Origin of the sequence: Bacillus multifaciens, assembly GCF_030756675.1 — a bacterium.
GTDB classification, from domain to species: Bacteria; Bacillota; Bacilli; order Bacillales; family Bacillaceae_G; genus Bacillus_A; species Bacillus_A multifaciens.
In genome coordinates this window covers 1-40,879 of sequence record NZ_JAVBXD010000040.1, presented here as the reverse complement: position 1 = coordinate 40,879, position 40,879 = coordinate 1, and the positions used below count along the sequence as shown (strand labels likewise).

The following is a 40,879-nucleotide window of genomic DNA, read 5'->3' as shown; positions in this document are numbered from 1 at the left end:
CATGAATTCCTGTTCTTTGAATAATCCACTCATTATTTGTTTCAACCATTTGCTCAAGCTCAAAGTTTGTTAACTTCTTTTCAGGTACATAGGTACAAATAGCTGGAATTCTTGTTCTTGACCTCATTTATTTCTCACCCTTTACTAATATTACACTTAGTTTTATAATTTAATATTAGTACTAGGTTCTAAAACTTACTAATAATACAAAATAACGGTACTTAAATAACCACTCATGAAAGTATAAAGGAGAGGGATTTATGTTCAATACTCAAGAAATTATTCCACATCGTTACCCGCTTTTACTAGTTGATCGCATTCTTGAAATAGAGGAAGGAAAACGCGCAGTTGGAATTAAAAATGTCACTGCTAATGAAGAATTCTTTAATGGTCACTTTCCAGATTATCCAGTAATGCCGGGCGTTCTAATTGTGGAAGCGTTGGCACAAGTAAGTGCAGTTATTATGTTAATGAAAGATGAAAACCGAGGAAAGATTGGGTTATTTGCTGGTATTGATCGTTGTCGTTTCAAGAAACAAGTCCACCCTGGAGATCAATTACGTTTAGAAGTAGAAATAACAAGAGTCCGTGGTTTAATCGCAAAAGCAAACGCTGTTGCTTTTGTAGATGGAGAAATCGCTTGTGAAGCAGAAGTTACATTCGCTCTTTACAACAATAAGAAAGCCTAAAAACTTATTATAATCTTTACCTTCTTTTCTATAGAATTTACTCTTTTTCTCTTACACAAAAAATCACCTCTTCAGATAGCGATATCTCACGAGGTGATTTTTATCAAACTTTTTTTAACCCACTCTACACCCCAAACAACTTCTTGGTTATTACCATCATTACAAATGTATAAAAGATAAAGATTCTTTCCTCCGCATTATTCTTCCGGCGTGATCCAAACAATTTGCTGCATCCGAATAAAGAACGGTGTATCTTCCTCTTCAATCACGATATGGTCTGGTTTAACAGCCTTTAACATGCCCTGCAAACTGCCGCGCATTGTGTCGACAACAACATTTTTCCCGACAATCATTTGTAATGTTTGCACAACGTATGGATCCACGCTAGAAACGACTTCTCCGCTCAACTGATAACCATTTCGAAAATCTCCGTACACATCTTCGTATGAATAATCCATTTATTATCCCCCTCTTTCTACAATTCGCTTGTATTGTATGAAAGGAAATAGACCGATGTGCCTATCTAAAAAAAGAAAAGAGATGCCATCATTACGGCATCTCGATATAATATGAAAACTAGAAGGTTTACTGCTTCAATATGAATCCATTTTGATTTTCCGACATATAGATTTCTGCTATGCAGAAAAAAAAGAGCTGCCACTCGCTTTCTCCCTTTGTTTAAACTTCGCATTTGGAAGTAAAAGGAACTGACCGCTTCTATGCTTGGCCAGATGCTCTCGCCCACCTAAAAAAGATGGTTTTATGTCGGTTTTTTAATTTGGATTTATATTGCTTATGATTCCCATTTATACGTCCAAAATTGTTCACCTTGTAACCATTTTGTCGTCGCTGGATCCTGTTTTTTTAGTTTTGCTTCCATTTCTTCTAACATCGCTTCTGTTTGTGAGCGATGCGCACGAAGTGCTGTTAATTTTTGCGGTAATACATCGCTTATATCGTTAACGACATCTGGCTTCCCTAGCGCTTCTTCACGATTTTTCGTGATAGCCACTGCATGAATAACCGGGCGTTCTTCTTTTGGCATACGTTCTACCGCGCGAACAACTGCGCGGCCAAATGCATTGTGATCTGGATGTACGCCGTGCTCAGGGTAAAACGTAATGATTAAAGACGGATTTACATCGCGAATTACTTCTTGAATTTTATCCGCAACAAATTCAACATCTTCAAATTCTAACGTTTTATCATGGAAGCCAAGTAAGCGTAAATCTTCAATTCCCATCGCTTGGCATGCTTCTTCTAATTCCCGCTTACGAATGTTTGGAATCGTTTCGCGATTGGCAAATACGTTTTTCCCCATATTCCGCCCCATTTGCCCAAGTGTCCCGCAAGCATACGTAACAGGGACTCCATTATTTCGATATTGACGAATTGTTCCTCCCGCCGCAAATGATTCATCATCTGGATGCGGAAATACTACAAGTACGTGTCTTTCCATAATCTCCACTCCTTATGCAAACAGCGTTAAGCTTAATTGCATTGCAACCGCTAGACGCCCTTTTTCATCATGGCCTGCTAATAAAAGACGATTTTTTTCATCTTTTTCCCAATGTGTCACACCTTCTGCATATACCCAGCCATGCTCCATTTTTAACCCTATGCGATATGGATTCGTCCCAGTAATCTTACCACGTTCAAAGCGAATCACTGCATTACGAATGAATGCCCCAACTGTCATCGTTTTTTCATTTACATGTGAAGCATATGCACCATTTGTCGTTTCTAAATGAAGGTATACATCTTGATTTAGAAAACGTTCGATTTCACTTTGTACGACAGAAGTATCTGTTATTATTTCCATCGGATTTCACCTCTTTTAATCAGTTTACGAAAAAATAATGTAAATTGCTATCTCTTATAATAGAGGACAATGATTACTTTGCATATTTTTTTGCTTTTTTATATCCGATACGGTATGTGAAATTTTTCATTTTTGATGTGTTCAGTATTTTCATTTCTTTCTGTATGCGAATTTGCTACAATAATATTTATGCAGAGGGATGCATTTCGACATTTTTATACAATACTATGTATAGGATTCTTAAAAAGAAGGTGAACACTTTGGATCATTCAGCACATGAAGTTGCAAACTGGCAATACTATTTTGCCATTGCTGTATTTTTAGTCACATATGGCTTTATAATCTCTGAAAAAATTAACCGTGCTGTTATTGCTTTACTTGGGGCTGCCATTATGGTAATTATGGGAATTGTAGATTTACATACTGCCTTTACCACACATATTCAATGGGAAACAATCACTCTATTAATTGGAATGATGATTCTCGTACATATTACAAGTCAATCTGGCGTCTTTGAATATGTGGCAATTAAAGCTGCTAAAGCTGCGGGCGGAAAGCCAATTCGAATTTTACTGCTTTTATCCCTCTTAACGGCAGTTGGTTCTGCATTTTTAGACAATGTAACGACAGTTTTATTAGTTGTACCTGTTACATTATCGATTACGCGTATTTTGAAGGTACCTCCTGTTCCGTTTTTAATTTCAGAAGTATTATTTTCGAATCTCGGCGGAACAGCAACGCTTATTGGCGATCCTCCAAACATTATGATTGGATCTGCAAATAAGCATCTTGATTTTAACGCATTTTTACTGAATTTAGCACCGATTGTTGTTATTATTTCTGCTGTTACGTTACTTATTATATATATCATGTATCGTAACAAATTAAAAACAACTAACGAACAAATTCAGAAATTGATGTCTTTAAATGAAACTGATTATATTCGCGACCGCAGCTTACTCGTTAAGTCTCTATCCATTTTAGGACTAACAATACTTGGATTCATTTTCCATTCTATTATTCATGTTGATGCTGCCGTTATCGCCCTACTTGGCGCTGTCCTTTTAATGCTAATCGGTGTAAAAGAGCACGAAATAGAAAATGTATTTGCACATATTGAATGGGTAACGATTTTCTTCTTTGCTGGTTTATTCGTTCTTGTCGGTGCACTTGTTGATATCGGGCTTATTTCCTCACTTGCCAAAAAAGTATTGGACGTAACAAATGGGGATATCGGTTATGCATCTATCTTAATTTTATGGGTATCCGGGGCCGCTTCTGCTACAATTGATAACATTCCGTTTGTCGCAACTATGATTCCGCTTATTCAAAACTTAGCAAGTGGACTTGGACTTTCAGCGGATTCTCAGCAAATTGAAGTACTATGGTGGGCATTATCACTTGGAGCTTGCTTAGGAGGAAACGGTACGCTAATTGGTGCTTCTGCCAACGTCGTTGTAGCAGGTATTGCCAAACGTGAAGGATGCGGTTTCTCATACATGGACTTCTTAAAAATTGGGTTACCATTAACAATTGTTGCACTACTTTTATCACATGCATATATTTATTTACGTTATTTAATGTAGAAAGGATTGCGGCTAAAGCTGCAATCCTTTCTTTTTCACCAAAAGATACCGATAATTGCTAGACCACCTAAAATAATACCGCCAACTTGACCGACCATTGTTGGTGTCCATTCAATTCCCTTTTTCATTTGTACAACTGGTCTTTCATGCCGCATTTGCTGGACTTCTGCTTGCAGTTGATGAATGGAACCATGCAACTCTTTCACAAGTTCCTTTAATTCTACGATTTCTTCTTCAGCTGACTTCCTTTTTTCTAAATTCATTCTCAAGTCTCCTTTTAAATCAATAGATTAAATAATGTCGGATTGTGATTGATTTCCATATAACGTATTCCTTCTTCTTCCATTCTTCTAATAAGAGGTTCATAATCTTCTTTTTTCTGCAGTTCAATTCCAACTAGTGCTGGACCATTATCCTTATTATTTTTCTTCGTATACTCAAAACGCGTAATATCATCATTTGCTCCGAGAACGTTATCTAAAAACTCACGCAAAGCACGTGGCCGCTGGGGAAAGTTGATTATAAAATAATGCTTTAGTCCTTCATAAATTAATGATCTTTCCTTCGTTTCTTGCATTCGATCAATGTCATTATTGCCACCACTTACAATACAAACAACTGTCTTCCCACGAATTTCGTCTCGGTATAAATCAAGCGCTGCAATTGGCAATGCACCGGATGGCTCGGCAACAATTGCATTTTTATTATATAATTCAAGTAATGTCGTACATACTTTTCCTTCTGGCACAGCAACAATATCATCTAGTACGCGTTTACAAATTTCATATGTAAGATAACCAACTTGTTTAACCGCTGTTCCGTCCACAAATGAATCAATATGTGGAAGCGTGACAACCTCTTCTTTCGCAAACGCCTCTTTCATCGAAGCAGCACCTTCTGGTTCCACTCCAACAATTTTCGTTAAAGGACTAACCCCTTTTATGTATGTTCCAACTCCTGCTGCTAAGCCTCCACCGCCAATTCCCATAAACATATAATCAATCGCACAATCCGTATCATGTAAAATTTCTACACCAATCGTCCCTTGTCCTGCAATAACCATTGGATCATCAAACGGATGAATAAATGTTAATCCAAATTCTTCACAATATTTCACAGCTTGCCCATATGAGCTGTCAAATGTATCTCCTTGCAATATAACCTCTACGTAATCTCCTCCAAAAAAGCGTACTTGTGATACCTTTTGACTTGGTGTTGTATTTGGCATAAAAATCTTTGCTGGAATTTGTAGTTTATGACATGTATAAGCTACGCCCTGTGCATGGTTACCAGCGCTTGCGCAGACAATCCCCTTTTTCACATCTTCTATCGGTAAACTACTAATACAGTTATAGGCACCTCGTATTTTGAAAGAACGGACCACTTGTAAGTCCTCTCTTTTTAAATATACGTTACATTGATATTTCTCAGATAAAATTGGATCGCGCTCTAAAGATGTATTTCGAATCACATCTTTTAACATATTATACGCAACGAGAATATCCTCAATTTTGATCATTTCTTTCACATTTTTCATATCTTTGACCGCCTCACTGTATAATTTAAAAAGTTTTGCTTTACATTATACAGAATAATCTAAATTTTTCAAACATCGTTTAAATCAAAATGAATCAACATACCCGCTATGTTGATTCATCCTTTCATGATGGCGTTTCCACCTTCATGAAATAGCTCTTTGACATGTCCAAAATTTTTTACTTGTATCTTTTTAATCAACCTCTTGTCCAGAAAGAGACTTCCATCCGGTAGCTGTAACGCCTGTTTCTAATCTAAGGCCATTTACTACTTTTTCAATTAAAACCGCCTTCTTAGCATCACAGTGTAAAACTGCGTGAATCGTTACTTTTTTACCATCTTCAATTTCTTCACTATATAATTCTCTTAACTCCATCTCTTCTGTATTGAACATTTGCATGAGCAACAATCTAATATGAACTTCATCAGTATTAGAACACGTTGCAGTTAATGCATAGCTCATTGTCTCTGGCATTTGATCAGTTAATTTCTTATTCATAAATAGCGCAACTGGGCGGAGGAAAATATTAGCCACTAAAACACCAAATGCTCCTAATATAGCTATTTTAAAAAAAACCGCTCCGACAAGAGTCCTACAGCTGCAGAACACCATAATGTTGCAGCTGTATTTAACCCCCGTATACTTGCCCTTGCATGTACAACCAAATTAAAAGATCACAATTTTATAAATGAAATTTTTAATCATGATTTCGTTTCGTTAAAATGATAAAGCTAAGCATCGCACCGATATGACAACAAACAATGGTAATTCCCATCGGTACAGCCGTGTGTTCTCCTTGAATACCAACTAAAGGTGCTACTACAGCGCCAGAGATAAAAGGTAACAGTCCTAGTAAAGCCGCAGCGCTTCCTGCTGCCTTTTGCTGATTTTGCATAGCCAACGTAAAGCCCGTCGTCCCTACAATCCCTACACTAGAAACAATCATAAAGAGGCAGATTAACACTCCTATTAAAGAAGGTGCCAATAAAATTATCAGAAGAAGAATCATGCCTCCAAACAATGCCAACAGAAGGCCTGTTACTAATAAAGTACGTTCATTAATTCTTCCTGCTAAACGTCCTGTAACCTGCGATGCAATGATGATACCAAAACCGTTTATCGCAAAAAACAAACTATATAATTGCGGCGAAGCACCAAAAATATTTTGAATGACAAACGGTGATCCTGAAATATAAGCAAACATCGCTGCTGTAATAAACCCTTGAGAAAGTGCATATCCCATAAATACACGATCTTGTAATAAGCGTTTATAATGTGATAAACTCTCTCCCCATCCACCTGTGGTTCTTTTTTCTTCGTTCAACGTTTCTGGCAATATAAAAATAACACTTAACAACATAAGTCCACTTAATATACCTAATACAATAAATACCCAGTGCCAAGAAGCAAAGCTTAAAATTTGCCCCCCAATAATAGGCGCGAAGATTGGAGCAGCTCCGTTTACTAACATTAAAGCAGAAAAGAATTTCGTAAGCTCTGAACCCGTGTATAAATCTCTCACAATCGCACGTGAAAGTACAATCCCCGCTGAACCAGCTGCCCCTTGCATAAAACGTAAAACAATGAGCGCCCATACAGACGGTGTTAGCGCACATAAGAATGACGTAACCGCATAAATAACAAGACCAATTACAATTGGTTTTTTCCTTCCTTGGCGATCGCTCCATGCACCGACCCACAATTGCCCTAACGCAATTCCCAACAAACATGCTGTTAAGCTTAACTGTGTAAGCGCACTTGTCGTATGCAAATCGTCTGTTAAGGCTGGAAAAGCAGGAAGATACATATCAATAGAAAGCGGTCCAATCGCAGATAAACTTCCGAGAATGATCGCTAAAATGATTCGCTTATCTTTTGCGATTTGTACTTTCATTTGTAATTCTGTTTGCAATTATATAAACCTCCTTTTTTCCCTTACTAGCGTGCAGAATGAAACAAACTCCCATTACTAGAAGTTACATTTTACGTTTCAAATTACGTATATCCTTTTCATCTGCATCACTTCACAAGAATTTAGAATAACAAATAAGATGTAACTATTTTAGTTACAATTATGTTTATTGTCAATAAATTTACTCGATATTTTTCTATTTCAAACATATATAAAAGGATATCAACAAATGTCGATATCCTTTACCTTCTATATTTCTAGATCTATTCCCTTTATATTCACTATTTTACAACTAGTTTGTACTGATGCCTCGCGCCGTCCAAATCCGATCAATTTCTGCACCGTGCTGTCCTCCATAAAGAAGAGCATCTGCTTGCTTAATTGCTTTAGCACCGTCACGGAAAGTAGCGTTAGGAGTAAGAGACCAATGCGATTGTAAAATAATCTTTGTCGCAATATCTCGGCCAAAAGCTTGCGCCATGTCATACTCACCTTGTGACCAAATTTCACCGTCCGCATGAACTTCATTTACGATATCTTTCGGATACACTTTATTATTATCTAACCTACGAAGGCAAGTTGGATTCGTATTGGAATATGAAGTTGAATCCCATTCTCCAATACAAGCTTTTCCATAACCTGTATCTGATACAGCATCTTCATATGTAGCTCCTAAGAAATCTCCAAACCCTTCTCCCATAGCTCCGCCTTCTGAAGAGTTCCCAAACCCAGGAACTTGATTATCTTGTATAGAATGACCGTATTCATGAGCAATCACTCCTGCATCTTCTGCATCATCAACTCCGCCGGAACCAAATGTCAGCGCCTTAGTTGAAGGCGAATAAAAAGAATTATCTGCTGTAGATGTATTCACATTTGCTTTAATAGAACGGTTGTTAATATTATTAAACCCATTTTGTTGTATATATCGCTGCAAAGTATCGATATGATAATATGCCATCACATCTTCAAATCTATCATTTGATCGTGTGTAGTTATATTGAAAAGAAGCAGAATACGTTTTTACTTTCGACGCAATCGTCACATAATCTCCAACTAGATAGCCTGACCCATTAAGACCTTTTAAAGTGACCGTTTTCAATTGGTTATTCAATGCGGTAGAATCTGAGTCTTTATTGTCAGCCAATCCAGCCAAGTTTCCACTCGTTACTACAGGGTTTGGTAGAAACACTTTCCCCTGTCCTTCTGCTTTTCGGTTTAAATCTTTTTTCTTAAGTAATTTCCCATTTTCCGCATCAATAAATGTTTCCCAAGCACCAAACGGCTTTTGCGAATGAATGACAACCCGATACACAGGAATTGCCACACCTTCTTCTATGATATATCCAAACTCCCGCGTAGTTGGAGCCCATAAATTCGTATCATCAGCTTCAAGATACTGAGTAGATTTCCCTTCCGCTTCTTTTTCACTTAGCTTTTGCTTAATTTGCTTCACACTCTGTACAGGAAGGTAGTCCGAAACTGCCAACACACCTTCTCCTCCTTTATTGAACGTTACGGTTAGTTGTCTAGAAAATACAGGAAATCCATTTACCGTTTGTTGAAACCTAATATAAGATGCCACCTCTGTATCCGTCGTAGAAACATATTGTAAATCTGATACATCCGACTTCAAAGAGTACTGCGCTGCATTCATTTTCAAATATTCGGTTGCCTGTTCTTGCAGTGAGACATTTTGCACTTTTCCTTGTGTCTCTTCTACCGCTGAAACAGTATGAATCATACCAAAAATCAATGGAATTACGGTAGCAACTGTGACAACTTTTTTCAACAAAACTATCACTCTCCTACTCTAGAATTATTTCGAATGTACGAGTAATTCTAGAGCGGACAATATTTTACCTTTTTGATTTCTTTAAACTTAATTAAAGAAAGATTTTCTCAATAATTTTCTTAAAAAAAGAAATGTTTTACAAAGACATAAAAACCCTACCTTAGAACCTTACTAATAAAATTTCTTTATTCCTTATCAATCATTCACTTCTCTATAGTCTATATATATTCCTTATATGAAAGTGAATTAATAATCCAAGTTTTAATATCCGCATACACTAACATCTCGTGCTTAGCTTGTAATAAAAACAGATTCGTATGTTCAGCATCAGAAAAAATACAAAATTCACGATCTTTCAATGTTTTCATATTTATTTTGTTGTTATGGATTGAGAAGTCAATGAACTTTAATAGAGATACTACTTTTTCTCCGGTAAAAACATTTTTGTTAATTTCTTCTTCGGAAAATCCAGCTACCTCAAAAGTCAAATCAATATAATGATTTAATTTTGTTAGACAAGAATTTATCGCATAATATCTAATTTCTCTCTCACTGTTCTTTTGATTATTCTTTATAAGCGGATTAATATGTAAGGAATTTTTTAAAACAGATTTTGTTTCTGCTATATATGATTTCAATCTACTTAATTTTTTCCCCTCTAATGTTTTCATTTCTATTTGTTGGTAGTTCATTACGTCTCACTCCTAGTTTGTTGAATTAATATTGTTTTATATATATTAATTGATATTATAGAAAGAATACAGAAAAATAATCTGGAAATGTGATTATTAGTTAGTACAGTTCGATTTTATTTTCTCACCTATGAATCGATTCTATGAAAAAGGATACTCATCTCACTAAAGTAGAAACAGCTATCACTTCAAAAACAGACCCTATCCTTCAAAACCCATAATAAACGTTATAATATTATAAATATTCTACATTAAAGGGGCATGCAAATGAATGTTTCATTAGTAAAACCTACACTGGAACTACAAGATGAGTATTTAAATTTCTATCAAGAGTGGAAAAATAGCGGGGAAAATATGGTGCCGTGGGTCATTAGTAAAGACCCAACAGATTTTCATGGTATGATTCAGTTTCTATTAGACTCAGAAAAAGGTGAAAACCTTCCTAAAGATTGGGTACCTGATTCTACTTATTGGTTAGTTGCTGAGAATAAAAAAATTGTTGGTGCTGTAAATATACGCCATCAATTAACAGAGAAACTATTGGATTGCGGCGGGCATATCGGTTACGGTATTCGCCCTTCTGAAAGACAAAAAGGGTACGCTACAATTCTATTAGGTTTAGCATTAGAAAAAACGAAAGAACTAGGCATTCAAAAGGTTCTTGTCGTCTGTGACGAAAGTAATATTGGTTCTGAAAAGACCATTATCAAAAATGGGGGTATACCTGATTCAAACTATATTGAAGAAGACGGGAATGTGGTAAAAAGATATTGGATTGAGCTATAACGTATGAAGTAACGATACATTTACATGTCAACACAAAAAGGTGCTTACATAAAAAGCACCTTTTTGTATACATCTATTTACTTCAATTTACCTTTTTGGAAGTTTCCTAAAAAGAGTTCAATACCTACACCTATACAGCACGTACCTCTGCAACTAACTTCTGACCATCCATGTACATTACAAGCTTTACCGGGTTATCGCTTGCATTCTCGAATACTAAATCTAAATACGGATATGCAATTGTCGCATCTCTTCCTTTAGGCACATAACCTACTTCTTTGGAATGTGTTGATCTCTCTACCATTTTTAATCCAGCTTGATCTGCAGCGTTAAACAATGTAGATGAAGTTTGGCATACACCTCCGCCATATCCATCCACTAGTTTACCATCTACAATCTCTTTACCTAACTGATAACCTTTATCAGGTGTAGTATCTCCGACTAAAGAATTAAAGGAAAATCTATCTCCTTTTCCTAATACAACTCCATTGACAGTACTTGCAGACAAACGAATATTTTCAATTCTACCACCTGTAGAACCACCCAAATTCGTTTCATATCTTCCGATTACTGTTCCGTTGCCACTTCCACTCTCCGGTGTTGCTGCAGGTTTTTTCTCTACAATCGGCAACTGATAAGAAGACTCCCACATTCCAGCATTCATCAATTTATCAACTAACTCTTTTTCCATTAATTCATAAGAAGGCTTTCCTTCTACCCATGTACCGTCACTTTTCATACGAGAAGGAACCATCTTTGTATCTACACTCTTTGCAACTTCGCTAACTACCTTAGACACTTCTTTTTTAAATGTTTTTTCATCTTCGAAATAACCTAAACTAGCTAAATCTATCTTTTTTACTTCTTTTCCAGTTCTACCATCTACTAAACTAATACTTTTATTAACCTCCGCTTTTGCTTCTACAGTATGATCACCAATGCCACTTACTAATGTAACCTCACTAGCTTTTGCATTACACCCGCTGACTACGCCTAAACATAATGTCCCTAACACTAAAATACGAGCCTTACGTAACAAATTACTCTCTCCTTCTATTCTCTATCTTTTTTCTAGTTTCAACAATTCTATGTATGTATAATTACATTACTTTTTAAAATGAATTTTATGTATTACTGTCGTATTTGCACCATATCTTAAGTTACTCTTTTCTTTCATAAAAGTCTACACATATTTCCTTACAACATTCTTAAGTGCTTTAAAAATCCAACGCCTCACACCCAGTATATACCAAAAAATACACTGTGACAATTTTTATACATTCGATATTTTATTATACCAATATTACTTAAAAATGTAGTAAAAAATGATTATTTTTAAGATAAAGACAACGTATTATTCAGAAGTGTCCATCATACTCACGAATGAATACATCACCGTTAGTAAATTGACGAATGTTTTCTCCATCTCTATACTGAAAAGAGTTAACGAAATGAAACAAGGTGATAATCATGGATTTTGAAATAAATTTTCTTTCCTTTTACGTCGTACAAGTAGACGGACAAGGCGAACAAGCTGATAAACGTTATAAGCATTTTCAAACGTTAGATGCAGAAGAATATGATGACAGTCCATTAAAAGACTTTCTAGATGGAGAATTGTTAAAAATTTCGAAGCGAAAAGTAGACCGTCATCCAAAAAGTGAACAAGTCCCAACAAAAATTGGCCGCTTCATTGTTGAAGTTGGTCATGAATTAGATTCAAACCCGAACTACAACCTTTTTAACCGTATTCGCTTTGCAGAAACGAAAGAAACATTTAAGGATACAAACGAACCGCTCGTCTATACATATATTGATACAAGCGCAGTACGCGGCGGTGTATTTCTCGTTGTCCAAGCAAAACTTCGCAAATACTTCGACGATCCATTCGTCTTTGTAATGAAATGTGACTTCGAACCAAAAGTTGCTTCTATTTCCGACGAAGCAACACTAATTCGAAATGTTGAGATGGCAATCACAACGAAAAATATGAAGTCGATTCAATATCCATATATGCCAGAAGAAGGCATCGTAGAAGTAGGCGAACTAAAAATCCACCAAGCATCACACGCCCGCTACTTCGAAGACTTCTTAAAATTCGTTGAGTACGAGCGTTCCATGCCAGAAATTATGAAAACACAAGTAATGGATATGGTATACGACCAAATTGAAGACGTCTTTGAAGAAGGCACAGAAGAACGAGAACAATTCGACCAAGCAATGGAAGTGTGGGCCGCAAGTCCAAAGCGTGAAATTATGGAGCATTTCACAACAGAAGAAGTAATGGAAGCTACAGCACAAATTGTGGAGCATACTCCTGAAATCGAATTAAAGCTAAAGGCAGACCATATTTCAGTGAAAGCATTGCTTGCGGATTTTGGAGACCAAGTTCATATTGCGAAAGTGAAGGATAAATATGTATTGATGATTGAGGCGGATACGCTTACGTTTGAAAAAGGCTTCTCCCCTATTGAATTTTTGAAACCCGATGAGCTGCAGGATGTAATTGAGCGAATTGAGAAGAAGCAGCAATACGGGTATGGTATAGGAGAAGGAGAATAAGATTTTAAAACTATTTTGAACGTTTTATTACCCCAAATATATTTTTTGTCTTTTAGAAGGTTTCCTTATATGAATTAAAAACGAGTGCGTGTAATAAACACGCACTCGTTTTTCCCTTTTCTTTTCAACTTTACATGTAATAGGAATATACTTTGGTCGTTTCTATATAAATCCATATTGACTTTTCGACATATAGATTGCTATGCAGAAAAATAGATTCTACACTCACTTTCTCCCTTTGTTTAAACTTCGCATGTGGCAGAAAAAGGCCCTGACCGCTTTTCCGCATGGCCAGTCGCTTTCGCCCCCCTAAAAAGAAAAGGGTTTTCATGTCGTTTTTCAACTCAAATATTTGAATGCATTCTATATATTGTTCATAAAAGAGTAATATATACTTTCAATCTTTGAAACCATCACATCTTGAGTTAAATGTTGCCGTGAATAAGCCTGAGCCTCTCTTCCTAATTGTTCACGAAGGCTCTTATTCGTTAAAAGCAATTGAATAGCATCGGAAAGTTGTTGCACATTTCCGGGTTCACAAATGATCCCTGTTTTTCCGTTTTGAATCATTTCCGGTATGCCACCGCAATTTGTTGTAATAATAGCTTGACGAGAAAACATAGCTTCAATAACCGAAATTGGAAAGTTATCGTTAATAGTAGGTAATACATAGATTGTAGAAACAGAAAGAATTTTTGGTATATCTGTTCTTCTGCCAAAAAATTTAACATTGTCAAGTCCAAGTTCTATTACTTGATGTTCTAGCCTTTCTCGCATGACACCATCCCCAACAATCCATATCTCTACATTCGTTAAATCTTGTTGAATTTGTGAGAGTGCTTTTAGAAGAATATCATGACCTTTTCTAGGCGAGAGGCGAGAAACACAGGAAATGACAAGTTTGTTATTATACTTCGTTTTAGATTTTGAATCTTGCTGAAAATCTATACCTGTATGAACAGTAATCAACTGTTCTGTCTTTGCTCCGTATTCTTTTAAAGGAATATGAAAGGAATTGCTGATTGTTATGATTTGATCAGCCGCTCTTATTCCCTGTTTTTCAATTTCACTGAAATACGCTTCTTCAATTGATCCTTCTTCTATTTTATCAAATTTTAATCGGCTCATTGTGAAATGCCCATGCGGTGTAAAAAATAGTGGTTTCTTATACTCTAGGTTTAGTTGTCCTAATAAAAAGGCCGCGAATAAATCTTGTGCATGAAAGACATCATATTGCTCTAAGCTTTTTTCTCTTAAAAAAGACTTAAAAACATTTAAAAAACTCGTGTTTTTTATAATTTTTTCATTCACTATCCCATATCTTTGTAACATAAAATCCCTTGCATGTTCTGCAGCCTTCGGAATGTCTTTCTCTAAATGAACTGCTGTCATTTGAGTAGGAGAGATGACTTCTACGTCATGATCATACTTTTCAAAGCCTGTTTTTAAAGAAGTAATATAGTTAGATAATCCCCCTGTATTAGGATATTTCAAAAATGTTACATAAAGAATTTTTAGTTTGCTTGTTTTACTTAGTGTACTATCTTTTTTTATTTCAAACGTCTGAAACGGTTCGGTAATACGATCATTTTTATTATCTATTTGATAGTATTCATCCATAATTTTTAGTAGGCTTGTATGGAATGGATAATTACATTCATTCCGTCTTTCCTTTGCTGTATTCAGAAGCATCTCCTCCTTACTCAGCTGATGATGAAAATTGTAAATATGCTATAAACCTAATTCACTTCCCCAGGTAGATATTTTTTCAAGATGATATGGTAATAATTCACCGCCGCGGTTATCAAATATTCTTCGCAGCTGAGTATGCAGTCCCTTTTCTAATGTTCTTTGCAAATACGCCATTTTATAAAGGTCCATTGGATTTGTTTTAAAGTTTATGCCATTCTTTTGCATTTCTTTTGCATAAACTTCCACACAATGTGTACGAATTTCTTCTGCACTGCTTTGCCAATCTTTTCTGAAGCCTAATAAAATTTCAACTAGAACAACCATATCAAACCAGACAGGTGCATATTTAGTTGACTCCCAATCGATAAACTGAATATGCCACGGTGCATGTAGTGATACATTATTACTACAAATATTTTGCAAATGAAGATCGCCATGCGTTATTGACGAACCATTTTCAAACAGTTCCGGAAAAAAATCCGGCCCTTTGTTACATAGTTTTACTAGCGATTTATAATGAGGCTTAATAATTCCCCTTAACCGATCGTCTTTCATTCCAGCATCGAGAAAATCAATCGTCTTTTCAATTTGTTTCGTTCGATCATTCCTCATGCGGCTCGATTCATAAATAGGGAGCCAAGTTTTCCAAGCATATTTATGTTTTTTATAATTGTCTTCAAATGTGTGTGCGTGAAGTTTAGCAACCGTGGGAATAATGTAGTCAAAATGTTTCGGTAAAAAGGTAATCTGACCACGTATTTGACGTACAAACTCCATAAATATCCAAGTCTCATTGCGATTTTGTTCAATATGATATATTTCAGGAAGAAATTCTTTCAATATAGGATAAGCTGTATTATACATATTAATCTCTATTTCGTTTTTGTAATCTGCTGAATTATATATTTTTAAAATGATTGGATAGTAATCAGCTTTTGTTTGAATAAACAATTTATAAATGCTACTTCTTCTTGTTGATTTTAAACACTCTATTTTATTAGAATCTATTACAACTCTCTTATTCATTGAATAAGAGAGTTTTTCTGCAATTCTTAACTTTTGAAGGTAACCGGACAATACTTCTGCTTCGTACAATATTTTCATTCCTTTCGCTTTCGTTTCCAGGCATTTACCAAGTGAGACCATGTGCTTCTAATGAATGGCATTGGGTCATCCCACGCAAACAAAGCAAACTCTTTTTTACCTCTCAATCCTTTATAAAAGTCTTTCCATTTCATTTCAGCTCTTTTTTTCTTATGACGAAATGTTAAATAATATCGAACAAGATAAATCCATTTAATACCGTCTATTTGTTTGAGTCTCGGCGTTGGATTTTGCTTTGTCAAATATAAATAATACATGTAAACAAAATCGATGCCAGCTGGCCCTGTGAGACTATGAGTTAACCAAAAGCGCGGGTTTATTTCAATAAATTTATAAACACCATCCCGAGGATCCTTTTTAAACTCAGCCATAGCAATACCTTTAAGACCAATGTTTTTAAAAAAAGGCAAGCATATATCTACTAATTCTGGTACTTGTTTACTAACAATGTGCGCTCCTGTTCCAAATTCAGCTGGGAATTGATGATTTTTTTGTAAGGAAAATAACGCAAGCAACTCCATGTTGTCGTCATAAAATGTCGCAACTTTATAAAAGCATTGATTGTCACCAGGAATAATTTCTTGAATTATGAGCTTTCCATGCTGTCGATATGATTGATACTCATTTCTCAGTTGATCTGCATTCTGAATGAGAATAGCCTTTTGGTTTATCTTTTTTCGAAACTCATGACCCAAAACCGGCTTTAATATACATGGAAAATCAACGTTCAATATTGCTTCTTCCAATTGTTCTTGTTTCGTAATTACATACGTTTTAGGACACGGAATATTATGTTTGACTGCTAGTTCATATGCTTTTTGTTTATTTAGTGTTTCTTCAATCAACGAATGTTCAGGGAACAAAAATAAAAAGTAGTTAGAGAGCTCCATTCGATATTTTGAAATGAATATCACATAATCATCTGCCCCTGTATACAAAACAGGTTTCACTTTAAATTCTTTAGCCAAGTTGATTAGAAAAATTAGTAATTCATTTTCTTCATACAAAGGGCTTGGGCATATTCCGCATGTAGCAAGGCGCGATTTTCCTATTTTATAAGGTTTCTCTACATCAAATGCATAAACGCTAATTCCTTTTCTCGCCAAACTTCTAATAATCCCAATTCCATTTGCACTTAAATCCAGTACAACTGCTGCATGCTCATGATTCATTGAACTCTTCCTTACTTAAATCCTTTTTGTAGATGTTTTCGATGTTTGCTACCATAGTCTCCCTAGTTAAATACTTCTGAGCAAATTTTCTTGCATTTTTCCCCAGCTCTTCCCGCTCCTGCTGATTTGCAATAACAGAATGTAATGCACGTGCCAGTTTATTTGCGTCTCCTGCATCGACAAGAATGCCTGTCTTAGAGTCTTTAACAAGTTCAGGTATACCTCCTGATGGCGTCGAAATAACACAAAGCCCGCTATGCATTGCCTCAATAATTGAAATTGGGAGGCTATCATTTAAAGTTGGAAGTACAAAAATATCTGTTTTACTTAAAATATCTGGTACATCATCTCTTTGCCCTAAAAATTCCACCATGGAAAGATTCAAAGAATGAACCTGTTCTTCTAATTTCTCTCTCATCTCACCATCGCCGACAATAAGCAATTTAATTTTATCTTTATATTTGCTTTCCATCTGTGAAATGGCGTCAAGTAATACATTATGACCTTTTCTTGGTCCTAATCTAGCCACACATGTAATAACAATTTTATTACGGGTTGAAGATGTATTTTTTGTTTGATACTTATCAGGATAATCAATACCTGTCAGTACGGTTGTCATGTTCTCTTGATTTGCCCCTAACTTCATTAATGGGCGACGAAATGAATCACTGAGAATAATAAGGTGATCGGCAAATTCAATTGCTTTTCTTTCTAATGCCATATGGTAGAATTCTTCTACTGAATCCTTTTTAAACATGCCGAACTTTACCCGATTAAAAGTAAACATTCCATGGGGAGTAAATATCAATTTTTTTCCATAATATTCATTGATTCTTCCTAATATATTAGCTGTAAACAAATCTTGCGCATGGAAGACGTCATATTTTTTAAATTTGATATTTTCACGAATCGTTCTTTCATATATATACATATTTCTTTGATTTTTGATAATTGTGCTATTATAACTTCCATATCGTTCTTTTAAAAAATTTTTTAACTCAGGAACAATCCCTTCGCGAAGCCTCTCCACTTGACTGCTAGAAAAGTGATTAGGAGAGATAATATCAACGTGATGTCCTTGTCTTCTTAATCCTTCACTAAGTGCTGTAATATAATTAGATAGTCCGCCAGTATGAGGATAGTCCCAAAATGTAGCGATTAATATTGAAAGTTTCTTCTTTTTAGACCCCTTTGACTCTGTATAACGTTCTTCTGCTGTACTTTTCTTTTTTTGTAATGAGTATGATTTAACTCCGTAATACTTATCCAATGTTTGGATTATATAAGGATAAGGGAACTCAAATCTCTTTTTCACTTCCAAACCCTCCTTATTACTTCAAACGCTTCGGCGTATGGTACGCCAATCGTCATTCCTCTAACCCTCCCTAAATACTCAACCCCTTTGTATGAACGCGGATGAGGAAAATCTCTCATTTCTACATCATAATGTTTAAGCGCCGTAATCTTTGAATCTATTTGATCTGTAATATTGACAAAATAATTAGGCTTGAAAGATTTATCATTCGTGTGTATATTCCATTCACTCGAAGAAACGGTTTCAAATGTAATCAATTCTATTGGCTGTTGGTTTGGTAGAGGGCGAGTCGCAGTCAAAACCGCTTGAAAAGTAACATAGTGATCCATATTCAGATCTCCATAATGATGGGTGAAGATTTTGCTTGGTTTATGAATTTGTATTAACTGTTCAATTTCTTTCGTTAATTGATGTAATGGAATTAATTCTAACTCTAAATTAGCATGTTCGAGGAATATCACTTCTTCAATACCAATTTCCTTATTTGCACAGCGGCCTAGTTGCTGTATGTGATGTGCTTCCTCTTTTCTTCCTAGAGCAGTAATAATTGAAATTACTTGATGTCCTTCTTCTACTAATCTTTTTAAAGTACCGCCAGATCCTAATAACTCATCGTCGGGATGTGCGCCAATGACTAAAATACACTCTTTCATTAGTATTTTCACTCCTTGTACTACTTAATTTATGATTAATACTACAAAAAGAAACTGTCATTAGCGGAAAACTTGTTTTTATTTATTACTAATAACCACTACTTCAGCCGTACATTTACATGGGCATTTCTCTCTATGTGATAAAGAAAACTTTTCATCATTGATGAAAATCTCTTGCTAATTAGGCACATACCAACTGTTATCTCCCACTTTCCTTCTTTGAATTTTTAACGATTTTCAGAGGGGATCCTTATCACTCATACATTGTAAAAAGAAGTAATCAAAAAATATAGCGGTAGTTTAACTACGAAAAAACATGAAGTATAAGGCACTTCATGTTTTATTGACGCTTCATCCATGTATTGTAAACAGAAGGCTGTATATTCTTCACATCTTTTAAGAAATCGTTTGCCAATCCAAATTTCTCAAACCCTTTTAATAATTTGGTAGGAACCTTTCTATTTAAAGTAAAAGCTCTTTTATGATCAATTACTTTTAACTGACCATTTTCATTTATTAAAACATGTCTCACTTCCGTATCCCATCGTGTAAAGCCTATCTTTTTTAATTCACTTAACATTATTAATATTTTTCCAGTTAAATCTTCTGTAATTTTTTTTTCTTTTTTCAAGTAACGAGCAAGTGAAATTCCTTGTACATACTCCATAACGATATAATTTTCTCCATATTCATAAAGTCGTGGAATAACAGGTGAAGATTGTCCAATTTTAAGAGCCTGCAACTCTTTTTTTTGAGTTTCTTCCATAAAATATATTTTCACACATTTATTATCGGTTAATTGATATACTTCCCCATCTTTTCCGCTCCCAATGAGATTATATTTTTCTATATCTCTTCTACTGACTCTTCTTTTACTAAAATATGCTTTCATTTTATTTCTCCTTAACTGTAATTTAGAAATCGCTTCATCTCATATTCTATGATTCATCACTCGCATATGTACCCTAGATTAATATATATTTTTATAAATTGATTCCATTTGAAAAAAAGAATAGCTGTTGAAGAATAGTGGAGTTTCTTTGTTTTAACAAGAGGCGTACTACTAACTGTTTTTTATTACATTTTTACCATTAAACAAATGAATAGTGTTTTATCAGATATAAAGCGAAAATAATAATTTAATCATTCTTACTAGTATTGGAATATTCATAGACAAGTTTCTTCGTTTTCATAGTTTGATTAATTGCTGTGTTCAATAAAGTGAAACTGCAATCACTGGAGATTTTCTTCATTTTTCTCTACATCTTGAGGCTTGAATAGCGGGATAAATGAGGATTCCTTATTATTTTCAGGATGAATGAGCATTTTACAGTTTATTTTAAGTTCACAATCGATGTTTCCTCTTGTTTATTGATGATAAAAAGAGAAGTTGCTATACTATCTTCGCAAATTTATATTTCTATCCTTTTGTATCGATATGAAAATCTGTATGATGAGGAGGGTTAATTTTCGTCTTTGACCTTAATGTATATGTTTATTTAATGAGGAAATTAGAAAAACGTGTAGGCCAATTTGCACCACAGGAAGTTTAGAGGAGTTACTTTTTATTTTCTTTGGACGGAACAGCTCTCCTGCATGAAGTAATTATTAACAGCTCACTAATCTCAAATGAAACTGCAATCAGTGTATTCTTTCCCCTTCACTGATTGCACATAATCTATCTTTTTCAGTAGTATAAAACATCCGTTTTTCTTATAGCACCTATTTTGTTTTATTCTCTTGGTTATTCATTGAAGCCAATATTTGAAGTTGCTGCTTTGCTTTTTTTAAAGCAGTATGAAAATAATTTTGTAGTAGTAGTAAAGTCGTATGATCAAAATAATATTGTTCTGATACACTCTCCCATGTCTTACTATTTATGAACGTATCCCATGTCATTTGGGATTGTCCTCTTTTTTTTACCTCTTTAAATACCCATCTCTTCATTTTCTTTTTACCCTTCTCAGTCAAAGAACCATTTTTCACAAGGATAATTTCCACATCTCTCTTGTAACGTTTACGGATGTCTTTTTGCTTAGCTGCTGTAAGAAAAATATTTGCTGTGTTCTTGGCATCGTCGAAGGCGCGATGTTGTTTTCCTTCCCACTCTAAATTCAAATGTGCTACTGCAAGTTTCAAACTGGGTGGATTTAAAAATAATTCTTTATATGCATGAAATACAAATCTCTGCAAATCAAATCTTCTTTCTTTCTCAAGATCCGGGCATTTCACATTATGTCGTGTACAATCTTCCGTTAGAAATCCATAATCCTCTTTTCCCCAAGTTACAAACATATAATCTTCTCCAAGAAACGTACAAAATCTCTCAATTACTTTCGGAAATTTTTCTGCACTTTTTACATCTTGTTTTGTAATTCCTGTTAATTTTGTTGTATGGCGAGATAGGGATGCCGTTAGTTTCACTAATGATGAAAAAATTTCGATGGGGTTCATTGTACTTGCTTCAATCTTAATAGCTCCGATATCAACTATTTCCGTTGGAGCATCTGATTGATAAGGTCTAAAATTCCGCTCAATATCAAATACAATATAATATTTTGGTTCGTACATACTACATACCTCTTCCTTATCGCTTCTTAACAGTATATCCCTTATTTCTAAAATGTATTAACAATCACTCATATTTAGGGTACTAAAAAAAGAGAAGGGAGTTCCCTTCTCTTTCATTTCAATTATTTTTTTGTTACGTTAGTAGCTTGTGGTCCACGGTTACCTTGCTCAACTTCGAAAGTAACTTCTTGACCTTCTTCTAAAGTTTTGAAGCCGTCGCCTTGGATAGCTGAGAAGTGAACGAATACGTCTTCTCCACCTTCAACTTCGATGAAACCGAAACCTTTGTCAGCGTTAAACCATTTTACTTTACCGTTTTGCATGAAAAAATCCTCCTAAAATATGTACCTTAATGTACATGTCCATTTTCAACCACTTTACAATTAATCATCAGATTAAAAAAAACTGCAACACAGAGAAGATTTAAAATTGCTATCCCCTCTGAAGTTACAGCTTATTTAAATCTCTATGGTATTAAAAGTAAAATGGTTTAATCTCACTATACACCTTTATTAACATAAATGCAAATTTTTATTTTTAAAATTTATGTAAAGAAGACCTTGTCATCCTTTACTTCATTTAATTTCTAAATTTCTTCTATTATATCTATACCTTTCCTCATGAGATACACTTATTTTTCCGTCACTTTTAATCTGACCATTTTCATTATGATTTAACGATATACTTTCATATTTTCCACTTGCCAAATTGTTCATATCATCATATTGTAAAGGAATCTACACTAATTAAATAAGAAGTGATTGCACCATAAAAAACGAAAAGCTGAATTATATAAGAGGAGTTTTCAGAATGAAAAAATATTTAAAAAAGGCAATAAAAATATCCTCCATTTTATTACTTGTTTTCATTGTAATTGGTGCTGGTGTTCTGTTTGGTACGCCGTATGGACATAAATTACGTGTAATTGCTGCGGAAAGTATCTTAACTTCACAACATCGTGATTTAGCAAAATTCACATTTTTATCTCAACAAGAATTAAATGATATTTCAAATTCAATTAATAATCCAAAATGGAAAAACAGCCAATCTGATGGGCTTCAAAAACTTACAAAACAACAATTAGAAGCAAAAAAGCATATGCCGCTTCACGTAAAAATTGAAACCATTCAAAAAAAATATGAGGATCATTATTTTGAAGGCAAACTTATGACAATTAGTAATCCTCTTAATGTAAAACTTGTAACACAGCAAGGTACACAAGGTAGCGATGTCGGTGAAAAAATTTACGTGATGGCAAAGCGGAATCACGCGCTTGCTGCGGTAAATGCAAGTGGATTTTCAGATGAAACAGGCCACGGTGGCGGTAAAGTTGGTCTAGGTATTGTAATTGAAAACGGGCAAATTATTCATACGCCTCAAAATGAGAATACACCAGCTATTATTACTGGTTTAACAAAATATGGACAAATGATAACAGGCGACTACTCTGCACAGCAATTATTGAATAAAAATATTGTTTCTGCAGCTGGTTTTATGCCACAACTTATCGTAAATGGTGAAAAAATGCTGACGAATGATGGTGGCTGGGGATATGGCCCGCGAAGCATTATGGCTCAGAAAAAAGATGGCTCAATTATGTTTCTTATCGTAGATGGTAGACAACCGCACAGTATTGGCGCTTCTTTAAAAGATTGTCAGGATCTTTTATATGAAAATGGCGCTGAAAATGCGATGGCTATGGATGGCGGTTCTTCTGCAACTATGTATGCCCTAGGAGATATATTAAACATCCCTTCTACTCTTTCTCATAAATCTCGTTACCTTCCAAACTGTTGGGTTGTAACTACCAATAACAATCAAAAAGTAGATGTTACAATTGACGGTCATCCAGCAGAAGCTTCAAAGATTGCGGAATTTACAGGACCATCTGCTGTTGCTTCTCACGAAACAAAGAGCAGTTAAGTATCCTACAGATACTTAACTGCTCTTTTCTGTTTCGTTTATGTTGTTATTTTTTGAAGATACCAAATGGCTTACCAACCGGTAATACAACTTTTCCGAAATGTGTGTTTAATACTGCTGCTGCTGATCCGTAGAATGAAAGTAGTGAAATTAACAGTTCAGAAATTGCTGCTAATTTATGCATGGCATGCGGCATAACACCTAAAGTACTAAATGAAAGGCCTATAAATAAGAAATCAATAAGTACAAAAATCGTAAATAATACTTTATGTGTTTCCATTGCACCAATTGTCATAAATAAGCTAAAAATTAAGTAACCAACAAATGCTACTCCAAGTTGTTTTGGATCCACAGTTGCTGCTAACTGCTCACCAAATACGCCAAGTTGAATTAGCCATGAAGTACCAACGCCAAACCAAAATAATGCAAATCCACCAAACGCTGTTGTACCGAATGTATTATTGTGCTTTGCATCGTTAATGCAAGCAAATAATTGAGCAAAACCTCCTAAGAAGATCGCCCATGGCAATACAAATGAAACACCACTTGTTAAGCCAAGTTTTTGTGAGGACGCAACAAGTGTAACCATTGCAAGTCCAAATAAACCTAGTGCAGACGGATCTGCTGTTGTCATTTTCACATGATGTGTAGTTTGCTTTTCCATAAAACCCTCCTGATTTAAACACATACTTGAATACAATACTGAAATCAGAGGGTGCTGTCAATCTTTTTTATTTTATTTCTATATATTACATATTTCCATATAATTGATATATATATTTCCCTACTTCCAACGGTTTAATATTTATATGTAATATCTCCTTTATTGAAACCCATATCGGAATATATTCGCCTCGGTCACCTTCATTTTGAATATATTCCTCACCTTTTCCATTACCAAATATACCACCTACAATGATCGCTTCATAAAAATATTGTGTCCCATTGTAGTTTACCTTCTTTGCAAGCTGCTTGATTTGTATATGTATCCCAAGCTCTTCATATACTTCCCTAATCGTTGCTTCTTCTGAGGTTTCTCCTTCCTCAATTCCGCCGCCCGGAAACACGTAGTAAACATCTTTATCCCGAATACGTTTTATAAGAGCTACTTTTCCTTCTTCTATAATAATTGCTGCACCTCGATCTCGCATTCTTATAACATCTCCTCATAATATTATTTCTTGTCTATTCCCATTCCCTTCAGCAACTTCATTCATTGATAAAGTGTAACTTCCCTCAACATTAAGCTTGATATGGTTATCCTAAATAACAGGAAAAAACTAGACAACATCGTCTAGTTTTATGATAAAGAAGATCGTAAAAACCCAAAACGAATAGCATGCTCCATTTCATCAGTCATCGCTCGAAAAAAAACATCTCGAACTGCTAAATTTTGTGTTAGCAAATAAGCATTCCGATAGTCTTCATACGCTTCTAGTTCATCTTCATACGCACGTTCTAATCCCTCTTTATAGGAAGAATATTGCGTTTGTACTACTTGATACGTTGGCTGTTGCCCCGTTAATGTTGTAAACAATTGTATAAATTGCTGTAAATGTACCTTTTCATCTTCTAATGCATGTGAAATATCTTTTTTATGTTTTGCATTAGGTGCCTCGTTTACAAGCCGGCTATAAAAATCAATTGCCGCAGCTTCCCCTTGAATCGCTTCTAAAATCGCTTGCGATACTTGTTTATAAGTCCCTTCGTTCACTCGATAAAATTGATTATACGAGTTAGGATTTACATAGTACATACCTACTCCCCCTCAAAACAATGCCTTACTTTATTGTATGTAGAGGTAATTATTTCGTTCAGTTTCGTTTCGCTAAAAAAAAGAATGCTTTATACTAATGCATGTATAAGGAAAGGAGATTACAATATATGCGCTATGTAATATTAACTGGAACTTCTCGCGGTTTAGGTGAGGCAATTGCCATGCAATTATTAGAACAAGGGACGAAACTTATTTCGCTATCACGTAACCAAAACGAACAACTCATTGAAAAAGCAAAGCACCTAAATATTCCCTTTGATTTCTATTCGGTTAACCTACAAGAGATTCAGCAAATTGAATCACTCATGGAAAAGATTTTCTCAAATATTGATGTAACAACCGTTTCTTCTATTCACCTTATTAATAATGCCGGTATGTTAGCACCAATGAAACCACTTGAGCGGTCAGAAAGTGAGCAATTAATTGCAAATGTACATGTAAATTTAGTAGCACCCATGTTGCTTTCTTCAGCATTTATGAAGCACACGAAAGACTGGAATGTAGATAAACGTATTATCAATATCTCTTCTGGTGCTGGTCAAAATCCGTACTTCGGTTGGGGCGCATATTGCACAACGAAAGCTGGCATAAATATGCTTACCAAATGTATTGCTCTAGAGGAGACTGACAAAGAACACCCAGTAAAGGTTATATCTTTTGCGCCAGGTGTTGTCGATACAAACATGCAGGCAGAAATTAGACAAACACCAAAAGAAGATTTTATACAGGTTGACCGTTTCTTAACTTTGAAAGAAAACGATCATTTACTTTCACCGAACTATGTAGCAAAGGCCGTTATTGATTTATTAGAAACAAATCACTTCAATCAAGGTGGTATTATACGCATTGATGAACATTAGAAAAAACTCGTTAATAGCGAGTTTTTTCTAATGTTCAGATTCTAAAAATAATAGAACTGACTCCATTATTAATTCATAACCAATTTCTTTATATATTTTGTTAGATGTAGGATTTGCTAAATCAGTATATAATGAAGTCATTTCATATCCATTATCCAACATACTTTGACTTAGTTCTGAAACACAATTGAAAGCATAACCTTTTTTACGTTCTGCCACCGGAGTATATACAAAATTAATTGTGATATTTCGTTTCGTCGGCCTTGTAACAGCAGCCATCGAAACTAACCTTCCTTCCACTTCCCATCCAAACAGGCGTTTACTTTCAATTAATTCAGCAGCAGTATGCACTGCTTCTTCCTTTGTGATTGCTAAATTTACATCTTCACAAAAACAGTATACCCAATCTTCAATTAAATCTTTTTCTTTTAATTCTACTCGGCGAAAAATCCCATTGCTTTCAGCCTGCTTCTTAACATACTTTAAGCCGTATACACCTTGATTCATTTTGATTTGAATCGACTTATTTTGAAAACCTGCAAGTTGTTCTGCTAAACGTTCTACCACCTGTTTTTCTCCAATTAATCCAGGTACATCAGGATATGCAACCGCTAATTGCTGTGCAATCTCTCTCATATCATCTTTTTCTAAAGGCGCAGATTTCGCTACAATAACTTGACGCTGATGTGTTTGAAGCATGACAAATACAAGCTCTTCCCCTTTTATAGCTGTTGCCATAAATAATGGGAGCTGAGAGGATCGTAACACACCAAGTATTAAATTATTCTCTTGCTCATATGTTTCTAAAAAAGGAAGAACATCATTTTTAAATTGCGTAAAATTTGTATATATGTGGAGTCGTATCACTATAATCTCTTCTTTCTTTCCTAAATATATAGTGATATATTAGCGATTTAAAACGAAAATCCTTCTTTTTTATGAGTTTACAATAGCTGCAACAATTGTATTGATCTCTGTATCAGCTTCACTAAGCTTTTTCTTCACATCCTCTAACGCTTGTTCCTGCCTTGCAATATTCTCTTTTCTTTCTCTAATCATCCGTTCCATCTGTTCGCGGCTCGGTCCTCCATAAACATTTCTCCTTGCAACAAATGAATGAGGTGAAATTATTTCTTTCCACTCTTTTTCTTTTAGTTCAACCTGTAATTCTTTTTGTAAATAAAGATTAATATCAGCTAGGTTTAGTTCATGCAAATCTTTTTCCTGTTCTTCCGAAAATTTTGCTATATAACTAGCTGCGTGATGAGCACGACGAAATGGAACATCGTACTTCCGAGTTAATGAATCAGCTAATTCAGTTATCGTAATTGCATGCTTATTTGCACGACTTTGCAAAATTTCCTTTTCAATTTTCATTGTACGTACCACCGCATTCATTACACAAACAACTCGAATTGCTTTCTCGAACCCTTCATATAAATGCGGCTGTAAATCATCTTCTGTATCGACTATATCTCCAAATGGAGTATTATGAATCATTTGAAAAACTGTAAACGCTTCTCCCCAAATACTACTCGCAAGAGATCTTGCATGTTCAATTGATACTGGGTTACGTTTTTGCGGCATAATACTACTAATTTGCACATAAGGATCTGCAACTGTAATGCCACTGTATTCTTTCGTAGTTAATAATAAAAAGTCTTGGAGCCATCTACTTGTATTTGTCATCATTATCATAAGTGCACTACTTGTTTCTAATAAATAGTCAGTACTTGCAATCGCGTCATAAGAATTTTCAATTACTTTTGAAAAACCAAGAAGATCCGAAACCCGTTTTCGATTAATTGGAAAACTTGTTGTAGCAAGTGCTGCCGCCCCTAGCGGAGATTGATTTACAGCACGATAAGCTCTCCATAAACGCTCCGTATCCCGCCCCATCATATCATAAATGGCAAGTAAATAATGCCCAAACGTTGTTGGCTGTGCTGGCTGTGTATGCGTATATGCCGGCATTATCGTTTCCATATGCTCTTTAGCTTGCTCTAGAATACCCTCTTGTAGTAACATAAAATGTTCGATGTATCGTAGTAAATAACGTCGTAAGCTCATCCGATACATCGCCACCCCCATATCATTTCGGCTTCGTCCAATATGCATATTGCTAATACTATCACTGTCTGCTTCTTTTTGAATGAGATGCTCAACTAGAAAAAAGAGATCTTCATACTCTTCACTATATACAAGCTTGTCTAATGAGATCGTTTTTACTTTTTCTACTGCCATTACTATTTTTTTAGCATCTTGTTTTTTTAACAAACCTTCTTCTTTCAACATAATGACATGGGCATAGTGAATACGAAACATGTCCTCTAATAAATACTTTTTCTGAAAACAGAATATATGTTGTAGTATACAATCTGCATATGTCCTACCAGGAAAGGTTACTCCTTCCCGTTGTAAAAACTTCTTGTTCTCCTCCTGCATTTCAAATAGCTCCCCTCGTCTATTTATTATTAATCATCATACCCACCTACTTAAAATAATGTGTTTATCCAAAGAAAAAAACCGATGCATACACATCGGTTTTACTTAATAATCGTCGCTTTATATTTATCACTTTGTAATATTTGAAAATGCAAATTAAGTAAATGTTTACGTAATTCAGCACTGTCGTCTTCATTTATATCATTTGCTAAAAAGACAATTTCTGTACAGTTGCCTTGTTTATCTGTTGCATATACCGCTTTAGATAAAGTCCATGGGGTATAGCCATTTTTTTGACCAGCATGTCGAAAAACTTGACGATATTTTTTCCCTTGCATATCTGATTCTACAAGTTGTGCCCATTCTTTCTCTTCTTCTTTTGAAAGATCCCTTTTATGATTTGCTTTCTCTAATAAAATCATATAGTCATTCGCAGAAGCGGCTGGAAATCTATCTGACCATATTTTTTCATACTTTTCGCCTAGGAAAAGCGGAATTTCATTTTGCAACTGCGAGCCTTTTTGCTTTAAACGCTCATGCATTAACATCGCATATTTACGATATTCTTCTTGCGACATGTTTTTTAATTTATTTTCTAGTTGCTGTTTCGGAACATGTAATTCCTTGTGTAAATATCCCGGAATATACAATGAAGCAACGATTGGAAATAATGGCTGATGTGATGGTAATGCCAGTTTATTTATATTTGCATTAATATTGTCGATACCAAGACGATCCATTAAATACTCTGTATTTGCATTTGAGCTAAATTTCATCATTCCTCTTGCGATGTCCTCAAGTGTAACAGCATTTTCCTCTATAAGTCCTTTTTTCATTAGAACTTTTTGCCATCTTTCATGAGCACCGCCATCTGTCTTTGGAATATAATAACGATTAACATCATCCAATGATACAAGCTCATTTGGATCAATTTTTCCTTCTCCTACTTGTTTTGTGAATTCCAATGCTACAATAAGCTTCATCGTACTCGCAACAGGTAATACAACGTTAGGGTTTACAGAATATACCAATTTTTCATTTCGCTTTACTAACAAAGCGCTGTTTTTTTGCTCTTTATTTTCTTCTACAAATGATGCAACATACTGCGCATCATCATAATTTGAACTCCATACTTTTTTTACTAAAAAATTTCCTGAGATAATAAATGCGAATATACCAATTATTCCCACAAACAATCCAATTGTTTTCAAATGGAATTCCTCTCCTAAACTATATCTTGTAATCTATTATATATAATTCATATAAAAAACAATAGAGGCGATCTATATAAGATCGCCTCTATTGTAACTTGTAAACTTGCATATTGTCTATGTCATAATCCGAATAAAATCTTCGAGAAATTGTTTGTAATGTAATTTCCACCCAATTCTTACCCAGTTTTTCATCGCCTCAGCACTTGGCTGCGGTCTAAAATCAGCTATACTTTCCCCTTTTGCAAGACCATCTACATCAACTTGAACTCGGCGATAAACATATTCCATCAAAGAAGGATTGCCGACAGCCATCATTGTGACAACATCATGAATTGGACTTCCTCCTATTTTAGGATTTAATTTTTTATAAGCTCCGTAATAATAATTAAAAATCGGTTCGATCAATTTATTGAAATTTGTTTTTGTTTTCTTTGCAATATATGTAACAGTATTTGGAGTAATGATTGCTTCATTCGTCACATTTAGCGGGATTAACGTAACATGTTCCGCATATTGCATGACTAGATTTGACGCAATCGCATCTCCGTGAAAATTCGCTTCTGCAACAGGGGTAACATTACCTGGAACAAGAAACCCTCCCCCCATGATGTAATACGCTTTCACACTTTTCATCAGTTCTTTCTCTAAAATAAAGGCCGTTGCTAAACTTGTTGAACGCCCCGCATCAACGATAATTATTTCTCCTTTATATTTTTTAATAATCTCAAATATTTCGCAAAATGGATTCACATTCGCTTTAATCGTTTCAGGTGGACGAATAGGACCTAATCCTTCTTGCCCATGTATTTCCGGATAATATGTTATAAATCCTCCTGATAAAGGAATCTTTGCTCCATTAATAATTGGAATATCTTCTCTTCCTGCTATTTGTAATAAATATGCTGCATTATTCGTCGCTTGTTCCTGCGTAACATTTCCATATCCGGTTACAATGCCAACAATATCAATATCAGGATGTAATAAACCGTATATAATTGCCAATGAATCATCAATACCTGGATCTCCAAGAAACAGTACTTTTTTCAAGGCATTCAACTCCATCCTATCAATTGCTATTACTATATGAACGAAAGAAAGTGTACAGAAGTAAATGCGAGCATTTTTTATCTCACCTGAGAAAAATTATAAACAAATTATGAATGGATTATTTTCATGAAAAAGACTGTTTTACATATAGCGCACATAAGATTGCAAAATAAAAAACAGGAAAATAAATTTATCAAGGCATAAATTTTACAAAGTCTCAATGAATAAAGGGCTGTACATATAAAAAATGTACTGCCCTTTATTCATATATTATATGTATTACAGTATAAATAATTATGAATTAGCTTAGCTAAGACCGTTGAAAAAGTTTCAGTTGCTTCATATAATCAATAGCCTTAGTTTTATTCTTTTGCTTAGAAACATATTCTGCCTCATTTTTAACTCTATAATAATTGTTAAATTTCTCCTCTGAGAAGATGCCTTCAGAGATTGCTTTTTTAACACCACAGTTAGGCTCAGTTGTATGTGTGCAATCAGAAAACTTACATCTCAAAGATAATTCTAATATATCTTCAAATCCATTATCTGCATTTTCTATAGAATCCATTATTTCAAATACCTTTTTATTAAAATTCATTTCCCAACCCCTCTTACTCGAATTTCTGAATATTTAAAATAATATCAAAATCCATTGTATTACATTTATTAACAAAATATCAATTTATACCAAATGAATGCGTAGTAGAGAATATAAAAAAGAAGAGGCTGCTATGCTCTCATATTTTACATAGCAGCCTCTTCTAATTACAATACGTTTAATGATGTTCTCTTGCTCTTTTTAGAGATTTCAAATTTGTTGCAACTTACGTGAAAACAACATGCTCCCTATAATGTAAGCGATAAGTGCTAAACAGACCGGAAATACGACCGTATGAACACCGAAAGGATTAGGGAGAAGCAAATGAAATCCCATATAAGAACCAACTCCAACAATAATAGAAGCAAGTGCCCCGGCAGCATTCCCTTTTTTCCAATACAAACCAAGTACAAGCGGCCAAATAAATGCTGCTTCTAAACCACCAAAAGAAAATAAATTTAACCAAATTAAAAAGTCAGGCGGTTTAATCGCTGCAGCATAAACAAGTAATCCAACAATCGCTGTAATCCAGAGCGTTCCACGTTTTACGGTTTGATCCGCAGCATTTTCGTTTATATAATTCACATAAATATCTTTAATAATAGAAGAACTCACAAGTAACAACAATGAATTCACCGTCGACATAATAGCTGCCATTGGAGCTGCTAAGAAAATACCAGCAAGCCAAGGCGGCAATACTTTCATCGCAAGCAACGGCATTACTTTATCCGGTACATCCACTCCTGGTAAAACGACACGTGCGAATACACCAGTTAAATGCATGCCAATCATAATTGTGCCAACAACAACAGTGCCAATAATTAAAGCTTGATGCATCGCTTTTGAATTTTTATACGACATTGCACGTACGCTAATTTGCGGTAAGCCCACAACTCCCACACCAATTAAAATCCAAAATGAAGACACATAAACTTTTGTCAGACTACCGTCCGCCCCAAACGGCGTAATAAGATTGGGATTAATCTGTACAAGCTCTTGCATGATATTTGAAACACCACCGCCTGCAATAATTGTACCAATTAAAATAATTGTTGTACCAATTAACATAATAAGACCGAGAATTGTATCTGAAAGCGCAACAGCACGAAAACCACCAATCAAAACATAAACAAGTACAAAGAACGTAAAAAGAAATAAAGACGTTGTATAAGAAAGACCTGTTAATGATTCAATTAATCTTCCACCGCCAACCCACTGCGCAACAGTTGCTGAAAACAAGAAAATAATAATACATAATGCTGATAAAATAACAACAGCTTTATTATTATATCTTCCTTTCAAGTAATCAATTAACGTAATAGCTTCCATTTTCCTTGCAATAATCGCAAATTTCTTCCCCAGTACAGTTAATACAATGTAACCCGTTACAACTTGAATAGACGCCAACAATACCCAGCCAAGGCCCGTATTATAGGCAATTCCAGGCCCACCAATAAAGCTACTCGCACTTCCATACGTCGCAATCATCGTCATTGCTAATAATAATCCACCAAGTTCACGGCCACCGAGAAAATACTCTTGCAAAAATTTGTTATGCGCGGTCGCTCGCACTCGTCTCGATGCATATACACCAATTAAAAATACAACAACAAAAGATAACATCATTGGAATAATTACATACCAGTTCATTTTCATTCCTCACTCTTTTCTTCCTCATCAAACGAAACATCTTGAAAGACGAAACGAACAACAAAGACAATAAGTAAAACCATTACAATAAATCCAACTATACAACTATAAAAGAACCAAGCTGGGAATCCTAATATGTATGCATAATCTTTTGGGTTACCACTACCTAATCCGTATGCAAAACCGTACCATATCAGAAAGTTGATAACAGCAAGTCCAATTCCAATCCAGGCTTCACGATGTGCAATGCGAAAACGCGGATCTTCATGATGTCGATTCATTTCTATCCCCTCCTTCCACGATGTATTATTGTAACATTCTTTGTATAGTTTTTCCTACAAAAAAGCAAAATGAACATCTTTCACGAAAAAAGATTGGACTTCCATAAAAAATTACATATATAAATCTACTTTGATTTTTTTAACACATAGATTGCAGCTATGCAGAATACAAGATGCTAGCTACTAGCCTGAATAGAACCTGACCGCTCCTATGCGCGGCCAGACATTCTTGTCCTCCCTAAAAAAAGAGGTTTTATGTCAGTTTTTCAATTTGCATTTACATATTTTTAACAATTATAACAGAATTAAAGATTGAAATTTCTGATTCTTTAAGTTACGATTGAAATTAGATGTCATTCACCTAGTTTATTTTACACCTCCGCCTTTATTTGGAATAAACGGAGCATTTTGCTGCGTTTACATTATATATTTTTAAGGGGGTTATACAATGAGTCAACTAGCTGTGAACCTTCATGAAAGAGTAGAGAAATTTTTACAAGGAACTAAAAAGTTATATGTAAACGGAGACTTTATTGAAAGCGCTTCAGGCAAAACATTTAAAACACCAAATCCAGCAACTGGCGATACATTAGCCGTTGTATATGAAGGCAGTCGTGAAGATATTCATAAAGCTGTCATGGCAGCACGCGTGGCATTTGATGAAGGTCCATGGTCACGTATGAGCGGCGCGGATCGCAGCCGTCTCATGTACAAGCTTGCTGATTTAATGGAAAAACATAAAGACGAGCTTGCACAACTTGAAACATTAGATAATGGAAAACCAATTCAAGAAACAACAACTGCAGATATTCCTCTTGCAATTGAACATATGCGTTATTACGCTGGATGGGCAACAAAATTAGTTGGTCAAACAATCCCTGTTTCAGGAGATTATTTTAACTATACACGCCATGAACCAGTTGGTGTTGTTGGTCAAATTATCCCTTGGAACTTCCCTCTTTTAATGGCGATGTGGAAACTAGGAGCAGCACTAGCAACCGGATGTACTGTTGTATTAAAACCAGCAGAACAAACACCTCTTTCCGCGCTATATTTAGCTGAACTGATTGAAGAAGCTGGATTTCCAAAAGGTGTTATTAACATTGTACCTGGATACGGCGAAACAGCTGGTCAAGCTCTTGTCAGTCACCCTCTCGTTGATAAAATTGCTTTCACAGGCTCCACTGAAGTTGGAAAACACATTATGAAAGAAGCATCTCAATCTTTAAAACGCGTAACATTAGAGCTTGGGGGTAAATCGCCAAATATTATTTTACCTGATGCTGATTTGTCTCGTGCAATTCCAGCCGCACTTTCGGGCGTTATGTTTAATCAAGGACAAGTATGCTGCGCTGGATCTCGCTTGTTCATTCCAAAGAAAATGTATGATAATGTTGTAGCAGATCTTGCCTTATATTCAAAAAGCTTAACGCAAGGTGCTGGATTAGATCCACAAACTACTATTGGTCCCCTTGTATCAGAAGAACAACAAAATCGAGTGATGGGCTATATTGAAAAAGGAAAAAATGAAGGTGCAGAAATATTAGTTGGCGGAACGAAGCCTTTTGAAAATGGTTATTACGTTTCCCCAACAATCTTCGCAGCTGTACAAGATGAAATGACGATTGCAAAAGAAGAAATTTTCGGTCCTGTCGTTGCTGCAATGCCATTCGATGACATTGATGAAGTGATTGAACGTGCTAATAAATCAGCATATGGATTAGCAGCTGGTTTGTGGACGGAAAACATGAAAAATGCACATTATGTTGCAAATAAATTAAGAGCTGGAACGGTATGGGTAAACTGTTATAACGTCTTTGATGCAGCGTCTCCGTTTGGAGGATATAAACAATCAGGTCTTGGACGAGAAATGGGTTCTTATGCGTTAAATAACTATACAGAAGTAAAGAGCGTTTGGATCAACTTAAACTAGAAGAAAGGTCTTGCCAATTGGCAAGACCTTCTCTGTATTAGTAAGAACAGTGAGCGTTTTTCTTAATACTTATAATCCCCCACTTACATTCAACACTTCTCCAGTAATATATGAAGCAAAGTCTGATGCTAGAAAGGCAACTGCATGTGCAATATCTTGCGGTGATCCGATTCGTCCTGCTGGAATTGCCGTAATCATTTTGTCCTTTACTTTGTCTGGTATAGCTTTCGTCATATCGGTATCCATAAATCCCGGACAAATTGCATTACATGTAATACCAAATCCGGCTGCTTCTTTTGATGCTGTTTTCGTCAGTCCAATTACACCTGCTTTCGCAGCAGCGTAGTTTGCTTGGCCGATATTTCCCTGCCAGCTAATCGAGGAAATATTAATAATGCGTCCATATTGTTGCTCGCGCATATGTAAAAGTGCTGGTTGCATGCAATTAAATACTCCTGTTATATTTACTTGCAGCACTTGTTCCCACGCTGTTTTTTCCATTTTATGCAGCATTGCATCTCGTGTAATACCTGCATTATTTACTAAAATATGCAATGCACCGTATGTTTGAATCGCATACTCAATTAGCGATTTTGCATCTGTATGACTGCTTACATCACAAACATAAGCCCTAACATCATATCCTTCCTGTAACAATTGGGTTGTCGTACTATTTAAAATTTCTTGATTCATATCACTTAGCAATACTTTCGCTCCTAAAGAGCAAAATACACGGGCAATTTCTTTTCCAATTCCTTGCGCGGCACCAGTGACAACAGCTGTTTTTCCCTCTAAAAAGTTCATTCTTCTCCCCCACTTTTCAATATATTTTCTATATATTTCGTCTTACATATGTCATTTTCCTTTTTGTATAAAAAAGTCAATTTGTGTCACACTATAATTGCAACTTAGCATAACACAAGGAGATTGTGTAAGATGAAGAAAAAGAATGTACAGCAAAACAAAGTTTCTGACGGTATTGATGTTGAATTTTCTAGGGAGCTTGCTGATCAAGACGACTTAGAGGCGCAAGCGCGTGCAGATGCTGCAGATGCACGTCAAAAACAACAACAAAGCAACAAAAAATAAACCGAGGATATGTTCTCGGTTTATTTTTTGTATTTTTTCACATAATGCGCGAATGTTAATAAAGGAAATAAATGATGATAACTATGATAGCGAATATAAAACTCTCCTGGAAGTCCTGTTCCAGTTGGATATTCAGTATTGTGAAATGAATGCTCTAACAAATAATTGATTCCGTTTTGAATGCATGGTGTCTCCCTATCATGCACAGCAATGAGCGCATCTAAAGCCCACGCAGTTTGAGAAGGTGTACTAAAAGACGTGGAAATAAATCGTTTCTCCTTGCTGCTTCTGCACGATTCTCCCCAGCCTCCATCTCGATGTTGAATCATTTCTAACCACCGTACTGCTTTGTCTATTGCTGGATGTTTCTTTGGCAAACCATTTGCCCGCAGGCCTGTTACAGCAGCCCATGTACCATATATGTAACAAACTCCCCACTTTCCATACCATGAACCATTTTGTTCTTGATTGCGTAGAAGCCAGTGCATCCCGCGTTGTAAATCATACCTGTTTATTTCATTCAGTGCATGCGTTCCAAAAAACTCAAGTACCCTTCCTGTTATATCTGCTGTAGACGGATCAAGAATCATATCTTCTGTATTATCAAGCGGAAGATGCAGAAACATATGTTTATCAACATTCTTCTCAAATGCTCCCCAGCCTCCATCTGTATTTTGCATTCCAAGAATCCAATGTATCCCTTTATCCCAAGCTCGTTTCACTTTCTTATCTTTCTTCGCGATAGAAGTAAGTGAGCGCAGTGCTGCTGTTGTATCATCACAATCTGGCACAATGGTATTCATATCAGTAAATCCCCAGCCACCAGGAGATAAAGAAGGGGCATGCACATGCCAATCGCCATAAGAAGTATGCTGCTTCTTTAATAAAAAGCGATTTGCTCGTTCAATCATCGCATCATCTTCTGACACATTTGCTTCTTGCAAAGCGTAACTTAAAAGAGCAGTATCCCACACTGTTGAAGGTGAGTTTTGTAAATGAGCACCATTCTTTGTGTTCCATATGTACGACTGTAACCCTAATACAGCTTTCTCAATAATAGGAGAATGTATAGAATGACCGCGGGCAAGGAGGGCATAAATCATATAAAAAGTAGCGCTTGCATAAGTGTAAAGTGTTCCATTTCCTTCTATACGTTCTAACATAAATCGTTCCGCTGCTTTATACCCTTTTTGATGAAGTGTATGCGGATACGAAATTAACTTTTCCCCTTCAGATATAATTGTTTGCCAAACTGAAGAGCGCTGAGAATGAAACCAATTTGATTTATTTGCACCCACTATATGATTCAAATCAGGAACGTCAATTTCTTCTACTACAAATTTCTTATTCATACAAAGAATCGTAGGCACGAAATGAATTCGAGCAGTATTACTCACCTCATACATACTGAACGGGGAATGATCGGGTAGAAAGAAAAAAGGCATAGGGAAATGAAACAATGGAGGATAATTGTATTGTCCATGCAGCGCTAACAAAAATTTTGTCATAAAATGAGCATTTGTAATTCCACCTTGTTCACGAATAAATTGTTCTGCGCGGCGCATAATTCGGTCTTCTTTCTTATATTGCAAAGAAGCTAACAATGCCGCATAAACTTGAATGGTAGCTGAAAGATTCCCATTTGGCTCATCTTCATACAACTTCCACGTTCCTTCATTTGCTTGCAAAGAAGTAAGCCTTGCTACAAATGGCTCTATTTCTTTTTCTTTTCTTAACATACGCAACAAGAAAATCATCGTGCAATCTGTAAGCGGGGATCCTTCAAAACAAAAGCGCCATGTTCCATCCCTTTGCTGCATCGTACGTAACGCTGTAATCTGGCGCTCCATTTCGTATTTTACTTTGTCATACAATAGCATAGATATCCCCCCTTCTGTACTGAATCCATATACGATATTCAAACAAATACGTAAATATGCGCAAAAGAAAAAGCAAAGCAAGATTCATTCCTCACTTTGCTTACGAACAATAACAAATCGCAACAACAATTCCTAAAAGCGCCCCAATAATGACTTGGTATGGCGTATGTCCGACAAGTTCATTCAATTTTTTATAATCCGTTTGTCTTCCATGAAAAAAATCATTTAAAATTTTCGCTTGTTTACTGACAGCAAGCCTCACTCCAGATGCATCATACATGACAATAATCGCAAAAATTGCCACAATCGCAAATAGAGAACTTGAAAATCCTTCTTCAATTCCAATTGCGATTGCTAATGCTGTCACGGTGGAAGAATGAGAACTCGGCATTCCGCCCGAAGCAAAAAATTGTGCAAAATCAAACTCTCTTTTTTTTACTAAGGTGATGATCACTTTTGCAAGTTGTGCTAAAAACCAGGCAATCACTGCAGACATTAATGGGTTGTTATGTAAAATTGTTTCCATAATTCGCACCTCACCGCTTATAATGGAATATCCTTATTTTCATTATAAAGAAAACGGCATACATAATACTATGCCGTTTTACGAAACTTTTGCAGATTTATTTTTTATAAATTTCGGCTGCTTATTTAACATAAATTTCGTTTTTGCTATCGAAAAGATAAATAACGCAATCCAAATAAAGAAAAATGCCGTCATGTGTGCAGTAGTAAAACGTTCATGAAAAACAAAGATTCCTAATACAAGACTAATTGTCGGTGCGATATATTGCAAAAAACCGATCATTGATAACGGAATAAGCTTTGTACCTTTTGCAAAATATAAAAGCGGCAGTGCAGTAACAATACCCGCTCCCGCTAGAAGTAATGTCGATGTAATCGACACTGTCCCAAATGAACTAATCCCTTCGGCACCAAGCATCCCTAAATATACGAGAGCAAACGGTGTTACAAGCATCGTTTCCATCGTCAGCCCAATCATTGAATCATAATCTAATAATTTCTTTGATAAACCATATAACCCAAACGTACATGCTAACGAAATTGCAATCCACGGAATCGATCCATAGCGTAGTGTTAAAATTGCAACTCCAAATGCAGCTAAGCCCACAGCAATGTATTGCCAAAAATTAAGTTTTTCTTTTAACACAAGCGTGCCAAGTAAAATACTAACAAGCGGATTAATATAATAACCTAGACTTGCTTCGATGACATGGTTATGATTAACAGCCCATATGTACACAAACCAGTTCCCGCTAATTAATATAGAAGCGATAGTTAATGACATGAATAATTTAGGGCGTTTAAACAGTTGAACAAACTCATTCGTAAACTGTCCAAAACGTTTAGAAATGAATAAAACGAATAACATAAAAACGAATGCCCAGACGATGCGATGCGCTAAAATTTCTTCTGCCGGAACTTTGTCTACCAATTTCCAATAAAGCGGCAGGATCCCCCACATCATATATGCACTTGTCGCATATATCATCCCTTTTTTTTGCGCTTCCATTTAACTCTCCTCTTTTCTTTTTTCTTCATTATAAAATGTCCTTTTATTACTTTACAATTTTCCGCTACATAACCTTTTCATATAAAGTGAAACTTCTATCAGCGGGGGTTTTTTCCCTCACCACTGATGGTTAGTTGAACCAATCGGGCTTTTACGGGCAGTTATCCCCCACCTATCTTCTTCGCTTCTCTCTCAATCTTGAGGTGGGGGTCTTACTGCGCGTTAATGCGGGATAAACTCTTTACAATATCCAAAAGACATATACACCTGCAGCGGCAAGAGATGGAATACCAAACACAAACTTATTTTTGTGTGTTTTATGATGAAACATATACATGCCAATCCAAGCTCCAATTCCTCCCCCTGCTGCCGCAACTAAAAATAACGTACTCTCTGGTGTACGCCACTGCTTCTTCTTTGCTTTCCTTTTATCTAGCCCCATCATTATAAAAGCAAAAATATTAATGAAAACAAAATAACTCCATTTCACCATATTATGAAAACCTCTTTCATACATTTTTCCAACTATTCGTCCTACACTCACTAGGTAGTAAACTTCTCACTGGCGAGAATTTCAATCTATTATACACTCATTTTGTTTTTAAACTATATAAATACAAATAAAAAACCGACATAAAACCATCTTTTTTTAGGTGGGCGAGAGCATCTGTCCATGCATAGAAGTAAAATGTACCCTATAGAGTAGACACTAAAAAAGTCTCTCTCTGTATGGTACATTTTTGTATAATTAAGAAATACA

Annotated in this window: 41 protein-coding genes and 1 pseudogene; 8 read left to right on the top strand and 34 right to left on the bottom strand. The window is 35.5% G+C overall.

Going from position 1 to position 40,879, the window contains the following annotated elements; all coding sequences use genetic code 11:
* A pseudogene (locus Q9306_RS20240) lies at window positions 1-127 on the bottom strand (ketoacyl-ACP synthase III); the annotation flags it as partial.
* Window positions 128-260: 133 nt separating this feature from the next.
* On the opposite strand from Q9306_RS20240, the gene fabZ reads away from it, so the two are divergent.
* A complete protein-coding gene (fabZ, locus tag Q9306_RS20235) occupies window positions 261-689 on the top strand; it encodes a 3-hydroxyacyl-ACP dehydratase FabZ (RefSeq protein WP_306201738.1) in 429 nt (142 codons plus the stop codon).
* 197 nt (window positions 690-886) lie between these two features.
* Here the strand turns inward: fabZ and Q9306_RS20230 are convergent, their stop codons facing one another.
* The 3 genes from Q9306_RS20230 to Q9306_RS20220 form a co-directional block, all read right to left on the bottom strand.
* Window positions 887-1,147 (bottom strand): YuzF family protein, encoded by a 261-nt coding sequence (locus Q9306_RS20230; RefSeq protein ID WP_020063069.1) that lies wholly within the window; start codon window positions 1,145-1,147, stop codon window positions 887-889.
* Between the two features lie 335 nt (window positions 1,148-1,482).
* Complete coding sequence (gene bshB2, locus Q9306_RS20225; protein ID WP_306201736.1) at window positions 1,483-2,148, bottom strand: bacillithiol biosynthesis deacetylase BshB2; 666 nt, start codon at window positions 2,146-2,148, stop codon at window positions 1,483-1,485.
* A gap of 12 nt (window positions 2,149-2,160) precedes the next feature.
* Window positions 2,161-2,511 carry a YojF family protein gene (locus Q9306_RS20220; RefSeq protein ID WP_306201734.1) on the bottom strand — a complete coding sequence of 117 codons (351 nt, stop codon included), beginning with the start codon at window positions 2,509-2,511 and terminating at the stop codon, window positions 2,161-2,163.
* Between the two features lie 260 nt (window positions 2,512-2,771).
* Here Q9306_RS20220 and Q9306_RS20215 point away from each other — a divergent pair, with 260 nt between their 5' ends.
* Window positions 2,772-4,097, top strand: coding sequence for an ArsB/NhaD family transporter (locus tag Q9306_RS20215; RefSeq protein WP_306201732.1), 1,326 nt, complete (start codon window positions 2,772-2,774; stop codon window positions 4,095-4,097).
* Window positions 4,098-4,132: 35 nt separating this feature from the next.
* Here the strand turns inward: Q9306_RS20215 and Q9306_RS20210 are convergent, their stop codons facing one another.
* The 6 genes from Q9306_RS20210 to Q9306_RS20185 all read right to left on the bottom strand — a co-directional run bounded on the left by Q9306_RS20210 (window position 4,133) and on the right by Q9306_RS20185 (window position 10,033).
* The gene (locus Q9306_RS20210; RefSeq protein WP_098917418.1) at window positions 4,133-4,360 is read right to left on the bottom strand and encodes a hypothetical protein; all 228 of its coding nucleotides are present in this window, start codon (window positions 4,358-4,360) and stop codon (window positions 4,133-4,135) included.
* Window positions 4,361-4,374: 14 nt separating this feature from the next.
* Window positions 4,375-5,634 (bottom strand): threonine ammonia-lyase IlvA, encoded by a 1,260-nt coding sequence (ilvA, locus tag Q9306_RS20205; protein WP_306201729.1) that lies wholly within the window; start codon window positions 5,632-5,634, stop codon window positions 4,375-4,377.
* A gap of 192 nt (window positions 5,635-5,826) precedes the next feature.
* On the bottom strand, window positions 5,827-6,168 hold the full coding sequence (locus Q9306_RS20200; protein WP_306201727.1) for a magnesium transporter: 342 nt from the start codon (window positions 6,166-6,168) through the stop codon (window positions 5,827-5,829).
* Window positions 6,169-6,331: 163 nt separating this feature from the next.
* Window positions 6,332-7,528 carry a multidrug effflux MFS transporter gene (locus Q9306_RS20195; protein ID WP_306201748.1) on the bottom strand — a complete coding sequence of 399 codons (1,197 nt, stop codon included), beginning with the start codon at window positions 7,526-7,528 and terminating at the stop codon, window positions 6,332-6,334.
* 310 nt (window positions 7,529-7,838) lie between these two features.
* Complete coding sequence (locus Q9306_RS20190) at window positions 7,839-9,290, bottom strand: M36 family metallopeptidase (protein ID WP_306201746.1); 1,452 nt, start codon at window positions 9,288-9,290, stop codon at window positions 7,839-7,841.
* A gap of 269 nt (window positions 9,291-9,559) precedes the next feature.
* A complete protein-coding gene (locus tag Q9306_RS20185) occupies window positions 9,560-10,033 on the bottom strand; it encodes a hypothetical protein (protein ID WP_306201725.1) in 474 nt (157 codons plus the stop codon).
* Between the two features lie 267 nt (window positions 10,034-10,300).
* Here Q9306_RS20185 and Q9306_RS20180 point away from each other — a divergent pair, with 267 nt between their 5' ends.
* Window positions 10,301-10,819 carry a GNAT family N-acetyltransferase gene (locus Q9306_RS20180; RefSeq protein WP_306201722.1) on the top strand — a complete coding sequence of 173 codons (519 nt, stop codon included), beginning with the start codon at window positions 10,301-10,303 and terminating at the stop codon, window positions 10,817-10,819.
* 130 nt (window positions 10,820-10,949) lie between these two features.
* Here the strand turns inward: Q9306_RS20180 and Q9306_RS20175 are convergent, their stop codons facing one another.
* On the bottom strand, window positions 10,950-11,858 hold the full coding sequence (locus tag Q9306_RS20175) for a VanW family protein (RefSeq protein ID WP_306201720.1): 909 nt from the start codon (window positions 11,856-11,858) through the stop codon (window positions 10,950-10,952).
* 431 nt (window positions 11,859-12,289) lie between these two features.
* Here Q9306_RS20175 and Q9306_RS20170 point away from each other — a divergent pair, with 431 nt between their 5' ends.
* Window positions 12,290-13,381, top strand: coding sequence for a DUF3900 domain-containing protein (locus Q9306_RS20170; protein ID WP_306201718.1), 1,092 nt, complete (start codon window positions 12,290-12,292; stop codon window positions 13,379-13,381).
* A 363-nt stretch (window positions 13,382-13,744) separates the two neighbouring features.
* Here Q9306_RS20170 and Q9306_RS20165 read toward each other — a convergent pair whose 3' ends face one another.
* The 8 genes from Q9306_RS20165 to cspD form a co-directional block, all read right to left on the bottom strand.
* Entirely contained in the window at window positions 13,745-15,073 is a 1,329-nt protein-coding gene (locus Q9306_RS20165; protein ID WP_306201716.1) for a glycosyltransferase family 4 protein, read from the bottom strand.
* Window positions 15,074-15,112: 39 nt separating this feature from the next.
* On the bottom strand, window positions 15,113-16,168 hold the full coding sequence (locus tag Q9306_RS20160; protein ID WP_306201744.1) for a phosphotransferase: 1,056 nt from the start codon (window positions 16,166-16,168) through the stop codon (window positions 15,113-15,115).
* A 5-nt stretch (window positions 16,169-16,173) separates the two neighbouring features.
* Complete coding sequence (locus Q9306_RS20155) at window positions 16,174-17,349, bottom strand: carboxylate--amine ligase (RefSeq protein WP_306201714.1); 1,176 nt, start codon at window positions 17,347-17,349, stop codon at window positions 16,174-16,176.
* Entirely contained in the window at window positions 17,339-18,664 is a 1,326-nt protein-coding gene (locus Q9306_RS20150; RefSeq protein ID WP_306201713.1) for a glycosyltransferase family 4 protein, read from the bottom strand. Before Q9306_RS20150 ends, Q9306_RS20155 begins: the two co-directional genes overlap by 11 nt.
* Entirely contained in the window at window positions 18,661-19,317 is a 657-nt protein-coding gene (locus Q9306_RS20145) for a PIG-L deacetylase family protein (protein ID WP_306201711.1), read from the bottom strand. The genes Q9306_RS20150 and Q9306_RS20145 overlap by 4 nt, the downstream gene beginning before the upstream one ends.
* Window positions 19,318-19,657: 340 nt before the next feature.
* Entirely contained in the window at window positions 19,658-20,209 is a 552-nt protein-coding gene (locus tag Q9306_RS20140; protein ID WP_306201709.1) for an AarF/UbiB family protein, read from the bottom strand.
* 830 nt (window positions 20,210-21,039) lie between these two features.
* Window positions 21,040-21,888, bottom strand: coding sequence for an exonuclease (locus tag Q9306_RS20135; protein WP_306201707.1), 849 nt, complete (start codon window positions 21,886-21,888; stop codon window positions 21,040-21,042).
* A gap of 122 nt (window positions 21,889-22,010) precedes the next feature.
* On the bottom strand, window positions 22,011-22,211 hold the full coding sequence (gene cspD / locus Q9306_RS20130; protein ID WP_035430809.1) for a cold-shock protein CspD: 201 nt from the start codon (window positions 22,209-22,211) through the stop codon (window positions 22,011-22,013).
* Window positions 22,212-22,698: 487 nt separating this feature from the next.
* On the opposite strand from cspD, the gene Q9306_RS20125 reads away from it, so the two are divergent.
* Entirely contained in the window at window positions 22,699-23,811 is a 1,113-nt protein-coding gene (locus Q9306_RS20125; protein ID WP_306201702.1) for a phosphodiester glycosidase family protein, read from the top strand.
* A gap of 46 nt (window positions 23,812-23,857) precedes the next feature.
* On the opposite strand, the gene Q9306_RS20120 is transcribed toward Q9306_RS20125, so the two are convergent.
* From Q9306_RS20120 to Q9306_RS20110, 3 genes are all read right to left on the bottom strand, one after another.
* Entirely contained in the window at window positions 23,858-24,475 is a 618-nt protein-coding gene (locus Q9306_RS20120; protein WP_306201700.1) for an acetate uptake transporter, read from the bottom strand.
* A gap of 85 nt (window positions 24,476-24,560) precedes the next feature.
* Window positions 24,561-24,962, bottom strand: a complete 402-nt coding sequence (locus tag Q9306_RS20115) for an NUDIX hydrolase (RefSeq protein ID WP_306201698.1) — start codon at window positions 24,960-24,962, stop codon at window positions 24,561-24,563.
* A gap of 149 nt (window positions 24,963-25,111) precedes the next feature.
* Window positions 25,112-25,567 (bottom strand): ferritin family protein, encoded by a 456-nt coding sequence (locus tag Q9306_RS20110; RefSeq protein WP_306201696.1) that lies wholly within the window; start codon window positions 25,565-25,567, stop codon window positions 25,112-25,114.
* 128 nt (window positions 25,568-25,695) lie between these two features.
* Here Q9306_RS20110 and Q9306_RS20105 point away from each other — a divergent pair, with 128 nt between their 5' ends.
* On the top strand, window positions 25,696-26,448 hold the full coding sequence (locus Q9306_RS20105; RefSeq protein WP_306201694.1) for a (S)-benzoin forming benzil reductase: 753 nt from the start codon (window positions 25,696-25,698) through the stop codon (window positions 26,446-26,448).
* Window positions 26,449-26,475: 27 nt separating this feature from the next.
* On the opposite strand, the gene Q9306_RS20100 is transcribed toward Q9306_RS20105, so the two are convergent.
* The 7 genes from Q9306_RS20100 to Q9306_RS20070 form a co-directional block, all read right to left on the bottom strand.
* Complete coding sequence (locus Q9306_RS20100) at window positions 26,476-27,315, bottom strand: GNAT family N-acetyltransferase (protein ID WP_306201692.1); 840 nt, start codon at window positions 27,313-27,315, stop codon at window positions 26,476-26,478.
* Window positions 27,316-27,384: 69 nt separating this feature from the next.
* Window positions 27,385-28,893, bottom strand: a complete 1,509-nt coding sequence (gene argH / locus Q9306_RS20095; RefSeq protein WP_306201690.1) for an argininosuccinate lyase — start codon at window positions 28,891-28,893, stop codon at window positions 27,385-27,387.
* A gap of 101 nt (window positions 28,894-28,994) precedes the next feature.
* Window positions 28,995-30,074 (bottom strand): serine hydrolase, encoded by a 1,080-nt coding sequence (locus Q9306_RS20090; RefSeq protein ID WP_306201742.1) that lies wholly within the window; start codon window positions 30,072-30,074, stop codon window positions 28,995-28,997.
* Between the two features lie 147 nt (window positions 30,075-30,221).
* Window positions 30,222-31,169: a nucleoside hydrolase gene (locus tag Q9306_RS20085; RefSeq protein ID WP_306201688.1), complete on the bottom strand. Its 948-nt coding sequence runs from the start codon at window positions 31,167-31,169 to the stop codon at window positions 30,222-30,224.
* 295 nt (window positions 31,170-31,464) lie between these two features.
* On the bottom strand, window positions 31,465-31,752 hold the full coding sequence (locus Q9306_RS20080; protein WP_306201686.1) for a hypothetical protein: 288 nt from the start codon (window positions 31,750-31,752) through the stop codon (window positions 31,465-31,467).
* A gap of 210 nt (window positions 31,753-31,962) precedes the next feature.
* Window positions 31,963-33,402, bottom strand: coding sequence for a sodium/pantothenate symporter (gene panF, locus Q9306_RS20075; protein WP_306201684.1), 1,440 nt, complete (start codon window positions 33,400-33,402; stop codon window positions 31,963-31,965).
* A 2-nt stretch (window positions 33,403-33,404) separates the two neighbouring features.
* Window positions 33,405-33,683 carry a YhdT family protein gene (locus Q9306_RS20070; RefSeq protein ID WP_306201682.1) on the bottom strand — a complete coding sequence of 93 codons (279 nt, stop codon included), beginning with the start codon at window positions 33,681-33,683 and terminating at the stop codon, window positions 33,405-33,407.
* 448 nt (window positions 33,684-34,131) lie between these two features.
* Here Q9306_RS20070 and Q9306_RS20065 point away from each other — a divergent pair, with 448 nt between their 5' ends.
* Window positions 34,132-35,616, top strand: a complete 1,485-nt coding sequence (locus Q9306_RS20065) for an aldehyde dehydrogenase family protein (RefSeq protein WP_306201680.1) — start codon at window positions 34,132-34,134, stop codon at window positions 35,614-35,616.
* A 69-nt stretch (window positions 35,617-35,685) separates the two neighbouring features.
* Here the strand turns inward: Q9306_RS20065 and fabG are convergent, their stop codons facing one another.
* Window positions 35,686-36,420: a 3-oxoacyl-ACP reductase FabG gene (gene fabG, locus Q9306_RS20060; RefSeq protein WP_306201678.1), complete on the bottom strand. Its 735-nt coding sequence runs from the start codon at window positions 36,418-36,420 to the stop codon at window positions 35,686-35,688.
* Window positions 36,421-36,552: 132 nt separating this feature from the next.
* Between fabG and Q9306_RS20055 the strand changes: the two genes are divergently transcribed.
* Window positions 36,553-36,705, top strand: a complete 153-nt coding sequence (locus Q9306_RS20055) for a YfhD family protein (protein WP_371932415.1) — start codon at window positions 36,553-36,555, stop codon at window positions 36,703-36,705.
* Window positions 36,706-36,725: 20 nt separating this feature from the next.
* On the opposite strand, the gene shc is transcribed toward Q9306_RS20055, so the two are convergent.
* From shc to Q9306_RS20035, 4 genes are all read right to left on the bottom strand, one after another.
* Complete coding sequence (gene shc, locus Q9306_RS20050; RefSeq protein WP_306201674.1) at window positions 36,726-38,585, bottom strand: squalene--hopene cyclase; 1,860 nt, start codon at window positions 38,583-38,585, stop codon at window positions 36,726-36,728.
* A 100-nt stretch (window positions 38,586-38,685) separates the two neighbouring features.
* Complete coding sequence (locus Q9306_RS20045; RefSeq protein WP_306201672.1) at window positions 38,686-39,111, bottom strand: divergent PAP2 family protein; 426 nt, start codon at window positions 39,109-39,111, stop codon at window positions 38,686-38,688.
* Window positions 39,112-39,189: 78 nt separating this feature from the next.
* On the bottom strand, window positions 39,190-40,119 hold the full coding sequence (gene rarD / locus Q9306_RS20040; protein WP_306201669.1) for an EamA family transporter RarD: 930 nt from the start codon (window positions 40,117-40,119) through the stop codon (window positions 39,190-39,192).
* A 241-nt stretch (window positions 40,120-40,360) separates the two neighbouring features.
* Window positions 40,361-40,609 carry a DUF1294 domain-containing protein gene (locus tag Q9306_RS20035; protein ID WP_306201740.1) on the bottom strand — a complete coding sequence of 83 codons (249 nt, stop codon included), beginning with the start codon at window positions 40,607-40,609 and terminating at the stop codon, window positions 40,361-40,363.
* Between the last annotated feature and the right edge of the window lie 270 nt (window positions 40,610-40,879).

What these genes read in the sequence shown, in the direction of transcription:
- Q9306_RS20115 (WP_306201698.1), bottom strand. Translation starts at nt 24,962, where the DNA reads ATGCGAGATCGAGGTGCAGCAATTATTATAGAAGAAGGAAAAGTAGCT.
- Q9306_RS20220 (WP_306201734.1), bottom strand. Translation starts at nt 2,511, where the DNA reads ATGGAAATAATAACAGATACTTCTGTCGTACAAAGTGAAATCGAACGT.
- Q9306_RS20140 (WP_306201709.1), bottom strand. Translation starts at nt 20,209, where the DNA reads ATGAAAGCATATTTTAGTAAAAGAAGAGTCAGTAGAAGAGATATAGAA.
- Q9306_RS20105 (WP_306201694.1), top strand. Translation starts at nt 25,696, where the DNA reads ATGCGCTATGTAATATTAACTGGAACTTCTCGCGGTTTAGGTGAGGCA.
- ilvA (WP_306201729.1), bottom strand. Translation starts at nt 5,634, where the DNA reads ATGAAAAATGTGAAAGAAATGATCAAAATTGAGGATATTCTCGTTGCG.
- Q9306_RS20185 (WP_306201725.1), bottom strand. Translation starts at nt 10,033, where the DNA reads ATGAACTACCAACAAATAGAAATGAAAACATTAGAGGGGAAAAAATTA.
- Q9306_RS20145 (WP_306201711.1), bottom strand. Translation starts at nt 19,317, where the DNA reads ATGAAAGAGTGTATTTTAGTCATTGGCGCACATCCCGACGATGAGTTA.
- fabZ (WP_306201738.1), top strand. Translation starts at nt 261, where the DNA reads ATGTTCAATACTCAAGAAATTATTCCACATCGTTACCCGCTTTTACTA.
- shc (WP_306201674.1), bottom strand. Translation starts at nt 38,585, where the DNA reads ATGCTATTGTATGACAAAGTAAAATACGAAATGGAGCGCCAGATTACA.
- Q9306_RS20080 (WP_306201686.1), bottom strand. Translation starts at nt 31,752, where the DNA reads ATGAATTTTAATAAAAAGGTATTTGAAATAATGGATTCTATAGAAAAT.
- Q9306_RS20165 (WP_306201716.1), bottom strand. Translation starts at nt 15,073, where the DNA reads ATGCTTCTGAATACAGCAAAGGAAAGACGGAATGAATGTAATTATCCA.
- Q9306_RS20170 (WP_306201718.1), top strand. Translation starts at nt 12,290, where the DNA reads ATGGATTTTGAAATAAATTTTCTTTCCTTTTACGTCGTACAAGTAGAC.
- Q9306_RS20195 (WP_306201748.1), bottom strand. Translation starts at nt 7,528, where the DNA reads ATGAAAGTACAAATCGCAAAAGATAAGCGAATCATTTTAGCGATCATT.
- Q9306_RS20180 (WP_306201722.1), top strand. Translation starts at nt 10,301, where the DNA reads ATGAATGTTTCATTAGTAAAACCTACACTGGAACTACAAGATGAGTAT.
- Q9306_RS20155 (WP_306201714.1), bottom strand. Translation starts at nt 17,349, where the DNA reads ATGAATCATGAGCATGCAGCAGTTGTACTGGATTTAAGTGCAAATGGA.
- Q9306_RS20125 (WP_306201702.1), top strand. Translation starts at nt 22,699, where the DNA reads ATGAAAAAATATTTAAAAAAGGCAATAAAAATATCCTCCATTTTATTA.
- Q9306_RS20120 (WP_306201700.1), bottom strand. Translation starts at nt 24,475, where the DNA reads ATGGAAAAGCAAACTACACATCATGTGAAAATGACAACAGCAGATCCG.
- bshB2 (WP_306201736.1), bottom strand. Translation starts at nt 2,148, where the DNA reads ATGGAAAGACACGTACTTGTAGTATTTCCGCATCCAGATGATGAATCA.
- fabG (WP_306201678.1), bottom strand. Translation starts at nt 36,420, where the DNA reads ATGAACTTTTTAGAGGGAAAAACAGCTGTTGTCACTGGTGCCGCGCAA.
- Q9306_RS20110 (WP_306201696.1), bottom strand. Translation starts at nt 25,567, where the DNA reads ATGTACTATGTAAATCCTAACTCGTATAATCAATTTTATCGAGTGAAC.
- cspD (WP_035430809.1), bottom strand. Translation starts at nt 22,211, where the DNA reads ATGCAAAACGGTAAAGTAAAATGGTTTAACGCTGACAAAGGTTTCGGT.
- Q9306_RS20085 (WP_306201688.1), bottom strand. Translation starts at nt 31,169, where the DNA reads ATGGAGTTGAATGCCTTGAAAAAAGTACTGTTTCTTGGAGATCCAGGT.
- Q9306_RS20045 (WP_306201672.1), bottom strand. Translation starts at nt 39,111, where the DNA reads ATGGAAACAATTTTACATAACAACCCATTAATGTCTGCAGTGATTGCC.
- rarD (WP_306201669.1), bottom strand. Translation starts at nt 40,119, where the DNA reads ATGGAAGCGCAAAAAAAAGGGATGATATATGCGACAAGTGCATATATG.
- Q9306_RS20070 (WP_306201682.1), bottom strand. Translation starts at nt 33,683, where the DNA reads ATGAATCGACATCATGAAGATCCGCGTTTTCGCATTGCACATCGTGAA.
- Q9306_RS20065 (WP_306201680.1), top strand. Translation starts at nt 34,132, where the DNA reads ATGAGTCAACTAGCTGTGAACCTTCATGAAAGAGTAGAGAAATTTTTA.
- Q9306_RS20055 (WP_371932415.1), top strand. Translation starts at nt 36,553, where the DNA reads ATGAAGAAAAAGAATGTACAGCAAAACAAAGTTTCTGACGGTATTGAT.
- Q9306_RS20190 (WP_306201746.1), bottom strand. Translation starts at nt 9,290, where the DNA reads ATGATTCATACTGTTTCAGCGGTAGAAGAGACACAAGGAAAAGTGCAA.
- panF (WP_306201684.1), bottom strand. Translation starts at nt 33,402, where the DNA reads ATGAACTGGTATGTAATTATTCCAATGATGTTATCTTTTGTTGTTGTA.
- argH (WP_306201690.1), bottom strand. Translation starts at nt 28,893, where the DNA reads ATGCAGGAGGAGAACAAGAAGTTTTTACAACGGGAAGGAGTAACCTTT.
- Q9306_RS20210 (WP_098917418.1), bottom strand. Translation starts at nt 4,360, where the DNA reads ATGAATTTAGAAAAAAGGAAGTCAGCTGAAGAAGAAATCGTAGAATTA.
- Q9306_RS20230 (WP_020063069.1), bottom strand. Translation starts at nt 1,147, where the DNA reads ATGGATTATTCATACGAAGATGTGTACGGAGATTTTCGAAATGGTTAT.
- Q9306_RS20135 (WP_306201707.1), bottom strand. Translation starts at nt 21,888, where the DNA reads ATGTACGAACCAAAATATTATATTGTATTTGATATTGAGCGGAATTTT.